Source organism: Oceanobacillus sp. CFH 90083 (genome assembly GCF_009389585.1).
In the GTDB taxonomy this organism is placed as follows: domain Bacteria; phylum Bacillota; class Bacilli; order Bacillales; family Amphibacillaceae; genus Oceanobacillus.
In genome coordinates this window covers 346,027-403,697 of record NZ_VIYG01000002.1, presented here as the reverse complement: position 1 = coordinate 403,697, position 57,671 = coordinate 346,027, and the positions used below count along the sequence as shown (strand labels likewise).

Annotated in this window: 48 protein-coding genes (2 of these 48 only partly in view); 40 read left to right on the top strand and 8 right to left on the bottom strand. The window is 40.3% G+C overall.

Annotated features, from left to right (window positions below; genetic code table 11):
• From FLK20_RS04395 to FLK20_RS04375, 5 genes are all read left to right on the top strand, one after another.
• Positions 1 to 962, top strand: partial view of a thiolase family protein gene (locus tag FLK20_RS04395; protein WP_152655346.1) — the 3' portion only. The gene continues 211 nt to the left of window position 1, outside the view; the window shows 962 of its 1,173 coding nt (coding positions 212-1,173); its start codon lies off the left edge, out of view; the stop codon is at positions 960 to 962.
• A 150-nt stretch (positions 963 to 1,112) separates the two neighbouring features.
• Entirely contained in the window at positions 1,113 to 2,069 is a 957-nt protein-coding gene (locus tag FLK20_RS04390; RefSeq protein ID WP_152655345.1) for an NAD(P)H-dependent flavin oxidoreductase, read from the top strand.
• A 27-nt stretch (positions 2,070 to 2,096) separates the two neighbouring features.
• Positions 2,097 to 2,873 carry an enoyl-CoA hydratase/isomerase family protein gene (locus tag FLK20_RS04385; RefSeq protein ID WP_152655344.1) on the top strand — a complete coding sequence of 259 codons (777 nt, stop codon included), beginning with the start codon at positions 2,097 to 2,099 and terminating at the stop codon, positions 2,871 to 2,873.
• A gap of 30 nt (positions 2,874 to 2,903) precedes the next feature.
• Positions 2,904 to 3,845, top strand: coding sequence for an MBL fold metallo-hydrolase (locus tag FLK20_RS04380; RefSeq protein WP_152655343.1), 942 nt, complete (start codon positions 2,904 to 2,906; stop codon positions 3,843 to 3,845).
• 124 nt (positions 3,846 to 3,969) lie between these two features.
• A complete protein-coding gene (locus FLK20_RS04375) occupies positions 3,970 to 4,794 on the top strand; it encodes an aldo/keto reductase (protein WP_152655342.1) in 825 nt (274 codons plus the stop codon).
• Positions 4,795 to 4,848: 54 nt separating this feature from the next.
• Here the strand turns inward: FLK20_RS04375 and FLK20_RS04370 are convergent, their stop codons facing one another.
• Complete coding sequence (locus FLK20_RS04370) at positions 4,849 to 6,900, bottom strand: catalase (RefSeq protein WP_152655341.1); 2,052 nt, start codon at positions 6,898 to 6,900, stop codon at positions 4,849 to 4,851.
• 161 nt (positions 6,901 to 7,061) lie between these two features.
• Between FLK20_RS04370 and FLK20_RS04365 the strand changes: the two genes are divergently transcribed.
• Positions 7,062 to 7,625 (top strand): GNAT family N-acetyltransferase, encoded by a 564-nt coding sequence (locus tag FLK20_RS04365; protein ID WP_152655340.1) that lies wholly within the window; start codon positions 7,062 to 7,064, stop codon positions 7,623 to 7,625.
• A gap of 77 nt (positions 7,626 to 7,702) precedes the next feature.
• Here FLK20_RS04365 and FLK20_RS04360 read toward each other — a convergent pair whose 3' ends face one another.
• On the bottom strand, positions 7,703 to 8,500 hold the full coding sequence (locus FLK20_RS04360) for a Cof-type HAD-IIB family hydrolase (RefSeq protein ID WP_152655339.1): 798 nt from the start codon (positions 8,498 to 8,500) through the stop codon (positions 7,703 to 7,705).
• Positions 8,501 to 8,666: 166 nt separating this feature from the next.
• On the opposite strand from FLK20_RS04360, the gene FLK20_RS04355 reads away from it, so the two are divergent.
• From FLK20_RS04355 to FLK20_RS04330, 5 genes are all read left to right on the top strand, one after another.
• Positions 8,667 to 9,107 (top strand): hypothetical protein, encoded by a 441-nt coding sequence (locus FLK20_RS04355; protein ID WP_152655338.1) that lies wholly within the window; start codon positions 8,667 to 8,669, stop codon positions 9,105 to 9,107.
• Between the two features lie 133 nt (positions 9,108 to 9,240).
• Positions 9,241 to 11,136 (top strand): PrkA family serine protein kinase, encoded by a 1,896-nt coding sequence (locus FLK20_RS04350; protein WP_152655337.1) that lies wholly within the window; start codon positions 9,241 to 9,243, stop codon positions 11,134 to 11,136.
• A gap of 240 nt (positions 11,137 to 11,376) precedes the next feature.
• Positions 11,377 to 12,543 (top strand): sporulation protein YhbH, encoded by a 1,167-nt coding sequence (yhbH, locus tag FLK20_RS04345; RefSeq protein ID WP_152655336.1) that lies wholly within the window; start codon positions 11,377 to 11,379, stop codon positions 12,541 to 12,543.
• A gap of 185 nt (positions 12,544 to 12,728) precedes the next feature.
• Positions 12,729 to 14,141, top strand: a complete 1,413-nt coding sequence (locus tag FLK20_RS04340; protein ID WP_152655335.1) for a SpoVR family protein — start codon at positions 12,729 to 12,731, stop codon at positions 14,139 to 14,141.
• Between the two features lie 374 nt (positions 14,142 to 14,515).
• Positions 14,516 to 15,073, top strand: coding sequence for a GNAT family N-acetyltransferase (locus tag FLK20_RS04330; RefSeq protein ID WP_152655334.1), 558 nt, complete (start codon positions 14,516 to 14,518; stop codon positions 15,071 to 15,073).
• Between the two features lie 42 nt (positions 15,074 to 15,115).
• Here FLK20_RS04330 and FLK20_RS04325 read toward each other — a convergent pair whose 3' ends face one another.
• Positions 15,116 to 16,132, bottom strand: coding sequence for a YcjF family protein (locus FLK20_RS04325; RefSeq protein WP_152655333.1), 1,017 nt, complete (start codon positions 16,130 to 16,132; stop codon positions 15,116 to 15,118).
• Positions 16,133 to 16,487: 355 nt separating this feature from the next.
• On the opposite strand from FLK20_RS04325, the gene mbcS reads away from it, so the two are divergent.
• Both mbcS and FLK20_RS04315 read left to right on the top strand, forming a co-directional pair.
• A complete protein-coding gene (gene mbcS / locus FLK20_RS04320; RefSeq protein WP_152655332.1) occupies positions 16,488 to 18,059 on the top strand; it encodes an acyl-CoA synthetase MbcS in 1,572 nt (523 codons plus the stop codon).
• Between the two features lie 159 nt (positions 18,060 to 18,218).
• The gene (locus FLK20_RS04315; protein ID WP_152655331.1) at positions 18,219 to 19,160 is read left to right on the top strand and encodes a dipeptidase; all 942 of its coding nucleotides are present in this window, start codon (positions 18,219 to 18,221) and stop codon (positions 19,158 to 19,160) included.
• Positions 19,161 to 19,256: 96 nt separating this feature from the next.
• On the opposite strand, the gene FLK20_RS04310 is transcribed toward FLK20_RS04315, so the two are convergent.
• Positions 19,257 to 20,123: a YitT family protein gene (locus FLK20_RS04310; RefSeq protein ID WP_152655330.1), complete on the bottom strand. Its 867-nt coding sequence runs from the start codon at positions 20,121 to 20,123 to the stop codon at positions 19,257 to 19,259.
• Positions 20,124 to 20,204: 81 nt separating this feature from the next.
• On the bottom strand, positions 20,205 to 20,666 hold the full coding sequence (locus tag FLK20_RS04305) for an SRPBCC family protein (RefSeq protein WP_152655329.1): 462 nt from the start codon (positions 20,664 to 20,666) through the stop codon (positions 20,205 to 20,207).
• Positions 20,667 to 20,847: 181 nt separating this feature from the next.
• Between FLK20_RS04305 and FLK20_RS04300 the strand changes: the two genes are divergently transcribed.
• Both FLK20_RS04300 and FLK20_RS04295 read left to right on the top strand, forming a co-directional pair.
• Positions 20,848 to 21,048 carry an alpha/beta-type small acid-soluble spore protein gene (locus tag FLK20_RS04300; RefSeq protein ID WP_152655328.1) on the top strand — a complete coding sequence of 67 codons (201 nt, stop codon included), beginning with the start codon at positions 20,848 to 20,850 and terminating at the stop codon, positions 21,046 to 21,048.
• 181 nt (positions 21,049 to 21,229) lie between these two features.
• Positions 21,230 to 22,147, top strand: a complete 918-nt coding sequence (locus FLK20_RS04295) for an aldo/keto reductase (RefSeq protein WP_152655327.1) — start codon at positions 21,230 to 21,232, stop codon at positions 22,145 to 22,147.
• A 59-nt stretch (positions 22,148 to 22,206) separates the two neighbouring features.
• Here FLK20_RS04295 and FLK20_RS04290 read toward each other — a convergent pair whose 3' ends face one another.
• Positions 22,207 to 23,301, bottom strand: a complete 1,095-nt coding sequence (locus FLK20_RS04290; RefSeq protein ID WP_152655326.1) for a branched-chain amino acid aminotransferase — start codon at positions 23,299 to 23,301, stop codon at positions 22,207 to 22,209.
• A 139-nt stretch (positions 23,302 to 23,440) separates the two neighbouring features.
• Between FLK20_RS04290 and FLK20_RS04285 the strand changes: the two genes are divergently transcribed.
• The gene (locus tag FLK20_RS04285; RefSeq protein ID WP_152655325.1) at positions 23,441 to 24,223 is read left to right on the top strand and encodes an HAD family hydrolase; all 783 of its coding nucleotides are present in this window, start codon (positions 23,441 to 23,443) and stop codon (positions 24,221 to 24,223) included.
• Between the two features lie 83 nt (positions 24,224 to 24,306).
• Here FLK20_RS04285 and serA read toward each other — a convergent pair whose 3' ends face one another.
• Complete coding sequence (serA, locus tag FLK20_RS04280) at positions 24,307 to 25,893, bottom strand: phosphoglycerate dehydrogenase (RefSeq protein WP_152655324.1); 1,587 nt, start codon at positions 25,891 to 25,893, stop codon at positions 24,307 to 24,309.
• Positions 25,894 to 25,896: 3 nt separating this feature from the next.
• Entirely contained in the window at positions 25,897 to 27,054 is a 1,158-nt protein-coding gene (locus FLK20_RS04275) for a pyridoxal-phosphate-dependent aminotransferase family protein (protein ID WP_152655323.1), read from the bottom strand.
• A 478-nt stretch (positions 27,055 to 27,532) separates the two neighbouring features.
• Between FLK20_RS04275 and ilvD the strand changes: the two genes are divergently transcribed.
• From ilvD to FLK20_RS04155, 24 genes are all read left to right on the top strand, one after another.
• A complete protein-coding gene (gene ilvD / locus FLK20_RS04270) occupies positions 27,533 to 29,218 on the top strand; it encodes a dihydroxy-acid dehydratase (RefSeq protein WP_152655322.1) in 1,686 nt (561 codons plus the stop codon).
• An 890-nt stretch (positions 29,219 to 30,108) separates the two neighbouring features.
• The gene (gene ilvB / locus FLK20_RS04265; protein ID WP_152655321.1) at positions 30,109 to 31,830 is read left to right on the top strand and encodes a biosynthetic-type acetolactate synthase large subunit; all 1,722 of its coding nucleotides are present in this window, start codon (positions 30,109 to 30,111) and stop codon (positions 31,828 to 31,830) included.
• Complete coding sequence (ilvN, locus tag FLK20_RS04260; protein ID WP_152655320.1) at positions 31,827 to 32,357, top strand: acetolactate synthase small subunit; 531 nt, start codon at positions 31,827 to 31,829, stop codon at positions 32,355 to 32,357. Before ilvB ends, ilvN begins: the two co-directional genes overlap by 4 nt.
• A gap of 46 nt (positions 32,358 to 32,403) precedes the next feature.
• A complete protein-coding gene (ilvC, locus tag FLK20_RS04255; protein WP_152655319.1) occupies positions 32,404 to 33,441 on the top strand; it encodes a ketol-acid reductoisomerase in 1,038 nt (345 codons plus the stop codon).
• Positions 33,428 to 34,972, top strand: a complete 1,545-nt coding sequence (locus tag FLK20_RS04250; RefSeq protein ID WP_152655318.1) for a 2-isopropylmalate synthase — start codon at positions 33,428 to 33,430, stop codon at positions 34,970 to 34,972. Before ilvC ends, FLK20_RS04250 begins: the two co-directional genes overlap by 14 nt.
• 19 nt (positions 34,973 to 34,991) lie before the next feature.
• Positions 34,992 to 36,098: a 3-isopropylmalate dehydrogenase gene (leuB, locus tag FLK20_RS04245; RefSeq protein ID WP_152655317.1), complete on the top strand. Its 1,107-nt coding sequence runs from the start codon at positions 34,992 to 34,994 to the stop codon at positions 36,096 to 36,098.
• Between the two features lie 67 nt (positions 36,099 to 36,165).
• Positions 36,166 to 37,572 (top strand): 3-isopropylmalate dehydratase large subunit, encoded by a 1,407-nt coding sequence (leuC, locus tag FLK20_RS04240; protein WP_152655316.1) that lies wholly within the window; start codon positions 36,166 to 36,168, stop codon positions 37,570 to 37,572.
• A gap of 12 nt (positions 37,573 to 37,584) precedes the next feature.
• Entirely contained in the window at positions 37,585 to 38,166 is a 582-nt protein-coding gene (gene leuD, locus FLK20_RS04235; RefSeq protein WP_152655315.1) for a 3-isopropylmalate dehydratase small subunit, read from the top strand.
• An 81-nt stretch (positions 38,167 to 38,247) separates the two neighbouring features.
• Entirely contained in the window at positions 38,248 to 39,264 is a 1,017-nt protein-coding gene (gene ilvA / locus FLK20_RS04230; protein ID WP_152655314.1) for a threonine ammonia-lyase, read from the top strand.
• An 862-nt stretch (positions 39,265 to 40,126) separates the two neighbouring features.
• Positions 40,127 to 41,134 (top strand): ABC transporter ATP-binding protein, encoded by a 1,008-nt coding sequence (locus FLK20_RS04225; RefSeq protein ID WP_152655313.1) that lies wholly within the window; start codon positions 40,127 to 40,129, stop codon positions 41,132 to 41,134.
• Positions 41,121 to 42,053 carry an ABC transporter ATP-binding protein gene (locus FLK20_RS04220; protein WP_152655312.1) on the top strand — a complete coding sequence of 311 codons (933 nt, stop codon included), beginning with the start codon at positions 41,121 to 41,123 and terminating at the stop codon, positions 42,051 to 42,053. Before FLK20_RS04225 ends, FLK20_RS04220 begins: the two co-directional genes overlap by 14 nt.
• Positions 42,054 to 42,059: 6 nt before the next feature.
• Positions 42,060 to 43,022: an oligopeptide ABC transporter permease gene (gene opp4B / locus FLK20_RS04215; RefSeq protein ID WP_152655311.1), complete on the top strand. Its 963-nt coding sequence runs from the start codon at positions 42,060 to 42,062 to the stop codon at positions 43,020 to 43,022.
• A 30-nt stretch (positions 43,023 to 43,052) separates the two neighbouring features.
• Entirely contained in the window at positions 43,053 to 43,946 is an 894-nt protein-coding gene (locus tag FLK20_RS04210; RefSeq protein WP_152655310.1) for an ABC transporter permease, read from the top strand.
• A 110-nt stretch (positions 43,947 to 44,056) separates the two neighbouring features.
• Complete coding sequence (gene opp4A, locus FLK20_RS04205; protein WP_152655309.1) at positions 44,057 to 45,904, top strand: oligopeptide ABC transporter substrate-binding protein; 1,848 nt, start codon at positions 44,057 to 44,059, stop codon at positions 45,902 to 45,904.
• 595 nt (positions 45,905 to 46,499) lie between these two features.
• A complete protein-coding gene (gene rpiA / locus FLK20_RS04200; protein ID WP_152655308.1) occupies positions 46,500 to 47,180 on the top strand; it encodes a ribose-5-phosphate isomerase RpiA in 681 nt (226 codons plus the stop codon).
• 134 nt (positions 47,181 to 47,314) lie between these two features.
• Positions 47,315 to 49,159, top strand: a complete 1,845-nt coding sequence (asnB, locus tag FLK20_RS04195; protein ID WP_152655307.1) for an asparagine synthase (glutamine-hydrolyzing) — start codon at positions 47,315 to 47,317, stop codon at positions 49,157 to 49,159.
• 198 nt (positions 49,160 to 49,357) lie between these two features.
• Positions 49,358 to 50,617, top strand: a complete 1,260-nt coding sequence (locus tag FLK20_RS04190) for a M20/M25/M40 family metallo-hydrolase (RefSeq protein WP_152655306.1) — start codon at positions 49,358 to 49,360, stop codon at positions 50,615 to 50,617.
• A gap of 35 nt (positions 50,618 to 50,652) precedes the next feature.
• Complete coding sequence (locus FLK20_RS04185; protein ID WP_152655305.1) at positions 50,653 to 51,444, top strand: DUF3100 domain-containing protein; 792 nt, start codon at positions 50,653 to 50,655, stop codon at positions 51,442 to 51,444.
• On the top strand, positions 51,441 to 51,926 hold the full coding sequence (locus FLK20_RS04180; protein WP_152655304.1) for a DUF751 domain-containing protein: 486 nt from the start codon (positions 51,441 to 51,443) through the stop codon (positions 51,924 to 51,926). Before FLK20_RS04185 ends, FLK20_RS04180 begins: the two co-directional genes overlap by 4 nt.
• Positions 51,927 to 52,175: 249 nt before the next feature.
• Positions 52,176 to 53,786: a gamma-glutamyltransferase gene (ggt, locus tag FLK20_RS04175; protein ID WP_152655303.1), complete on the top strand. Its 1,611-nt coding sequence runs from the start codon at positions 52,176 to 52,178 to the stop codon at positions 53,784 to 53,786.
• 41 nt (positions 53,787 to 53,827) lie between these two features.
• Complete coding sequence (locus FLK20_RS04170) at positions 53,828 to 54,391, top strand: chromate transporter (RefSeq protein ID WP_152655302.1); 564 nt, start codon at positions 53,828 to 53,830, stop codon at positions 54,389 to 54,391.
• Positions 54,388 to 54,915 (top strand): chromate transporter, encoded by a 528-nt coding sequence (locus FLK20_RS04165; protein ID WP_152655301.1) that lies wholly within the window; start codon positions 54,388 to 54,390, stop codon positions 54,913 to 54,915. Before FLK20_RS04170 ends, FLK20_RS04165 begins: the two co-directional genes overlap by 4 nt.
• Before the next feature lie 280 nt (positions 54,916 to 55,195).
• A complete protein-coding gene (locus FLK20_RS04160; protein ID WP_152655300.1) occupies positions 55,196 to 56,626 on the top strand; it encodes a PTS mannitol transporter subunit IIBC in 1,431 nt (476 codons plus the stop codon).
• A gap of 84 nt (positions 56,627 to 56,710) precedes the next feature.
• On the top strand, positions 56,711 to 57,671 hold the 5' end (the start) of the coding sequence (locus tag FLK20_RS04155; RefSeq protein WP_152655299.1) for a BglG family transcription antiterminator. It continues 1,136 nt past the right edge of the window; 961 of the gene's 2,097 nt are visible here — the first part of the coding sequence; it begins with the start codon at positions 56,711 to 56,713; its stop codon lies off the right edge, out of view.

The following is a 57,671-nucleotide window of genomic DNA, read 5'->3' as shown; positions in this document are numbered from 1 at the left end:
CACTTATTGCGGGGTATCCGGTCACTGTGCCGGGAACGACCATTGACCGTCAATGCGGATCGAGTCAGCAGGCCATTCATTTTGCTGCGCAGGCAATCATTAGCGGTGATATGGATATCGTTGTTGCAGCTGGTGTGGAGAGTATGTCCCGGGTACCGATGGGATCGAATCATCTGGGAGTAAAATGGAATAGGGCTTTGCGGGACAAATATGATATGGTGCATCAAGGTATAGCAGCAGCTCATATTGCAAAAAAATGGGATATTTCTCGCGATGAAATGAATGACTATTCATTCAAAAGTCATCAGCGTGCAAGAAGAGCGCAAGAAAAAGGCTATTTCCGTCAACAAATGATGCCAATTTCCGTTAAGCGTGCTGATGGAACAACGGCTCAATTTTGTCAAGATGAAGGACCAAGAAAAGATACATCAATGGAGAAGCTTGCTGCATTACCTGATTTATTTACCAGGGATAGTGGAATTACAGCAGGAAATGCCAGTCAGATGAGCGATGGGGCGGCAGCACTTCTGATTATGGCTGAGGATAAAGCCAAAGAGCTGGAACTTGTCCCGCGCTTTCGGATTTTAGCACGCAGTGTGATTGGTTCTGATCCTGTAGAGATGTTAACAGGTCCGATAGAAGCTACCAGGCAGGTTTTGAAAAAAGCTGGGTTAGCAATGAAGGATATGGATGTTTTTGAAGTCAATGAAGCCTTTGCATCGATTCCGTTGATGTGGATGAAGGAGATCGGGGCTGCTGAAGAAAAAGTCAATTTGGATGGAGGAGCTATTGCCCTGGGGCATCCTTTAGGTGCAAGTGGAGCCAGATTGATGGTAACGATGATGCATACCATGGAGCGTCTGGAAGCGCGCTTTGGACTGCAAACGATGTGTGAAGGGATGGGGATGGCCAATGGAACGATTATTGAACGGTTACCGGGGGTTAGGAGGAATTTTAATTAGGATGTAACAATTAGATTTAACAGCAGCGATCAATCATACAGAGGATGTTCAAAAAGTATTTTTTGATGGAAGGCGTCCATTCAGCTTCTACTAATTTAAAGGTAAGAAAGATATGGGCGCTGTCGTATTTTCTAAAAAGGAGAGGTTCTAATGCAGCTGACAGAAATAAGGAGAAGAATGAATCTGCCTGTGATAATGGCTCCCATGTTTTTAATTTCTACCCCTAACATGGTTGTAAGTGCATGTGAAGCAGGAATTATTGGCACATTTCCGGCTCTTAATGCTCGTACCAAAGAGGTTTTGGATAGCTGGATGACAGAAATTAATGAGAGATTACAAGAAAAGGAGCAAGCAAATCCAAATGCAAAAATCGCTCCATGGGGAGTGAATTTCATCAGTCATTCCTCGAATAAACGTTTTTATGAGGACTTAGAATTAATAGAGAAGCACCAGCCGCCGATTGTTATTACATCATTAGGGGACCCATCTCCGGTTATAAAGGTGGTTCATAGCTATGGTGGACTTGTTCTGTCCGATGTCGTGGATATAAAGTTTGCTAAAAAAGCATTGGAAAAGGGGAGTGACGGTCTTATTTTAGTAGCAAACGGAGCCGGGGGACATGCAGGAACGTTAAACCCATTTGCTTTTATTGATGAAGTACGCCGCTTTTTTGATGGACCGGTTGCGTTAGCAGGTGCGATGACAAAAGGAGAACAGATATTGGCAGCGGAATTGTTAGGGGCTGATTTTGCTTATATTGGCACGCATTTTATTGCCACAGAGGAAAGTGGAGCAAGTGAAGCATATCAGGAATCTATCATTCAATCTGCAGCTGCTGATATTATCTATACGCCTGCTTTTAGCGGAATACCTGCTAATTACTTGATTCCAAGCATTATCAAGGCTGGCCTCGATCCAGAAAACCTACCAAAAAAAGCCGGGCTTGATCTTAAAAAGCTCTCTGACGCATCTGCCAAAGCCTGGAAGGATATTTGGGGTGCTGGTCAAGGGGTTGGCGGAACAACGAAAAGACAGACTATACAGGAAGCAGTAAATGAATTGAGGAAGGCATATAATCAAGCTAAAAATGTACACCAGCTGACATGATATGGAGAACAGACGGGAGAGAAGAGGATGACAGGTGCAGTAAAATATGAAAAGAAAAATGCTATTGCTTTTATAACAATGAACCGGCCGGAAAAAAGAAATGCGCTGTCGGTTGAAATGGCGAATGGCTTTGTGGAAGCTTTGAAGGACGCTGAAAAAGACGCTGATGTGAGAACTGTTATTATCAGTGGAGAAGGAAAAATATTTTCAGCTGGAGGCGATTTAGAAGTGCTTCACACACTGGATAATAGCGCCAGGATAATGGAATATATGAAACAGGCATTAGATATTATTCAAACGATCCGGGAACTTGATAAATATGTTATCAGCGCAGTTCATGGTTTTGCAGCTGGAGCAGGCTTCAGTATTGCTGTTGCTGCAGACTTTGTAGTGGCAAAAAAGGATGCTGCCTTTGTATGCAGCTTTACCAATGTGGGCATTATTCCAGATTTGGGCTTATTAAAGAAACTGACAGATAACCTGCCAGGTGCAGTAGCAAAGGAATGGATCTCATCTGGAAGACCTGTCTCAGCAGAGGAAGCATATCAGCGCGGTATCGTTAATCTAGTAACGGAAGAAGATGTCGTGGAAGCAGCAATAAATTATGCCAGCTTCATTGTCAGTGGGCCGCCGCTTGCCAATAAATTTGTCAAACATATGGTCAATCATGCGGATGAATGGAGCAGCGGTACAAATGACTTGCAAGAAACAGCTGTCCAGACCTTATTGCTGCAATCAGAAGACAATAAAGAAGGTATTCAGGCATTTTTTGAAAAGAGAAGGCCAGATTTTAAAGGGAAATAATAGCCGATTTCTAAGAAAGAAGTGGTGCCTATGTTAGATAAATTAGGAATCAAACGGATCAGATTAGACTTGCCTTTCCGGCTAAATCATGTGAATTGCTTTATAGCAGAGGACACCAATGGTTATAAAATTCTAGATACAGGCCTGCATAATCAGGAGACGGAGAAACGCTGGGATAAAGAATTAACAGGAAAGCAGGTTACGGATATTATTGTGTCACACTATCATCCAGACCATTTTGGCTATGCAGGAAAGCTGCAGGAAAAAACAAATGCCCAGGTTTGGATGCCGGAAATGGATTTATATGCAGCCCTCCAGGCTTGGGAGCAGCCCTTTTTAGAAAATTTACGGTCAAACTATGCCCGAGCAGGCATTCCAAATGAAATAAGCACGGCTTTGACGGAGAATACCTCAGGATTTGCAGCACTGGTCACACCTTATCCCAAGGTACAAAGGCTATTAAAAGAAGGTGATACGATTCAATTTGGAAAGTATGCATATGAGATTATACAGACACCGGGTCATTCAGATGGTTTAGTGACTTTTTATAATGAGGAAAATAATGTGCTGCTGTCAACGGATCATATTCTTCCGAAAATCACACCGAATATTTCTTACTGGTTCCATGGTGATCCGAACCCGTTAGAAAATTATTTTCATTCTTTGAAGAAGATAAAGAAACTGGATGTCGAATGGGTTATCCCGTCTCATGGCGATCCATTTCAGAATGCATCAAAGCGAATTTCAGAAATAGAGGAGCATCATAAGGAGCGTTTAATCAGCCTGAAGGAAATGCTGCGAACCGGGCTTACTGTCTATGAAACGATGGAAAAGCTTTTTCCGAAAAAACTGGCTGTTCATGATACCAGGTTCGCAGTTGGGGAAACAATAGCCCATTTAGAATATTTACGCCTTGCTGGAGAGTGTACATGTGAACTCGTTGATGGTGTTTATATATATCATGTGAACTAATCCATCTTACATCTGCGTTTATGAAAAGTGGCATTCTATCAAGGTCTATCTACACATTCGTTTCACTTTCATTTCCTCCGTTCATTATTATATGATGGTAGAAAAGAAGGGAAGGCTGTCAGATATGAGTGAACATTTGCAGAGTACATTAACATTGAATAATGGGATAGAAATGCCGAAATTTGGGTTAGGTGTCTATAAGGTGGAAGAAGGTCAAATAGCAGTGGATGCCGTGAAGATTGCGCTGGAGCATGGTTATCGCAGTATTGATACAGCTTCCTTTTATCAAAATGAGATGAGTGTCGGGCAAGGAATCAAGAAGTCAAGCATACCGAGAAAGGATATCTTTCTGACCTCCAAGGTTTGGAATAGCGAGCAAGGCTATGGATCTACGTTAGAAGCATTTGAAAGAAGTCTTGAAAAATTAGATACAGATTACTTAGATTTATACCTGATTCATTGGCCTGTAAAAGAAACTTTTATGGATACATGGAAGGCACTAGAAAGGCTGTATCTCGATGGGCGTGTCCGTGCTGTTGGTGTGAGTAATTTTCACGTTCCGCATTTAGAGCGGCTATTATCAGAAGCTGAGGTTGTACCGGCAATTAATCAGGTTGAGTTCCATCCACATTTAACACAGGAAGCCTTGCGTGTATTTTGTGAAAAGCAGGGAATTCAGCTGGAAGCCTGGTCACCTTTAAAACGGGGTCAGCTATTGGATCATCCAACGCTTGTTTCTATTGGTGAGAAGTACGGGAAAAATGCAGCACAGATTATTCTGCGCTGGGATATACAGCATCATGTGGTTACCATTCCTAAATCAGTAACACCGGAGCGGATTATCGAGAATGCAGCTATTTTTGATTTTTCATTAACCGAAGAAGAGATGAAGCAGATTGATGCGCTAAATGAAAATAGCCGTTCCGGTTCTAATCCAGACGACTATTAATAAATAAGAATGCTCTGTACAGGAGGTTTTCCAGTGCAGAGCATTTCTAATTTCTTACCTATCCCAAAACCGCTGCTTTGCCATCGCATGAACAAAGGCTTTATAGAATGCTTCGTTTGGAGATTTACTTATCAAAACACCAGGGCGATCCTGCAGGTGGATTTCTTTAATCCATTCAGCTCCTTCATCTATGCCGCCAATTGGCTTATAATGATTAAACTGATCCACAATAAATTGATTTGTCATAAAATGAAAATCTCTTGTAGCGTAGGGGCCGCCAATAACAAATAAACCATCGTACAGAAGAGGCGACCCGGTTAAAAATGTTTCATCAACGGTAATTGTATCTCCACCGGTTCCTTCTAATGTCCCGAGCTTCCTGCTGACAAAAACAGGCTCCAGCCCAGCTTTTTCCCACGATGTCATTGCATTCTGTAAAGCATTGCTGTCATATTTTTCATCAATAATCACGCCTACCTTTAAGGTATTCGCAGTAAAAACTGTGTTTTGCATACTTAACGCTGGGGAAGAAGCAGTGACATCGGATTCCTGAATATCTCCGGGCGGTGCAGGTACGCCAACCTGCTCAGCAACAGAAACAGCCAATGGTCTGCTAATATGGGCAATCATGCGAATCACACGTTCACGTACTTCCGGTGTCTTTACTTTTCCAAGCTCAAAGCTGAAAGCCTGCAGGATATGGCTCTTTTCCACATCACTCATGCTGTTCCAAAAAAGCTTTGCTTGTGAAAAGTGATCTTTAAAACTGGGGGCGGTTTGACGAATTTTTTTCCCTTCCACAAGAGAAGGATAGGTGACAAAGCCACCTTTATCGCCGGGAACAGGATAAGGTGTATTGTCAGCCAGATAGTTTCGATGATAAGTAACCTGCCCTTTATCAATCACATAACGCGCTGCTCCGTCGCGGTGATTATTATGCGCTGTGTGAATAGGTCGATTAATCGGGATTTGCTTGAAATTTGTGCCGACACGGTAGAATTGTGTATCTGCATAGGAGAACAGCCTGCCTTGCAAAAGCGGATCATTGGTGAAATCGATCCCGCGGATAACATTCCCAGGATGAAGTGCAACCTGTTCAGTCTCTGCAAAAACATTCTCGACATTTTTATTTAAGGTCATTTTCCCTATTTTTTGAAGAGGAATAAGCTCCTCCGGCCAAAGCTTGGTAGCGTCCAGAATATCGAAGTCAAAATCAAATTCCTGATCTTCTCGAATGACTTGAATACCAAGCTCATATTCGGGATAATTTCCTTTTTCGATATTCTCCCATAAATCTCTGCGATGAAAATCCGGATCAGCACCGCCTATTTTCTGTGCTTCATCCCAAATAAGAGAGTGAACACCTAAAGTTGGCCGCCAGTGAAATTTACAAAAATGAGATACCCCTTTTTCGTTAACAAGGCGAAATGTATGCACACCAAAGCCTTGAATCATGCGAAAGCTCCGTGGAATGGTACGGTCAGACATAATCCACATCATCATTGCCGCAGATTCTTCATTACTTCCTATAAAATCCCAAAATGTGTCATGTGCTGTCTGCCCTTGAGGAATCTCGTTATTGGGCTCAGGTTTTAAAGCATGAATCAAATCAGGAAATTTAATCCCGTCCTGAATAAAAAAAATAGGAATATTATTGCCAACTAAGTCAAAGTTCCCTTCCTTTGTATAGAATTTTGTAGCGAAGCCGCGTACATCACGTAAGGTCTCATTTGCCCCTTTGGAGCCGGCAACCTGAGAAAAGCGAACGAATACGGGGGTTTTTCTGCCGGCTTCCTGCAGGAAATGGGCAGCAGTTAGATCAGATTGTGATTCGTAGCATTCAAATATCCCATGCGCTCCATATCCTCGGGCATGGACATTTCTTTCCGGAATGCGTTCCCGGTCAAAGTGAGAGAGTTTTTCCCGGTAGATAAAATCCTCTAATAACTGCGGTCCGCGATCTCCGGCACTTAATGTATTTTCATCATCTGAAATTTTAACTGATTCATCTGTAGTCATTGGTTTTCCTTGATTTTCTCTATAAAAGCTCTCCAGTTGTTTTATTTTTTTATTGCTGTCTGTTTCTCTATCGTTATGGTCTGTCATTTCATATCCTCCTTTTAGGAAAGTTTTCACAGTAATAAGAGGATATTCTATAACGGAAAAAAATATGTTAGGGTAGAGAGCTAATAAACGCTTTTTTATAGAAAAATAGAAACATATGTTAAGCTATAAGAAATTGATTAAATTAGAGGGGGGGAATCATCATGAGTTATAGCTATCGTGAAAAAGCAAAAACAATAGAAACGGATAGACTTCTTTTGCGTCTTTTCCAGGAATCAGATGCGGAAGAAGTTGCTAAACTATGTAATAATTATCGTCTTTATAAAAATACCCTTAACCTGCCTTACCCGTATTCTGTAGACGATGCTCTGGCATGGATAAAAAACCATCTTGTTCATTTTAATGAAAATAAGCATTTTGAATTTGCTATTATAGATAAGAGTACTGGAGAATTATACGGCTCTATAGCACTATCCAATCACCCACAATTTGATAATGGAGAATTAGCTTATTGGATTGGGGAAGAGCATTGGGGAAATGGTTATGCTACAGAAGCGGCAGAGGCGATCCTTCGATTTGCCTTCAGAGAAAAAGGGTATCATAAAGTTTTTGCAAGATATTTTCATGTAAACCCGGCTTCCGGCAGAATTATGGAGAAGATTGGCATGCACAAAGAAGGCGTTCTCAAACAACATATTAAAAAAGAGGATGAGTATATGGATCTTGTTTATTTTGGAATATTAAAAAAAGATGCCATCTTTTTATAGAATTAGTAAGAAATATATCAAGTGAAACTTCATTTGGCCGCAGAAGCTTCACTTGATATGTAGCAGTTAATGAATTATTACTCTTCCGGCAGCAGTCCAAGCAGCTGCAATCCGTGTGAAATACCATCATCACTTACATCCTTCGTAACATATGCCGCTGCTTCTTTTACTTCTGGCAGGGCATTTCCCATAGCAACGCTGTTAGGAACCAATTTCAGCATTTCGATATCATTTAAACCGTCGCCGAATGCGTATTGCCTTTCTGGCGGAAAATCAAGATATTCAAGCAATTTTTTAATACCAACTGCTTTAGAGACTCCTTTTGGAAGTACGTCTGAAGATTTAGGATGCCAGCGGACAAAATCTAAATCTGTAAATCTTTCCTGATAAATTTTCTCCTCTCCCTCCGTGTTAAAGAGAAGACTCTGATAGATATCGCTGTGCTCAGTAGAATTCTGCTCCTGTACCGGATAAGCGTCTACTTTCAGTGTTGAAATACTTTCTTCTATATATGGGTGATCCGTCGGGACATTTGTTGTCATCTTTTTATCATTCATATAAACAACCGGGTGATTGTTATTTAAAGCAAATGCTGTCAATTCATCCAGGACTTGCGGATTTATTTTGTTTGCATAAATAACTTCCCCGCGAAATACAACATATTGTCCGTTGTAGCATATGTAAGTATCAATCTCTAACTCTTTACGTACGTCTTCAAATAAAAATTTTGCCCGGCCTGTTGAAATGGCAACCTCATGACCAAGTTCTTTTAATTTGAAAACAGCCTTTTTTGTAGATTCCGGCAGTGTCCGTTCTTCTTCCGTCAGCAGTGTCCCATCAATATCGAAAAATATAATACTTTTATCTGATACCATGTAATCCCTCATTCCCTTTATTCTATGTTTCCTATTATGATGGAACTGTTATCCAGATTCAACTGTCGGCTATTATGGGGTACATTTAATTCTTTGCAATTATCCTTCACAAACATATGCGGATCGCTTACAATCAAGATAGATAAGAGGTAAGGAGTTAAGTGATATGAAACACCTGTTATTACTTATTGTCATATGTATTCCTTTGTTCCTGGCAGGCTGTTTAAGTCCAAACAGTGTCCGGGTGGTAAACGATATGTATCAGGCTGCACTGATGGAAGAAGAGGAAAAGGTAGCTTCTTATTTTTCAGAGGACTTTTTAGAAGCACACCCAATAAAGGAATTAACGCATGAACTAGCAGAGGATGTCCGGGCAATGTATGGCGTCAACATGATGAATATAACACTTATCCGTGACAGAGAGCTGCAGGATGACTACATAGAATCGCTTGGATTATCAGATGAACAGGAGGTATATGTTATTACGGCACAAACAGACGAGCGGGAGGTAATGGTCTGGATTGTAGAGAGAGGGCGTTCACAGTACACGATTCTGCAGGGAGAACGATATGACTTTGATACATATCATGACATTGTACTTGATTAAAAAGCATGGCATCCCGCTGTGTTTTTTTATTTCAAACGATAGATAATGTTTTTCTAAAATATTTCCATAGAGCATGTTTTAACCTTCCATTGCATAGGATATAGAAATCGTTGCAAGATGGAGGGAGCCTGCGATGGATATTTTAAATAAAGTAAAAAACGATAGAGAAGCAGAAAAACAGCTGGGATGGGAAGGGACATTTGCGGAATACTTAGAGCTGGTAAAAGAAAATCCGGCAATTACACAGACTGCACATTCCCGGGTCTATAATATGATTAAGAGTGCAGGAGTTACGGAGAAGGATAATCAGAAAATGTATCAATTTTTTGGGTCATCTATTTTTGGCTTGGAATCTGCGATTGAAAGCTTAGTAGAAGAATATTTTCATCCTGCAGCAAGAAGATTAGATGTCAGAAAACGAATTTTATTATTAATGGGACCAGTCAGCGGGGGGAAATCGACGATTGTCAGCCTGTTAAAGCGCGGTCTGGAGCAATATTCGCGTACGGATGAAGGGGCAGTGTATGCGATAAAAAACTGTCCGATGCATGAGGACCCTTTACATCTTATTCCGCAGCATTTGCGTGAGGACTTCTATGAAGAATATGGGATTCGCATTGAAGGCAGCTTATCGCCGCTGAATACGATGCGTTTAGAAAAAGAGTATGGCGGCAGGATTGAAGATGTTAAAGTGCAGCGGATTTTTTTCTCTGAGGATAAACGGGTGGGTATTGGAACCTTCAGTCCATCCGACCCAAAATCACAGGATATTGCTGACTTAACCGGCAGTATTGATTTTTCGACGATTGCCGAATTTGGCTCTGAATCTGATCCGCGCGCTTACCGGTTCGATGGGGAATTAAATAAAGCGAACCGCGGGATGATGGAATTCCAGGAGATTTTAAAAAGTGATGAAAAATTCTTATGGCATTTGCTCTCTCTTACACAGGAAGGGAATTTTAAAGCGGGAAGGTTTGCGCTTATAAGCGCTGATGAGCTGATTATTGCCCATACCAATGAATCAGAATATAAATCATTTATTGCCAATAAAAAGAATGAAGCGCTTCATTCCAGAATGATTGTCATGCCGATTCCATATAATTTGAAAGTCAGTGAGGAGGAACGAATCTATCAAAAAATGATTCAGGAAAGTGATATTGCTGATGTACATGTCGCTCCACATGCTTTACGGGCTGCTGCAATATTCTCCATTTTGACCCGATTAAAGGAATCGAAAAAGCAGGGTGTCGATGTTGTGAAGAAGATGCGCCTTTATGATGGGGAAAGTGTGGAAGGATATAATCAAATTGATGTAGAGGATCTTTTAAATGAGTATGGAGATGAGGGAATGTCCGGGATTGATCCGAGATATGTCATCAATCGTATTTCCTCAACGATTATCCGTAAAGAAATTCCTTCCATTAATGCCCTGGACGTATTACGTTCGTTGAAAGAAGGCTTAAATCAGCATCCATCCATTTCAAAGGATGATCTGGAGAAATATTTAAATTATATTTCGATTGCCCGGAAAGAGTATGATGAAATTGCGAAAAAAGAAGTGCAGAAAGCATTCGTTTATTCGTATGAGGAATCTGCGAAAACCTTAATGGATAATTATCTTGATAATGTAGAGGCCTATTGTAATCAGAATAAATTACGCGATCCGCTGACTGGAGAGGAAATGAATCCGGATGAAAAGCTGATGCGTTCGATTGAGGAACAGATTGGTATTTCCGAAAATGCGAAAAAAGGTTTCCGGGAAGAGATTTTAATCCGTTTATCTGCCTATGCACGTAAAGGAAAACGATTTGATTATCAATCTCATGAACGTCTGCGTGAAGCAATCCAAAAGAAATTATTTGCTGATTTAAAAGACGTTGTTAAAATTACGACATCCTCGAAAACACCAAATGAATCACAGCTGAAGAAAATCAATGAGGTTATCGCCCGTCTTATTGATGAGCATGGGTATAATTCTGTGTCTGCGAATGAATTATTGCGTTATGTTGGCAGTTTATTGAATCGTTAAAGCAGTACCTATATTTATCTAATTTAGAAAAAAATGAAAAGTGGTATCCAAATTGAATCTGGATACCACTTTTTAACTTATCTGATAGAGAAAATAGGCTTTACTAAAAACCGCAAATTCTTTCAATCCGTCTGCAATAACCTGTTCTCTCTTGCATAGAATAGATAAAGCATGTTTCTAAAACAGCTTGTTCTTAAAACGGATGATTGGAAACAATTCAAATATAAGGAGAGGATTCGAGTGTCCAATGAGCAAGAGCATAATTTCGTCGTCTCCCAAGAAAACTGGTCCCTCCACCGAAAGGGTTATCAGGATCAACAGCGTCATAATGAGAAAATAAAAGATGCCATTAAGAAAAATTTGCCTGACCTTGTCAGTGAAGAAAACATCATCATGTCCAATGGTAAGGATATGGTAAAAATTCCGATTCGTTCTCTCGATGAATATAAAATCAGGTACAACTATGAAAAGTCAAAGCATGTCGGGCAGGGAAACGGAGATTCAGAAGTTGGAGATGTTGTTGCCCGTGCACCGGGCGATGGGCAGCAGGCAGGCGCCGGAAATGGGAAGAAAGCTGGAGATAATCCGGGACAGGATTATTATGAGTCAGAGGTGTCGATTGCAGAGATAGAGGAGGCTTTATTCAAAGAGTTAGAACTGCCTAATCTGCAGGAAAAAGAAAAATCAGAAATTATTACGGAAAAAGTCGAATTTAATGATGTGCGCAAAAAAGGATTAATGGGAAATGTGGATAAGAAACGGACTATATTAACAGCGTTAAAGCGGAATGCAAGAGAAGGAAAAGCACAGATCACACCGATTTACAATGATGATTTGCGTTTTAAAACATGGAATGAAGTAATCCGGCATGATTCTAAAGCTGTTGTCCTAGCAATGATGGACACCAGTGCGTCAATGGGAGCTTTTGAAAAGTATATCGCCCGCAGTTTCTTCTTTTGGATGAACCGGTTTTTGAAAACGAAATATGAAAGTGTAGAATTTGAATTTATTGCTCATCATACAGAGGCGAAAGTAGTGACAGAAGAAGCATTTTTTTCAAAAGGCGAAAGTGGGGGAACAATTTGTTCATCTGCTTACTATAAGGCTTTAGAGGTGATTGAAGAAAAATATCATCCGTCCCGCTATAATATTTACCCTTTTCATTTTTCTGACGGAGAGAATATCAGCTCGGATAACAAGACATGCATTGAGTTAGTCCACCAGCTGATGGAGAAATCGAATATGTTTGGCTACGGAGAAGTAAATGGCTATAACCGTTATTCTACGTTACTGAATGCCTATAAAGCAATCAAGCATCCAAAGTTCAAGCATTATGTATTAAAAGAAAAAGCAGATGTGTATCATGCTATGAAAAGCTTTTTTCAAAAGACGGCAGAACGGGTATAGAAGTAACAGCTCAAAGATTAGTCCCGTTATTTCTTTGAGCTGTTTTATTGCGGATGAATAATATTAGAGGAGAGTGCTTGTCAAAAGCAAATTTCCTCATTTTATTTTGAGAAAGAAAAATAGGAAGAGCAAGATTTCGACCGGACGTCATAGACTAGTAGTAGCTGATTAAAGGGGGAATCCACTTGAACGGAACAAAGGAGTTAACGAAAGCTATCGAGGAAATTACCGAGGTAGCCAAAGGATTTGGTCTGGATTTTTATCCGATGCGCTATGAGGTTTGTCCAGCGGATATTATATATACATTTGGTGCTTATGGCATGCCGACCCGTTTTACCCACTGGAGCTTTGGGAAACAATTTCATAAGATGAAGCTGCAATATGACTTAGGCTTGAGCCAAATTTATGAGCTGGTGATTAATTCGGACCCTTGCTATGCCTTTTTATTAAATACCAACAGTCTGATCCAAAATAAATTAATTATTGCCCACGTCCTGGCACATTGCGATTTCTTTAAAAATAATATCCGTTTTTCGAATACACGTAAGGACATGGTGGAAAGTATGACAGCAACAGCTGAACGTATTGCCCATTATGAAATAGTACATGGGAAAGAAGAGGTGGAGAGTTTTTTGGATGCCATTTTATCGATCCAGGAGCATATTGATCCTTCTATTATCCGGTTTAAACTGCCTCCAAAAACAGAGGATGATACCGGAGCTGCAGATAGCCATAAAAAACGCGGAGAGTATGATGATCTGTGGAACTTAGATCAGCGTGAGAAACAAGCACAGTCGAAAAAAACAAAAAGACAAAAGAAAATCCCGCCCTCTCCTGAAAAGGATTTATTATTATTTATAGAAGAATACAGCAGAGAGCTGGAGGATTGGCAGCGTGATGTATTAACAATGATGCGTGAGGAAATGCTTTATTTTTGGCCGCAATTAGAGACGAAAGTCATGAATGAGGGGTGGGCTTCCTATTGGCATCAGCGGATTATGCGTAAATTGGATTTAACCTCCTCCGAAACGCTGGAATACGCGAAGCTGAATGCCGGTGTTGTACAGCCATCCAGAACATCGATTAATCCATATTACTTAGGAATAAAAATCTTTGAAGATATTGAGGAGCGCTATAACAATCCAACGGAAGAAATGATAAGAAACGGCTGTGAGCCAAATAAAGGAAGAGATAAAATCTTTGAAGTGAGGGAAATGGAATCAGACATTTCTTTTATCCGCAATTATTTAACGAAGGAGCTGGTTGCTAAAGAGGATATGTACCTTTTTGAGAAAAAGGGACGGGATTACCGGATTACAGAGAAGGATTATGTGCAAATCCGCGATCAGCTTGTTTCCCAGCGGGTCAATGGGGGCTTTCCATATATCACTGTAGAAAATGGCGATTATCTCCGTAATGGGGAGCTCTATTTACGCCATGGTTATGAGGACATTGAGCTAGATATTAAATATTTAGAGCATGTTTTACCGTATATTTATCAATTATGGGGAAGATCTGTCCATTTAGAAACGGTTATTGAAGGGAAAGAAACGCTGTACAGCTATGATGGGAAAGAAATGCATAAACAGCGGATTTGAATAATGACTTGATCAGCTGACCATACATCTGGTCAGCTGATTGCTTATAGTTTCACTGCCAGACTTGCATAAAATTTGCGGGAAGTATTTAGACAGAATATAATCTCCATTTGTCACTGTAAAATCTTCATAAAAATCCTTCAGCAGAAAGCCGGCTTTTAATTGGCCGCGTATTTGGCTTTCCATTGTGTGGCTGAACTGTAATCCGTCCTTTTTAATGAGATCTGTCCGTTTCGCTTCATTGATTTTAGTATAGGACAGTGGAAAGATCTCTTTTCATAATAGAATTTTATTTAAAAATGGAAAGTACTTTGAAAAGCAGAGGTTTTGTGTATAATTGTCTTAATTTTTTACATAAAAGAGGAGGAGAAGCAATGCGAGAGAGCCCATTTATTCCATTTCCTTTACTGGAAACCGAAAGACTGCTTTTAAGAGAAATGAAGCAAGAAGATCTGCAGGATGTCCATAGCTATGCTTCTGATCCGGAACTGACTACGTTTTTAACTTGGGAAGCACATCAAACACTGGCGGATACCGAAGCATTTATAAAGCTTTTAATTACTCAGTATAAAAAAGGTACGGGAGAAGCATGGGCAATTGTCTGGAAGGAGAATAAGCGTGTGATAGGCACGATGGATTTAGTCTGGAATCAAAAGCAGTATTCTGCAGAGCTTGCCTATGCCATTTCCCGGGAGTATTGGCGAAAAGGGATTGGAACAGAAGCAGCAAAAGCTGTTCTTCGTTTTGGATTTGAAGAATTGAAACTGGAACGGATCTATGCAAGGTGTTATCCAGATAATATCGCTTCTTACAGGTTAATGGAGAAGTCCGGGATGATCTACGAAGGAACGTTAAGAAAATCCATGCAAAGAAAAGGAAAACAAGAGGACGCAAGAATCTACTCAATCTTAAAAGATGAATTTAGGAGTTAAAAAGCAAAAGTACATGCAGTTTAAGTTGCATGTACTTTTGCTTTATTCCATATCTTCCTTCTGTTTTTCTTTTTTCCCTCTTTTATAAAAATAACTGTACAAAGACTTCAACGTTTCTGCATTCAGCTCAATATTATTTTCATAAGCATATTTCACAGCATATCCCATTGCCAGTGTCATGCCACCTGCAACGCTGCCGCCGATAACAGAGCCTGCCCCGGGGACAAATTTGGACACCTGACGAAAGATCGTTTTTCCGATATTGCCGGTAATGGTCGCAATCGTCAGCTCTTTTGCTTTTTTCTTGGATAAAGGCTTTTCATATAGGGCTGCCAGCTTAACCATCAGACCAACCTGAATTCCTGTTAACGGAATAAAATCAGAGCCGGGAAGAGGGGCCGCTCCAACGGCGGTAGCTGAGCCGGAAGCTGCTAAAATCCATTTGTTCGCCGTAGAAGACTTTTCCTTAATCAGCCGTGCGAATTGAATTTCCTTCTCTTTTTTTTTCAGGATTTCTAAAATCTCATTTCGTAATTTATCGATATTTTCTCCGGTCCGGGATGAAATCGGGATAACTGGATAACGCCTTGATGTATGCTCCTTCACATATTGAACAAGAGCTGGAATATCATCGGCAGCATCAATTTTATTTAAAACAAAAACAATCTGCTTATTCTCCTTTTTAATGGTTTCAAACGATTTTCTTTCTCCCTCTGAAAAAACAGTCCCAGCTGCATTTAAGAAAAATAAGACAACATCCGCCTCACGGTAAAAGCGGAATGTTTCTTCCGAATTGGCATGGTTAATGTCATCTAATCCTGGAGTATCTGCAAAAATAATTTTGTCACGGTACACATATTTATCAATACCGGTTGTTTCTCCAGGGCGCGCACCAACCTTTGCAACATCATCACCAATAAGCTGATTAATCGTAGATGATTTTCCTGTGTTGATGTCACCGATCATTGCAAAAATAATATCTTTATCTAATTGTTTATTAATTTTTGTCGTTTCTTTATGATAAGCTTTATCAAAATCTTTCTCATTAAATGCTGACATTATCAACACTCCTCCATGTTACTATTCCCGTTTGATTATAATCATACACTATTAGAGGATGTTCAAAAAGCCCAACAAAAATAACACGGCGAATTTCTACGTTGACATGGCTTTTCCGATACTCACGTATTTAAAAGTATACGCTCCGTTCGTAAAAGCCACGTCGCCTTGAACTTCTTGGTTCTTTTTATCAGACTTTTTGAATACGCACTATTATTTGAAGAAGGGTGCTATTTTAACTGTTGAATGAAATCAATCTATCCTATCTGAAAATTTTAACCCTTTTGAAGTTATTCTAATTTCTTGCTATAATGACTAACATATAGTATGAGGTACTAATCTGAGGAGGAATCATATGAAAAGATCAGATTTAATTGCACCAGAATGGTATAATATCACTTCTGAAATCGAAAAGTATGCAGCGGATGAAGAAAGAAAAGCGATTATTTTAGAAGAGCAAAATGGAAATACGAAGGAAGTAACCTATACAAACCTGATCAAGAATGCAAATAAGACTGGAAATATCCTGTTAAAGCATGGTTTAAAGCGCGGTGATAAAATCATGATTATGCTGCCGCGCTGTACAGAAGCGTATGAGTTATATATTGCCGCTTTAAAAGCAGGAATTATTATTATTCCAAGCTCCGAAATGCTGCGGACGAAGGATTTGCAATTCCGCATTTCACATGGAGAGATCGATGCGGTTGTAGCGACAGAAGCATGTGTGGATGAATTTAAAAAGGTTGTTGAATATGACCGGTTAACCAAATTCAGTGTTGGAGCAGAGTTAGAAGGCTGGGTATCGATTGATAAGGAGAAAAAACATGCTTCTGATCAGTTGGAAACAGCAGAAACTTTCAGAGATGATATTGCATTTTTATCTTATACATCCGGGACAACAGGCAACCCTAAAGCAGTTATTCATTCCCATGGCTGGGGATTTGCGCATATGTCTTCTGCACCGCGCTATTGGCTCAGTATTCAAGAAGGAGATACAGTTTGGGCAACTGCTGCACCAGGCTGGCAGAAATGGCTGTGGAGTCCATTTCTTTCCATTATGGGAACAGGAGCAACAGCATTTGTTTATGAAGGCCGATTTGATGCAGCTGCATATTTAGAGCTGCTGGAAAAGTATCAGATTAATGTGCTTTGCTGTACGCCGACAGAGTATAGATTAATGGCGAAGCTTCCTAATCTGGATGATTATAATCTAAGTGCACTGCATAGTGCTGTTTCAGCCGGCGAGCCGTTAAACCGTGAAGTGATTGATAAATTCAGAGCGTATTTTGATGTCACAGTGAGAGATGGTTATGGGCAGACAGAAAATACATTATTGCTTGGTTTCTTAAAAGGGACAGAAGTACGTCCAGGGGCAATGGGAAAACCAACTCCGGGAAATAATGTTGTCGTTATTGATGAAAATGGTGAGCTCGCGAAACCGGGCGTAGTAGGTGATATTGCGATTCCACTTGATACACCTTCCTTGTTTAAAGGTTATTATAAAGATAAAGAAAGAACGGAAAGAACAAAGCGCGGCAATTATTATGTTACCGGAGACCAGGCAAGTATTGATGAGGATGGCTATTTCTGGTTTGAAGGCAGAAGTGATGATATTATTATCAGCTCCGGCTATACGATTGGACCTTTTGAAGTCGAGGATACGCTCGTTAAGCATCCGGATGTAAAAGAGTGTGCCGTGGTCGCAAGCCCGGATCCAATCAGAGGAAATGTAGTGAAGGCTTTTGTTATTTTACAGGATAATATTATCGGAAACGATGAGATGGTTGAGAATTTACAGAGCTATGTAAAGCATGAGATTGCACCGTATAAGTATCCGCGCAAGATTGAATTTGTTTCTGAATTGCCAAAGACAGCATCAGGTAAAATTCGTCGTGTTGTGTTACGACAAAAAGAATACAATAATTAATTTATCGCAGTTCTCTGTAATTTTTAATAAGGCGAGTAATCTGAGTTAGGCTTCCTGAAGTGAGGTAGTCGGGTACTCTTGGCTGAATGAAGTTTTAACAAGAAAAGCTGCTTCTCTAGAGGCAGAAGCTGTCAATCCACCGGAAATGAGGTACTTGGAATGAAAGTAATCGATACACATTGTGATGCGCTATTAAAGCTGCAAACAGCACGCCTGGAGCAGAGAAAGCTTGATTTTCGGAATGCGCCGGAGATAGAAACGAACCTGAAGCGATTGGAAGCAGGCAATGTTGCTGTCCAGTTCTTTGCAATTTTTGTCGATCCGGCCAGCGTTCCTACCACAGAGCAATGGAAGTATGCAATAGAACAAGCAAGTCTGTTCCATGAAGAAATTGTGGAAAAGAATGAGCAGATGAAATGTATCCGGAGCTGGCAGGATATTCGCACGCTTGCTCCGGGTGAAATTGGTGCTGTATTGGCTTTAGAGGGAGCAGAGGCAATCGGCAATGATCTGGAAAAGCTTCAGAAGCTTTATCAAATGGGAGTAAAATCCTTTGGGCTGACCTGGAATCCTGCAAATCTATGTGCAGATGGTGCAGAGGAGCCCAGGGGAGCAGGGCTGACCAGATTAGGCAGAGAAGTTGTCCAGTTAAATAATGCGAATGAAGTGCTGACGGATGTATCCCATCTTTCTGTGAAAGCATTTTGGGATGTGATAGAACTGGCTGATTATCCAATTGCCTCTCATTCGAATGTCCGGGCAATTTGTGACCATCCGAGAAATTTATATGATGACCAGCTCCAAGCATTAATTGCCAAAAAAGCACCTATTCATTTTGCGCTCTACCCTGTCTTTCTAAAAGAAGGAGCAGAATCAGCAACCGTTGCTGATCTTTGTGAACATATTGATCATGTTTGTGCACTTGGCGGAGAAAAAAATATTGGCTTCGGTTCGGATTTTGACGGAATAAAGTGCTATATAGATCATATTCCCGATGCATCCGGCTATGCGTATTTATTGAATGAATTACAAAAGCATTATTCAGAGGAGCAGGTCAGAGGTTTTGCTTATCAAAACTTTATGAACATGCTCCCGGGCTGATGGAGCTGTCACTTTAAAATAAAAGAAAAGAGCCGGTATACTTCAGACAATGTGTTTCCGAAGTATACCGGCTCTTTTCCTGTCAATATTTCCAGCTTAAAATTTTTGTCCGTGGTATTTATCGAGTGAGAAGCCTCTCCCAAGAATTTCAGACGCACTGATAAAAATAGTGAATGCTTCAGGAGTCTCTTCTTGCAGTAATTTCTTAAGTTTCACAGCTTCTGCTTGTTCTGCCACAACTAAAATCATCGTTTTATCCAATTTTGTATACCCGCCGACAGAACGGATTTTTGTCAGTCCACGGTCGATACCATCCTGGATAAGCTGCTGTACTTTTTCTTCCTCATCCGTAATAATCATAACCAGCTTAGTGGCAGAAGTCCGTAATTGGACAATGTCTATTGCTTTCCCACTAATGTAGATTGCCATTAATGCAAATAGGGTCAGTTCAAAACTGAATACGAAAATGGAGGTGATAACTACGAGCCCATCCACGATAAATTGCGAGTAACCGCTGGAAATACCAGTGAATTTCTTCACAATTTGGGCAATCGCTGCTGTACCGCCAGTGGAGCCATTTCCTTTGTAAACAATCCCTAAACCAGCCCCAAGAATAAGTCCGCCATATAGGGCACTTAAAAATGGATTGGTCACTGTAATTGGAATATCAGTGGAAAGGAAAATAGCAAAGGGAACCCAAAATGTTCCAACCAATGTTTTGACGCTAAAATCTTTTCCTAAAGCAATCCATCCAATAATGAAAATAGGTATATTAATGATAAATTGACTGAGTGCCGGATTAATTGTATACAGTTCATATAAAAGGGTGCTGATTCCGGACAGCCCCCCGGCAGCTAACCGCGCCGGCAGGAAGAAAATATTATAGGATAATCCGACAATAGTAGCTCCGATAATAATATAGGCATATTCTTTAAAGGCATTCGATTGTTTTGTGCTAACCATGCGCAATGTTCCTTTCCCGACAATGATATGGAGACCTATATTAATGTATCACTGTTGAGAATAAGAGTAAACAGCATGCCTTTAAAGTGATAAAGCGACAGAATCAGTTTCTGTAAGAGGCTTTGTAATCCGTTGGATAAATTTTTCCAATAAGGCAGGAAGAAAAGAACTAATCAGCGGTGCGCTCATTTTTCCAGCCAATCCTTTTAATTCGAGTTCTAATAAACAGGTCAGGGTGGAGGAACGAGAAGAAAGCGGGGTGAGCTCGAAACAGCCGGCTCCTAAGCATTTGTTTTCCGAATCACGAACGCGGAATTGAACGGTGGCTGGAGCGGTCATATCTATGATTTTGACATATAGCTTTACATCCTTCGTTATATTGCCTGCTTTGCCGTGGAGCTCCCAAATCGAGTCCATTGTCGAAACATTCCTATGTGTTTGATAACCAGGCACCTGCTTTGCCCAGTTAGACCAATCCTCTAAATAGTTCCATACATTTGATTGCGGCAGGTTAATATTCATGCTGTAATCTGCTTTTAACATCACGTGTTCCTCCTTAAAATTCCTTTTTGGACATCTCTTTCAGCTTTTGAAGCTACTTGAAATACTTATGTAGCATTTACCGGACTTATGCTAAAAATTTTGTATAGTTTATCGGCGTTCTGCAAAAGCTAACAGCAAGCAAGTATGGCACTTGCTTTTGAATAGAAGAGGAGGGTTTCTGGTGGCTGACAAACGAAGAAATGCGTTGTTAGTACCGAAAGCAGAACATGCAGTAAATCAGATGAAAGAGGAAATTGCTGGTGAAATGCATGTGAATTTAGGAGCTGACACGACTGCTCGTGAAAACGGTGCAGTCGGCGGTGAGATGGTTAAACGTATGATTCAAATGGCTGAGGGCAGCATGGCGAATCAGAAAAAATAACCCGAATCAGCCCTATAAAATTACCCGCTCTATTGTTCTAATCGAAAACCCTGTAGAGAGAATTTACTTTTCTCTACAGGGTTTTCACTATTTACCAAGTAAAATCTTGAAGGAGAAACCCGGATTATTTTCAGAATTGTCGAAGCTTGTGATAAAATATGTAAGAGGGAGGGAGTTATATATGAAGCGTATCCAGTTAGGAAACAGCGAATTATCTGTGCCAATCATTTCTTTAGGCTGTATGGTCATGCAGCAAAGTACGAAAGAGCAAGCGAATAAAGTGATTCATAATGCGTTGGAGCATGATGTCAATTTTTTTGATCATGCCGATATTTATGGCAAAGGAAAATCAGAATCAATATTTGCAGAAGCAATTGATATGAATCCGTCTATTCGTGAAAGATTGATTATTCAGTCAAAAGCGGGTATCCGTAATGGATTTTATGATTCTTCCAAAGAACATTTGATTTCATCTGTTGAGGATAGCTTGAAGCGTTTGAAAACTGACTACTTAGATGTATTTCTGATTCACCGTCCCGATGCTTTAATGGAGCCGGAAGAGGTGGCAGAGGCATTTTCAGAGTTAGAAAAAAGCGGGAAAGTGCGGCATTTCGGGGTGAGTAACTTCCGTCCGCGTCAGGTTGAATTACTGAAAAAATATGTCGATCAGGATCTGGTAGCCAATCAATTGCAGTTAAGTGTCACCAATTCCGGGATGATTGACCAGGGTTTGTATGCAAATACTTCCTTCGATCAGGCAACGGATTTAGATGGCGGGGTTATTGATTATAGTCAGGTAAATAATATGACGATTCAAGCCTGGTCACCGCTTCGTTATGGTTTCTTTGGCGGATTTATTATGGACCGGGATGCTTATCCGGAATTGAATCAGGAGCTGGATAAGCTTGGAGAAAAATATGGCGTGGCTCGAGAAACTATTGCGATCGCATGGATTTTACGTCATCCGGCAAACATTCAAACCATTATTGGTACAATGACACCAAAACGGCTGACAGAAATGGTAAAAGCAGCGGATATTACGTTGACGAGAGAAGAATGGTATAAACTGTGGCAGTCCGCAGGGAATAAATTATTATAAAGTTTGTTCAGCATTAAAAGTAAAAACCAAGTCAGGTATCCCCGGCTTGGTTTTTACTTTTAATGATTGACTGTGCTTTCTGTTTCAATATTTTGCATCCAGTTAAACGGATCCTCTATATGCCCATATTGAATACCTGTAATTGTATCATAGACCTTTTTCGAGATGTCACCTGTTTTTCCTTCGTTGATAATCATTTGTTTATCTTCCCATTTTAACTCACCGATTGGAGAAATAACGGCAGCAGTACCTGAGCCGAATGCTTCTTCCAGTTCACCTTTTTGATAGGCTTCATAGAGTTCTTCAATCGAAATACGTCTTTCAACAACCGGAACTCCCCAGTGATTTAATAACTCGATCACACTGGAACGTGTGATTCCGGAAAGAATGCTGCCATTCAGCTTTGGTGTAACTACTTCCCCGTTAATTTTGAAGAAAACATTCATGCTGCCGACTTCTTCAATATATTTCTTTTCCACGCCGTCCAGCCATAGAACCTGTGTGTAGCCAGTTTTTTCAACAATCTCTTGAGATTTTAAGCTGGCTGCATAGTTTCCGCCGGTTTTTGCTTCTCCGGTACCACCTTTTACGGTACGTACATATTCGTTCTCTACAGCAATTTTTACAGGATTAATTCCTTCTTTGTAGTAAGTACCTACCGGAGATAAAATAACAATAAATTTGTAATTTGCAGATGCGGATACACCAATATATGGCTCTGTAGCAATAATAAATGGACGAATATAAAGTGATGTTCCTTCTGCATGAGGGACCCATTCACGATCAATGTAAATGAGCTGTTTAATGGCTTTTAAAGCAAATTCTTCATCAATCGGAGGAATACATAAACGATCATTGGATCGATTTAAACGTTCCATGTTTTTTTCCGGGCGAAACAATTCAATGCTTCCTTTATCCGTACGATAGGCCTTTAAACCTTCAAAAACAGTTTGAGCGTAATGGAATACCATCGCAGAAGGTTCAATTTGCAGTGGTTGATATGGTACAATGCTCGCATTATGCCACCCAAGAGGTTCCGAATAATCCATGATAAACATATGATCTGTATAAATTTTACCAAATACTAATTGATCATCCTGTGGCTTTTCTTTTTTTGTTTCACATCGTTGCACGCGAATAGTTTGTTCTTCCATATCAAAAGTCTCCTTGCCATTGATTAAATTTCTATATATCATAAGACATATCAAAGATTTTATCAAGACTAAATTTTAAATTAATTTATTGAATTATGATTATGCTCATAAATTAAATAATGAAGTGGGGATGTAAATGATGAAAAAAATGGTATTATTTGATTTAGACGATACATTGCTGTGGGATAAAAAAAGTGTACAGGATGCATTCACTTTAACTTGTCAGCTGGCTGAAAAAGAAAGCGGGGTTTCTCCAGAGGAATTAGAAAGGAATGTTCGTCACAGGGCAAGAGAATTATACGCTTCATATTCAACTTATACATATACGAAAAAAATTGGAATCAATCCATTTGAAGGACTATGGGCAACCTTTGATGACAATGGCGAGGAATTTCGCAAGCTCCGGGAAATTGCACCAAAATACCAGGAAACAGCCTGGCTGGAGGGGCTGAAAGATACGGGGATTAATCACCCTGAGCTTGCCAAAAAACTGGCTAAGGCTTTTCGGAATTATCGAATCGAGAGCCCCTGCTTATTTGAAGATACGCTTTCTGTTCTGACAGAGCTTGGAAAGGACTATCGCCTGGCTCTGGTTACCAATGGCTCGCCCAGTCTGCAAAACCTTAAATTAGAGATCTCATCCGAATTACCACCGTACTTTGAGAAAATATTTATCTCGGGAGATGTAGGGATTGGAAAACCGACCCCGGAAATATTTAATTATGTATTACAGGAGCTGGATATTCAGGCTGAAGAGGCAATTATGGTCGGTGATAATTTGAATACAGATATAATTGGGGCAAATCAGATCGGAATAGATTCTGTCTGGTTAAATCGATTTGATGCAGAAAATAAGAGTGATATTCAACCGGATTATGAAATACAATCACTTCGGGAATTAAAGCGTATCCTGCAATCTTAGGCTTGGGTTTTTATCAATATCCAGATAAAAAACCGTTTGAACACTACATACCCGGCGCGTTCAAACGGTTTTTTAAATTATTTTTACAAATCAATTGCAGTGACAGATTTAATTTCCTCTAATAATGCAATTTCTTCCAGTGCTTCGTCTTCTAAATGACGGTCAATTGTCAAAAGCATAATGGCATTTCCGCCTACATCGGAACGGTCTACCTGCATCGTTGCAATATTAATATTGTGCTCTGCGAAAGCACTTCCCATACGACCGATCACACCAGGCTGATCAATATGCTGAATGACAACCATATGTCCTTCAGGTGTCGCATCCACCTGATAATCATCTACACGGACAAGGCGTGGTCCGAGACCATTTAAGAGAGTTCCGGCAACCTTCCTGGTTCCAGACGGTCCACTGACTTCGATGGTAATCAGATTTGTAAATCCTTTGCGCGCTGATGTTCTGCTTTCACTGACAGTAATGCCTTTACGGTCTGCTAAGTATAATGCGTTGACATCATTTACACGGCTGCCAAGGAAGCGTTTAAGAATTCCTTTTACTGCATTACGTGTGACAGGCCCGGTCTCGATGTCGCTTAGTTCGCCAGAGTAGGTAATACGAATATCATGAATGACTTCATTTGCTAAGTCAACAATAAAAGTACCAAGCTTTTCTGCCAAATAGAAATATGGCTCAATTTGATGCATTGCTTCACTTGGAATAGAAGGCATGTTTACTGGATGACGAACTGCTTTTCCTTCTAAGAAACGAATAACATCATGACTGACATCGATAGCTACAATTTCCTGCGCTTCGATTGTACTTGCACCTAGATGCGGTGTCGCAACAACTTCAGGCAGGCTCAGCAATTTGTGCTCTGTAAAAGGCTCCTGTTCAAAAACATCTAGTGCAGCACCAGCAACCTTTCCAGAGACAATTGCGTCATATAAGGCATCTTCATCAATAATTCCGCCGCGGGCACAGTTAACAATCTGTACACCATCCTTCATTAATTTAAAGGCTTCTGCGTTAATCAAGTGCTTTGTTTCTTTCAACAGTGGTGTATGAACCGTGATGAAATCTCCTGCCTGCAGTACTTCTTCCAGGGTACCGCGCTTGATGCCCATTCGCTCTGCTTTTTCATCAGTCAGGAATGGATCATAAGCAACAACATTCATGCGCTGTCCTTTGGCGCGTGTTGCTACTTCTGCACCAATTCTTCCAAGGCCTACAACACCCAATGTTTTCTGTTTTAATTCAACACCAACAAAGCGTTTACGATCCCATTGCTTTTGTTTTAACGCATGGAAAGCTTGCGGGATATTCCGGGATAGAGACATAATCATGGCAATCGTATGCTCTGCAGCTGAATTGGTATTTCCATTTGGAGCATTGACGACAATAATGCCATTTTCCGTTGCTGCTTCCAAATCAATATTATCGACACCAACTCCGGCACGTCCGACAATTTTTAAACGGGATGCTTTTTCCAGTAAAGCTCGCGTTACCTGTGTCTGACTGCGGACTAATAAAGCATCAAACTGATCGATATTCTCCAGCAGCTCTGCTTCATTCCAGCCCGGATTTTTGACGATTTCAATTTGCTCGATCTCTCTTAATGGTTTAATTCCTTCGTCGCTTAATGGGTCACTAACTAGTACACGATACGTCATGAGTTACTTTTCCTCCTGTTGCAGATAAATTTCTTGAGCAGCCTGAACACCTTTGCCAAGCTGAATGTCTTTTCCAATTTTCACAAGTCCAATTTCAATTAAACTGATTGCTTGCAGGGTGTCAGCAGGGGAGCAATATCCCATATGCCCAATTCGGAAAATAGAGCCCTTCATATGCTGCTGCCCGCCTGCTAAAGTCAGATTGAATTGCTCTTTTACAGCGGCGCGCAATGCTTCTGCATCAAAGTCATTTGGACGGACAGCTGTTACGGTTGGTGAAGCATCTTCATCCGTTGTCAATAAAGGGATATCTAATGCTTTAAAAGCCGCTCTTGTCATGTCACGCAGTAAACGATGACGCTCATATACATTCTCAAGCCCCTCTTCTTCTAACAGGTTAAGAACCTGCTCTAAACCAAATAATAAAGAAAGTGCAGGTGTATATGGTGTTGCTGTATTTGCCAGATTTTTGCGATAAACACGCATATCTAAATAGAAACGAGGCTGCGGATTTTCTTCAATGACCTTCCAGGCCCGCTCACTCGCTGCGATAAACATTAAACCAGCCGGCAGCATGAATGCTTTTTGCGAACCTGTTACATAGATATCTACACCCCAGTCATCCATGTTAGCTTCCACTCCGCCAAGACAGGATACACCATCTACCACGAAAAGTGCGTCAGAGGATGCATGAATGGCTTTAGCAAGAGACGCTATCGGGTTTAATACACCGGTAGAAGTCTCACAATATGTAGCAAAAACGACCTTGATTTCCGGATGAGCCTGTAAATAATCTTGAACAACCTCAGGACGAACAGCTTCTCCCCATTCTACATCAATTCGGTGCAGTTTCAGTTGAAAGGCTTCGCATATTTTTGCGAAACGATCACCAAATGCCCCGCTGACGATAACAAGCACATCATCTCCCGGATGTGCTGCATTACTGACAGCCATTTCTAATCCTGCTGTCCCGCTCCCGGCAACAGGAAAAACATCCTGCTTCGTTCCAAATACGGATTTTAATTTTGGGAGAATACGTTCCAATAATTCTTTCGTTTCTTTCCCGCGATGACCTATCATTGTCTGGTTCATTGCACGCCCGACACTTGGAGGAATAGGACTCGGTCCGGGTATTCTTAAAATGTGCTGATCTTTTAGCATGGTTGATGAGCTCCTTTTAAATGAAATATGATAAAAAATACCAAAATGGCATTGTTTAAAATAGAATATGAACTTTTCACGATTGCAGCCTTTTTAATATCCATATAAGCAAACATTGAATAATTTTTTCTAAGCCCGTAATCATTGTATTTACTTAAAAGGCGTATGTTTAGATTGAGATTAGTTAATAACATATGGATATTTTAACATAAATGAATTGAAAAATGGAGATTCATATGAAAAGTATTTCTTACCAATATAGCAACATCCATTGTAATGTCAATATTAAAGTTACATCTTATAGCAGAACAATAAAGGAAAGCTAGATCTGTGTTTTACATTAAATACAGGCTTCCTTTCAATGAAGTAAGCGATTCCTACAAGGAATGTTTAAGGAATATTAAAAAAAGAAAAGATTAAATAAATTGAACTATAAGAATATTGCACCTATAATAGTTCGAAAAGGAAGGTGTAAACTATGGAAAAAGATCTAAGGACAAAAAGTAAAGCTTTTGACGGCACCATGCGTGCTCCCAACCGGGCAATGCTGCGTGCTGTCGGTATAACCGATGATGACTTTAAAAAGCCGATGGTCGGGGTTGCCAGTACATGGGCAGAGGTAACACCATGTAATATACATCTGAACGATTTAGCCTTAGTTGCTAAAAAAGGAGTGAGGAAAGTTGACGGTGTACCGTTGATTTTTAACACGATTACAGTATCAGATGGTATTTCCATGGGAACACAAGGGATGCGTTATTCTTTACCAAGCAGAGACTTGATCGCTGATTCGATTGAAACGGTTGTCGGTGCGGAAAATTTGGATGGTCTTGTTGCAATTGGCTCATGTGATAAGAACATTCCCGGGTGTATGATGGCTATCGCTAATTCGGAGGTCCCTGCTATCTTCGTATACGGAGGAACCATTGCACCAGGTAATCTTGATGGAAAAGACATAGATATTGTTTCGGTATTTGAAGGTGTCGGGCAGCATAATGCAGGAAAAATTGATGATAGGCAAATGAATCGGATTGAATGTCATGCCTGTCCAGGCGCAGGAGCATGCGGCGGAATGTATACCGCAAATACGATGGCATCCGCAGCTGAAGCAATGGGATTAAGCTTGCCGGGAAGTTCTTCTAATCCGGCAGAATCACAGGAAAAACTGAAAGATGTGGAAGCTGCCGGAGAAGCAATGAGAACATTGCTGGAGAAAGGCATCTATCCAAAAGATATTATGACAAAAGAAGCCTTTGAAAATGCGATTACAGTTGTGATGGCACTTGGCGGCTCTACCAATGCTATTCTTCATTTATTAGCAGTGGCACATGCTGCAGAAGTAGACTTAACCATTGACGATTTTAACCGTCTTCAAGCAAAAGTACCGCATCTGGCGGACTTGAAGCCGAGCGGTCAATTTGTATTCCAGGATCTTCACAATGTTGGCGGTGTACAGGCTGTGATGAAAATGCTTTATGAAAATGGCTATCTTCACGGAGATTGCATGACGGTAACGGGGAAAACAATCAAAGAGAATTTAGAAGATGCACCGTCATTAAAAGAAGGGCAGAAAGTAATCATGTCGTTAGATAAACCAAAAAGAGAGGATGGACCGCTCATCGTTCTGAAAGGGAATCTTTCTCCAACTGGTGCAGTAGCAAAGGTTTCTGGTGTGAAAGTAACAAGACATACCGGTCCGGCACGTGTATTTGATACAGAAGCAGAGGCAACGAAAGCCGTAATGAACAATGAAATTAAAGACGGTGATGTACTTGTTATTCGCTACGTAGGGCCAAAAGGTGCTCCAGGAATGCCGGAAATGCTTTCTATTTCCAGTATTCTGGTAGGGAAAGGAATGGGAGAGTCAGTAGCGCTGCTGACAGATGGACGCTTTTCTGGCGGTACACACGGCTTAGTAGTTGGACATATCTCGCCGGAAGCACAATCTGGTGGACCAATTGCACTTCTGGAGGAAAGGGATAGTGTCACCATTGATTCCTCTACAAAAGAAATATTTGTAGATCTTTCTGATGAAGAACTGGACAAGCGCCGTCAAGCATGGAAAGCACCGGCGTTATATAAAAAAGGTATCCTGGGCAAGTACGCACATAATGTAAGATGCTCTTCTCAAGGTGCCGTTACAGATTATTTGAACCGCGATTAAGAATCACTATATATAACGAAAAAGCCCAATCAGATGAAAAGCATATCATTTGATTGGGCTTTGTTATTGACCTAAAAATAAATAAATTATGATATGCAGTAACAAGCATAGCGTTTTTTAACTTCATTTTGGAAATGCTGAGATGAAGGTAAAAAGAGTAAATATTTTTAAGGATCTTAAACAAAAAATAAAATGTAATCAAATTTTAATAAAAATCCAATGATAATGCATATCAACGATGAAAACGCATACATGAAATCAGACTAAATAGAATTATTAAAAAAATTACAAAATACTATTGACTATCATACGGAAACAAGATATGATTGTTCGCAATATAAGATATTTCTTAACACAGTAATTTTTAAAAATATCAAGAAGTTATTACTTCAAAATATATGAAAATGCGTTGACGGGAAAAAAGGAAAAGAGAAATAGCTTTTACAGAGATCTGGGGTTGCTGGAAGCCCAGAATAGCTACTTATTCCGACATCGTCCCTGAGTGTCACATGGAAAGGAACATTCCAATTATATGTGACCAGGTGTATAGTATAGTAAACTATGTACCTGTTATCAAACATAGCTCTAGTGGCTATTGAGGCAAAGTTGAAAAAACTTTGTAAAACTGGGTGGTACCGTGAAAAGCAGATCCTTTTCGCCCCATACATGATGAATAAGCATGTGCATGGGGGGAGAGGGTCTTTTTTTATTCTACTAACCTAATAGTCGGAACCATAGTAGGGTGAATAATTAGTTTAGTTAAAATGTTCAGTTTTTTCGCAAATAGGAAAATATAAAAGTCTTCTATTTGTACACAAGCGTAACAAATATGTTTATCCAAAAGATTGGGACATATCAAGTTTTCTAAAAGAAAGAGGAGGGGCTTTGTTGTGAAAGTTAATGCAAATCAAGAGGTGGAAGTGAAGAGTGATTTGGTCACAGGATCTGATTTGTTAGTTCAGGCATTAGAAAAAGCAAATGTTGAAGTTGTATTTGGTTACCCGGGAGGTGCTGTTTTACCAATTTATGACGCTCTGCATCGAAACAATACAGCCTTCAAGCATGTGCTTTCGCGACATGAGCAGGGCTCCATACATGCGGCTGAAGGATATGCAAGAGTATCAGGAAAGCCTGGTGTTGTTATAGCTACCTCAGGACCAGGGGCAACGAACTTAATTACAGGAATTACAGATGCCATGATGGATTCCATTCCATTAGTAGTATTCACAGGGCAGGTTGCGGAGCAGGTTATTGGAACAGATGCTTTTCAGGAAGCAGATGTGATGGGGATTACGACGCCAATTACAAAGTATAATTATCAAGTAAATGATATTGCAGACCTGCCAAGAGTTGTTAATGAAGCCTTTCATGTTGCCACAACAGGAAGACCGGGGCCGGTACTCATTGATATTCCGAAAAGTATTTCCGAAAAGGTAACAATTAATGACTATGAGGATGACTTTTATTTACCGGGATATCAGCCAACCATTTATCCAAACCCGATACAAATTTCAAAAGTGACGAATGAGCTGAGTAAAGCGAAAAAACCGGTAATACTTGCCGGGGCAGGAGTTTTGTTTGCAGAAGCAACAGAAGAGTTAAAGCAATTTGTGAACAATTGGGAGATTCCGGTTGTAACAACGCTGCTGGGGCTTGGCAGCTATCCTGGTGATGATAATCTGTCGCTTGGTATGGGGGGGATGCATGGTACCTATGCAGCCAATAGAGCTATCTATGAAAGTGATTTTCTAATTAACATTGGTGCACGATTTGATGACAGGTTAACTGGTAACCTGAAGTATTTTGCTCCTCATGCAAAAGTAGCTCATATTGACATTGATCCTGCTGAAATAGGAAAAAATGTAGAAACAGAGATTCCGGTTGTAGCGGATGCAAAGCAGGCATTAAACGTACTGCTGCAGCAGGAAGTGAATCGGGGAGATTATACAGCCTGGTTAGACAAAGTTAAAAAGAATCAAAAAGATTATCCGCTATGGTATAACCGGGGCGAGAGCCCGATCAGTCCGCAATGGTTAATCGAACAGGTGCATGAAAAGTCGGGTGGCGAAGCAGTGGTGACAACAGATGTTGGACAGCATCAGATGTGGGCAGCGCAGTTCTACACCTTCAAAAACCCTAATAATTGGGTAACATCCGGCGGGCTTGGCACAATGGGTTTTGGTTTTCCAGCTGCCATTGGCGCACAAATTGCCAAACCGGATAAGTTAGTTATCTCCGTTGTAGGAGATGGCGGTTTTCAAATGACATTGCAGGAGCTGTCTATCTTGAAGTCGCAAAACCTGCCGGTAAAAGTGGTTATCTTGAATAATGATGCACTTGGAATGGTAAGGCAATGGCAGGAAACATTTTATGAGGAACGTTACTCGCACTCCTTGTTTTCAGAAAACCCTGATTTTGTGAAACTGGCGGAAAGCTATGGAATTAAAGGAATGCGCGTATCCGATGAAAAAAATGTTCCAGCGGCTTTGGAAGAAGCTTTCTCGCATGATGGTCCCGTAGTTATTGACTGTCGTATTGACAGAGATACATGTGTATATCCGATGATTGCACCGGGTAAAGGAATGCACGAAATGATTGGGGTGACAAAATGAAACGGATAATCATTGCCACAGTACAAGATCGTGGCGGAGTGTTAAATAGAATTACCGGTATGCTGAATCGGCGCCAGTTTAATATTGAAAGTATTTCCGTCGGCGCTTCAGATGTGAAAGGTATTTCCAAAATGACATTTGTTGTCGAAATTGCTGATAAGCAAAAGCTTGAGCAATTAACGAAGCAGCTCAATAAACAAATTGATGTGATTAAAGTATTAGATGTTACAGAAAAAGCAATTGTGGCAAGAGAGCTAGCTTTAATAAAAGTAGTTGCGACGAATCAGACAAGAGCAGAAATTATGACATTAATCTCTGCATTCCGTGCAGATGTCATTGATGTCAGTAAGGACAGCCTGATGATTCAGGTTACCGGCAAGCCGGAAAAGGTCGATGCATTGATTTCACTGCTCAGACCATATGGCATCAAAGATTTAACAAAAACAGGATTAACAGCATTTCCAAGAGGTTATCAACCTGAACAAGGTTTTAGCAGTGAGCTGAATAATATTTCTGCTCATGGATAATAAAAAAAATTACACTATTAATTGAAAATGAGAGGGAGATTACATTATGGCAAAAGTACTATACAACAAGGATATCAATCAAGAGGTATTAAGAGATAAAAAAATCGCAATCATTGGATATGGTTCACAAGGTCATGCGCATGCAAGAAACTTGAGAGATTCCGGTTTTGAAGTAGTCGTTGGTTTACGTGCGGGGAAATCACAGCAAAAAGCAGAAGCAGATGGCTTTGAAGTATATTCTGTAGCAGAAGCAACAGCGCAGGCTGACGTAGTAATGGTATTGCTTCCAGATGAATTACAACCAAAAGTGTACGAAGAAAGCATAAAAGATAATTTACAAGAAGGAAATGCACTGGCATTTGCACATGGCTTTAACATTCATTTTTCACAAATCGTGCCTCCATCCACAGTAGATGTGTTCTTGGTAGCACCAAAAGGACCAGGTCATTTAGTACGCCGTACATTTGAAGAAGGTGCTGGTGTTCCGGGACTGTATGGTATCGAACAAGATTATACTGGAAAAGCAAAAGAAATTGCGCTTGCTTATGCATATGGTGTTGGTGCAGCCAGAGCAGGAGTGTTGGAAACAAGCTTCCAGGAAGAAACAGAAACAGATCTATTTGGTGAGCAGGCAGTATTATGCGGTGGAGCGACAGCACTTGTAAAAGCAGGCTTTGAAACATTAACAGAAGCAGGCTATCAGCCGGAAGTTGCATATTTTGAGTGTTTACATGAGTTAAAATTGATTGTTGATCTTCTTTATGAAGGTGGATTGGAAAACATGCGTTATTCCATCTCTGATACAGCACAATGGGGAGATTTCGTATCTGGTCCACGTGTGATTGATCAAGGTACAAAAGAGCGTATGAAAGATATTCTTGCCGATATCCAAACTGGTAAATTTGCAAAAGACTGGATTTCTGAGAACCAAACAGGCCGTCCGCAGTTTAATGCTATCAACCGCCGCGAAAATCAACATCAAATTGAAGTTGTTGGAAGAGAGCTGCGTGCTTTAATGCCATTTGTTAAAAAACCTATTAATGATGGCGCGGAAACTGGTGAAAAAGCACATGCCAAAAATTAAGTTCTTTGATACAACACTTAGAGATGGCGAACAATCGCCCGGAGTTAACTTAAACAAAGAAGAAAAATTACAGATTGCAAGGCAGCTTGAAAGGTATGGAATGGATCGGATTGAGGCTGGATTTCCAGCCTCCTCCAAAGGAGATTTTGAAGCTGTGCAGGCGATTGCACAAAATATAAAGAAATCAACCGTGCTGGGCTTAGCCCGTACGGTTAAATCAGATATTGATGCAGTGTATGAAGCAGTAAAGGATGCTGCCAAACCGGCTATTCACGTTTTTATTGCTACATCTCCTATTCATATGGAATATAAATTAAAAAAGACGCCTGAGGAAGTTGTCGAAACGGCTGTCACAATGGTTCGTTACGCAAAGGAAAAATTTGATCATGTCGAATGGTCGGCAGAGGATGCGACACGTTCTGACAGAGCTTTTTTAGCAGAGATTATCGAAAAAGTTATTGATGCAGGTGCAACTGTCATTAACCTGCCGGATACTGTTGGTTATGCAACCCCGGAGGATTACGGAAGTATGTTCCGTTATATGAAGGAGCATGTACCGAACATTGATAAAGTAGAATTATCCTGCCACTGTCATAATGATTTGGGATTAGCCACAGCAAATACACTTGCTGCCATCCAAAATGGTGTGACACAGGTGGAAGGTGCTATAAATGGAATTGGAGAGCGGGCAGGGAATGTTGCTTTGGAGGAGGTTGCCTTAGCATTACATGTACGCTCGGATTATTTTCCATATACGTCCAGCTTAAAATTTGATGAAACGAAACGTACAAGTGATCTTGTTGCGAAATTGACTGGAATGTATGTACAGGCAAATAAGGCGATTGTTGGCAGAAATGCTTTCTCTCATGAATCCGGAATTCATCAGGATGGTGTTTTGAAGCACGCAGAGACGTATGAAATTATCACACCGGCATTGGTTGGTGTTACTCCAAATACACTATTCCTTGGCAAGCACTCTGGCAGACATGCTTTTAAAGATAAAGTGAACGCCTTTGGAATTGACCTGACAGAAGCAGAGTTAAAAGAAGCTTTTCAGCAGTTTAAACAGCTGACAGATCATAAAAAAGAAGTAACAGATGATGATATTTATGCCATTGTGATGGAAATTAAAACAGACTCTTCTAATATTGATAAATATGAATTAATCCAATTCAGTGTTTCCTATGATACAAAAGATACACCAGCTGCAACTGTTGCTTTAAAAACTCCAAATGGAGCGAAGGTAGAAGCAACTGAGCAAGGAAGCGGAAGTGTAGAAGCCTTATATAAAACAATTAATTCCTTAATAGATGAGGAAATCACATTAATAGATTATCAGTTAAACTCCGTTGGCGGAGGAAAAGATGCCTTGGCAGAAGCACATGTGCAAATCAATATAAATGAACAAATTAACAATGGCCGCGGAACGGCACAGGATGTTCTGCAGGCTTCAGCAAATGCGTTTGTCCAAGCGGTAAATCGTTACTATATTCATAAAAATGCAAATATCAAACAGCTCGTTCACGAGTAAGAAAAAAGGAGAAATAATAATGGAAAAGAAAATCGTCCTGTTACCTGGAGATGGAATTGGTAAAGAAATTATGGAGTCAGCAAAAAAAGTGCTCGCAGCAATTGAAAGTGAATATCATCATAATTTTATTCTCCAGGAGTGTGCTATTGGTGGAGATGCTCTGGACCGTTATGGTGTACCGTTACCGGATGATACACTTCATGCATGTGAAGAAGCGGATGCTGTTTTGCTTGGATCAGTCGGAGGTCCAAAGTGGGATAATCAGCCGCCGGAGTTTAGACCAGAGAAAGGGCTGCTGGGAATCCGCAAAGGCTTGGGGCTATTCGCTAATCTGCGTCCAGTCAAGACATTCCCATCTCTTTTACATGCGTCTCCTTTAAAAGAAGACATTGTTAAAGATTCAGATATGATGATTGTTCGTGAACTAACTGGAGGTTTGTATTTTGGAGAACCTAGTGAACGCAGAAATAATGGAGCAGATGTAGTAGACACATTAGCTTATTCCAGGCACGAAATTGAAAGAATCGTGGAGAAAGGCTTCGAATCTGCACAGCTTCGTAATAAGCATTTAACTTCTGTAGATAAAGCAAATGTATTAGAATCCAGCCGAGTCTGGAGAGAAGTTGTGAATGAAAAAGCTGCGGATTATCCAGATGTCAAAGTAGAGCATTTGTTAGTAGATGCTGCTGCAATGAAGCTGATTACGAATCCAAGTGGTTTTGATGTCATTGTGACAGAGAATTTATTTGGTGATATTTTGAGTGACGAAGCTTCTGTTCTGACAGGGTCACTGGGAATGCTGCCATCAGCAAGTGTCCGAACAGACGGTTTAGGAATGTATGAACCAGTTCATGGTTCGGCTCCTGATATTGCTGGAAAAGGAATCGCAAATCCAATTGGGATGATTTTATCTACAGCATTAATGCTGGAATATTCTCTTGGAATGCAGGAGGAAGCAAAAGCGATTGAAGCAGCTGTAATGGATTGCCTGGAGCAAGGCTGTCACACATCAGATTTAAATATCGTAAATGGGAAACAGATGAATACAGAAGAAATAACAGAGGCTATTATTGAGAATTTAACGACGAAGTGTATTTCCGATTCCATTTGCAACTCTTATGTGTAAAGAGATTTAAATACTAAACATTCATCTATTTTTAAGGACAATATATAAAGTTTCGGAGGTGTAAAAATTGGGAAAGGCTTTGACAGTATTTGAGAAAATTTGGAATAAGCATGTTGTGAAAGAAGAGGAAGGAAAGCCGGCTCTTTTATATATTGACCAGCATCTTGTTCATGAGGTAACGTCACCACAGGCGTTTGAAGGTTTAAGATTGAACGGAAGGAAGGTAAGGCGTCCTGATTTAACCTTTGCTACAATGGATCACAATGTTCCTACGATTAATAGAGAAAATATAAAAGATGAAATTTCCAAAAAACAAATGGAAGCTCTAAAAAAGAATTGTGCTGATTTTGGTATTAAGCTGGCAGACATGTATCATCCCGATCAGGGAATTGTCCATGTTATCGGACCGCAATTAGGCTTAACCCAGCCGGGAAAAACGATTGTTTGTGGAGACAGCCATACATCTACGCATGGGGCTTTTGGAGCATTTGCATTTGGGATTGGAACGAGTGAAGTAGAGCATGTTTTAGCAACACAAACTATCTGGCAGGATAAACCGAAAACTTTAAATGTAAAGGTTATTGGAGATTTAGGTACAGGTGTGACAGCAAAAGATTTAATCCTTGCGATTATTGCAAAATTTGGCGTCCGTTTTGGAACAGGATATGTCATGGAGTATACAGGAGATGCCATTCGTAAGTTAACCATGGAAGAAAGAATGACCATTTGTAATATGTCCATTGAAGCTGGAGCACGTGCCGGTTTAATCAGTCCGGATGAAACAACCGTAGAATTCCTGCGCGGTCGTGAAATGGTCCCTGAAGGAGATGCATTTGACGCTTTAGCAGAAGAGTGGCTGGCTCTGGCTACGGATGAAGGCGCAGAATACGACCATACCGTTACTATTCATGCAGATGAAATTGAACCGCAAGTAACGTGGGGAACAAATCCGGGAATGGGGGCACCAGTTAACGCTGCTACGCCAACTATTAAGGATGCTGACAATCCGGAGGAAATAGAACGTGCCTTAAAATATATGGATTTAAAAGAAAATCAGCCAATCACATCGATTGAAATTGACCATGTCTTTATTGGCTCTTGTACAAACTCCCGTCTGAGTGATTTGAAAAAAGCGTCTAAAATTGTAGAAGGCAAAAAAGTAAAAGAAGGAATTAAAGCGATTGTTGTTCCTGGATCATTTCTAGTAAAGCAAGAGGCAGAAGAAATTGGTCTTGATAAAATTTTCATAGATGCAGGATTTGAATGGAGAAATTCAGGCTGCAGTATGTGTCTCGGAATGAATGATGATATTGTTCCTGCCGGAGGGAGATGCGCATCAACGTCAAACCGTAACTTTGAAGGAAGACAAGGAAACGGAGCGCGCACGCACCTGGTAAGTCCAGAAATGGCAGCAGCAGCAGCAATTGAAGGACATTTTGTAGACGTGAGAAAATATGTGGGAGTACCAAGTTAGGAGGAGTAGATGATGGAAGCTTTTAAAGAGCATAAAGGAATTGCTGCTCCGTTAAATCGCAGTAATGTCGATACAGATCAGATTATTCCGAAGCAATTTTTAAAACGAATTGAGCGCACAGGTTTTGGCGAATTTGTATTTTTTCATTGGCGTTTTGACGATGATGGAAATTTGCGTGAGGATTTTGTTTTGAACCAGCTAAAATATGAAAATGCTACAGTCTTATTAGCAGGTGATAATTTTGGTTGTGGATCATCCCGTGAACATGCTCCGTGGGCATTAGAGGATTATGGATTTAAAGTTATCATTGCTCCTGACTTTGCAGATATTTTCTATAATAATTCATTGAAAAACGGCATATTAGTAATAAAAATGAATGAGGAACAGGTTCAGCAATGGATGAAAAAAGCAGACCAGGGCTTAACACTGGATATTAATCTGGAAAAACAAGAAATTACAGATGCAGATGGCACGGTGGTTTCATTTGATATTCCGGCTTATCATAAGGAAAAGCTTCTTAACGGCTGGGATGATATTGCATTGACGCTTTTAGAGGAAGATGCCATTCAAGCATTTGAAGAAAAACGTGCTTAAAAGTGTAAAAAACAGAAAAGATATGAGAAAATAGAGAGATAGAAGATTATAAATTGTAAAGAATCAGAGTATTGAAGGAGTGTGGATTCACTTGGGGATCGCTTAACTGGTGAAAAAGTATATCAAGCATGGAAGAAATTAAAGCCAATTGTTCATCAAACACCGTTGTTAACATCGCACACAACAGATGATTTAGTAGGAAAGCATGTGTATTGCAAAATGGAGAATCAGCAAAAAACCGGAGCATTTAAGTTTCGGGGCGCAAGCTATAAGCTGATGCAAATGACGGATGAAGAGCTGGCAAATGGGGTTATTACAGCATCTGCCGGTAATCATGCGCAGGGAGTTGCACATGCAGCATCTAAATTAGGTGTGAAAGCAACGATATTTATGTCTGAAGCAACACCGCTTGCGAAGGTAAATGCCACCAGAAATTACGGTGCAGAGGTTATCTTAACAGGTGAAAGCTTTCAGGAAGCTTATCAAGCATCCTTGGAGCATCAGCTGAAAACTGGTGCAACCTATATTCATCCATTTGATGACCATGATATCATGGCTGGACAGGGAACCATTGCAATGGAACTGCTGCGGCAGGAGGATCGTATAGATACAATTTTAGTGCCGATTGGCGGTGGCGGATTAATTAGCGGGATTGTAGTAGCAGCCAAGCATATCAATCGGAATATTAAAGTGATCGGTGTACAGGCTGAAGGCGCAGCAGCAATTTATGACAGCTATCATACCAAGCAGGTAAAAAAATGGTCGAATGTAAACACTATTGCAGAAGGAATTGCAGTAAAGGAACCTGGAAAGCATACACTGCCGATTATCCAAGAGTATGTTGATGATATTGTTACTGTAAATGATGAAGAAATTGCAGCAGCGATTATATATATGCTTGAACGGAATAAAACATTGATGGAAGGAGCTGGAGCAGCTGCTCTGGCAGCCTTATTCGCACATCATCATCAGCTTCGTTCCAGACATTGCGGAGTCATCGTGAGTGGTGGAAACCTCGATATCGGGAACATGCAGCGAATTCAAGAGTTATCCGAAAAGTATAAACCAAAAAAAGTAAAATCATATATCGCTTTATAACGTGAAATTTGATTTAGTCAGTGTTCATGCTATGATAAAAGGAAACTTCATCCAGTGAGGAAAACCTCATTGGGTGGAGTTTTATTTTTGTATTAATGGAAATAAGTATTGTCCGTTTTTAACCTGATACGAAGGTCTATATTTATTAATTACAATATATGTTAATTATGACGATAAATAGAGATTTTTTTGATAAAACGACACGAAGAAAAAGAAGGAAAATAAAAAATTTTTTTTAGTAAATTATTGAAATAATCCCTTGATTTTAAAGGAGTTACATGACATAAAATGAAAGATGTATACAACGCCCAATCTTATTTTTTGCCAAAAACTATTGATTTTAAGCCAATTATAAACTATAATTTCAAAGTATATTAAGATTTGTTTACGATAATATATCGAATTCAAATTTTTGAAAAGAGAATGTAATATTTTAGACGAGCTGGAGATTAGAGAAGATAGAATAGATTTTAGCGTGTTAAAGCGATAAATAACATCATTTATTTACAGACAATTTTCAGAAAAATTACAACAATTATATTTTTAATATACTACATATTGTTTTACGAGATAATAAAAATCGCTTAATCAACGTACTGGATTTATATCATAGATTATTGCTGCTTCAGGCATAGATATAATTTAGTAAATGAGCAGAGCTTAGACCGTGTCATGCTTGTACGAATATCTTTTAGTTAGGAAATAATTAAAATGAATGATTGTACATGCATTTTTTTATTCAGAAATTACTCAAATTTTTGTCATCTGATTATTCATAAACGGGAAAGGGGAGGGTTGTTGAGAACTTGAACTGGAACGTGGCAAAACGATAGAGAAATTATTTGAGTAAGGGGGATATAGGTTGAGCAATGAACTATTAAAAATTAAAAACCTTAAAACATCTTTTCGTATTGGGGATGAGTATTACGCAGCAGTGGATGATGTAACGCTTACATTGAATAAAAATGAAGTATTGGGAATTGTTGGAGAGTCCGGTTCGGGAAAAAGTGCTCTGGCCTTTTCAATTATGCGCTTGCACACAAGAGCAAAAATAGAGGGCGAAATCTCGTTAAATAATCAAAATATTGTTCAAATGTCAAAATCGAAATTGAATAAAATACGTGGCGACGAGATGGCAATGATTTTCCAAGATCCACTGACAGCGCTTAATCCACTCATGCCTATTGGCAGACAAATTGAAGAAACTTTATTTTTGCATAATAAGAAGCTGGGGCAGCAAGGAAGAAAAGAACGTGCGATTGAGCTGCTTAATTTGGTAGGCATTCTAAGAGCAGAACGGGTTTATGAGCAGTTTCCACATGAATTATCCGGCGGAATGAGACAGCGTGTTATTATTGCTATCGCAATTGCGAATGATCCGGAGCTGTTAATTGCGGATGAACCGACTACTGCCTTGGATGTAACTATTCAAGCGCAAATTTTAGATTTAATTCGTGAATTGAAAGAAAAGATACATGCGGGAATCATTTTGATTACCCATGATTTAGGTGTTGTTGCAGAGATGGCTGATCGTGTAGCTGTTATGTATGCAGGACAAGTTGTGGAAATCGCACCTGTAGACAGGTTATTTGAAAATCCACTTCATCCATATACCAAATCCTTATTAAATTCTGTACCGACAGAAGGACAGGACAGGCTCCATGTGATTCAGGGGGTTGTGCCTACTCTGAAGAATTTACCAAGAACAGGGTGCCGTTTTGCAGAACGTATTCCCTGGGTCGATGCTTCTCATCATGAAGATAACCCAACCTTACATGAAGTGGAATCCGGGCATTTTGTCAGATGTACATGCTATGAGCATTTTTACTTCCCGGATAATAAGGAGGAACTGGAAAATGGCATTTCTTGAGGTGAAGGATTTACAAGTATACTTCCCAGTAAAAGGCGGGATTTTTAATAGAACCGTTGATCATATAAAGGCTGTTGATGGGGTCTCCTTTGAAATGGAGCAGGGGAAAACATACGGATTGGTTGGTGAGTCCGGTTCTGGAAAATCAACAACAGGACGGGCAATTATTGGCCTGGAAGAGATAACCTCTGGTCAGGTTTTATTTGATGGAAAAGATATTACAGATAAAAAAACAAAAAATAAAGCTTTCCGAAAAGACGTACAAATGATTTTTCAGGATCCTTACTCTTCGTTAAATCCGAGAAAAAGGGTACTGGATATTGTTGCAGAACCGCTCCGAAACTTTGAAAAGCTATCGAAGTTCGAAGAAAGGAAACGTGTTCAAGAGTTGTTAGATATTGTTAATGTAAGTCCGGATAGTATCTTTAAATACCCACATGAATTCTCTGGTGGACAAAGGCAGCGTATTGGAGTAGCAAGGGCAATTGCGTTAAAACCCAAATTAATTATTGCAGATGAGCCTGTTTCTGCATTGGATGTTTCTGTACAGGCACAAGTTCTGAATTTCCTTCAGGAAATTCAGAAAGAACTGAATCTTACCTACCTGTTTATTAGTCATGATTTAGGTGTGGTAAAGCATATGTGTGATAATATTTCGATTATGTATAAAGGGAGATATGTGGAACAGGGAAGTACAAAAGATATTTTTGAAAATCCACAGCATATTTATACGAAACGTTTAATTGCAGCAATTCCAGATATTAATCCTAGAAATCGTGAAAAGCAATTTGAATTTCGCAAGGAAGTGGCTGATGAATATCGAAAGTCATTTAATCATTACTTTGATAGTAATGGATTAGCTTTCGCCCTCCAGTCTATTTCTGATACACATAAAGTTGCTTTACCAGAGAAAGGTTGATCGTCTATGTGGAAATTTATTGTTCGAAGACTGTTGATTACATTTCCTCAAATTGTGTTTTTAAGTGTGCTTGTATTCGTGATGGCTCAATTTATGCCGGGTGATGCCTTGACAGGTTTAATTGATCCGAATGTTAGCCCGGAAGCCTTAGAAATTCAACGTGAACGGTTAGGGCTTAATAATCCATGGTATGTACAATATGGAGATTGGGTAGGCGGCTTAGTACAAGGTGATCTTGGCCAGTCGTTTCGTTTTAAAATGGACGTTACTGCGCTAATTTCAGAACGGGTTATGAACACGATATTACTTTCAGCTGTCTCACTTTTTTTTACATACATTATTGCCATTCCGCTGGGGATAGTCAGCGGACGCTATAATGATTCTCCTTTAGACTCGTTCATTACAGGCTACAGCTATCTTGGTTTTGCAACACCTATATTTATTTTCGCACTAGTAATGCTGTGGGTATTTGGATTTATTCTGGGATGGTTTCCGACAAGCGGAAGTGTGGCTCCCGGGTTAGATGCAGGAACAGTGGAGTATTATATAAGCAAGTTATATCATTCATTATTGCCAGGTTTATCGATAGCATTAATATCTGTCGTTTCAACCATTCAGTATTTAAGAAGTGAAATTGTTGATACAAAACAAAGAGATTTTATTGTAACAGCGCGAGCAAAGGGTGCTTCCGAAAATCGTGTATATAATAAACATATTTTCCGTAATTCTTTATTGCCCATAGCAGCTTTCTTTGGGTGGGAAATCACAAGTTTAATTTCAGGAACAGTGTTTGTAGAAAGTGTTTTCTCCTATCCGGGTATGGGACTTCTCTTTTTAGAGTCCGTTACACAACGTGACTTCAGTGTCGTAACAGCACTTGTTTTATTGTTTGGAATCGCCAGTATTTTAGGGGCACTTTTATCAGACATTATCTTGAGTATTGTCGATCCAAGAATTCGTATTAAATAGAGATATGATAGAAATTGAGGTGACTATGGTATGGAAGCTGATACAGTCAAAATGGCTGAACAAAAAAGCCCTTCAGCATTAAATATTCTTTTAAGAGAATTATATCGGGACAAGCTGGCACTTGTTTCGCTTATATTCGTTCTATTAATTACCAGTTTTGTGTTTGGGGTTTCCATCTTTCTGAATCAGGATGAGATTGTAACCGTAGATTTGTTTTCAATTAATGCACCGCCATCAGATCAATTTATTTTAGGAACGGATTATGGAGGACGGGATGTGTTCGGCCAATTGATTATTGGAACACGTAATTCTCTGGCAATTGGAATTTTAGTTACATTAATTAGTGGAATTTTTGGGGTAGCCTATGGTGTCGTATCAGGTTATTTCGGAGGTCATATAGACAATGTGCTGATGCGTGTTATTGATTTCTTTATGGTTTTACCGTTTTTGATGATTATCATTGTTTTTGTATCGATGACTCCGAGCTATAGTGTTATCAGCTTCTCGCTGATTATGGCAACTTTTTCCTGGATGGGGATTGCCAGGTTAATTCGTTCAAAAGCACTGCAGGAGAAAGAGCTTGATTATGCGCAGGCATCAAAAACCTTAGGAACATCCAGGTTTAATATCATTTTCAAGCAGGTATTACCAAATATTACATCGCTAATTATTGTAACGATGACATTAAACTTGGCGGCGAATATTGGATTAGAGTCAGGGTTGTCCTTCCTGGGATTTGGCTTTCCGGAAGACACGCCAAGCTTAGGTACGCTGTTATCTTATGCCAGAAATCCACAAACATTGGAATTTCGCTGGTGGATCTGGGCGCCGGCAGCTATATTGATTTTATTATTGATGCTTTCTGTGAGAAATGTCGGGGAAGCATTAAGGAGAGCTGCTGATGCAAGGCAGCGCCGCGGGTAATTCTTATCTTATTTACTTTCATCGGCTGCTAATTCAGGGTTAGATGTTGAGTATATATTACCGGTAGTCTTGCCGGTTGGAAAGACATATTATAAGGGGAGGTTACAAGGATGAGGAAAGCAACGATTAGCAAGGTTTTATTCATCATGATGCTGATGCTGTTTCTTGTGTTGGCAGCGTGTAACAGCGGGTCTGATGATACTGGTGACAGTGGAAGTGATGAAGGAAATGGAGAAAGTGAAGACACTGGATCTGATTCCGAAGATGCAGGTGGAAAGATATATGATATAGCAGATTTCAGCCCGATAAAAGAGGGCGAACCGATGGATGGTGGAAATCTGAACTTTGGTCTCGTATCAGATACGGTTTTTGCTGGAACATTGAACTTGAACTTCTATTCAGATGTATATGATGCAGAAATACTTGATTGGTTTGATGAGGGACTTTTAGGTGTAGATGAAACTTTCACTTATACCCAGGATGGTCCAGCTACCTGGGAAGTGAATGATGAGGGAAATGAATTTACCTTTACCATCCGTGATGAAGTCAATTGGCATGATGGCGAGCCGGTTACTGCAGAGGACTGGGCGCTGGCTATTCAAGTATTAGCTGATCCGGACTATGATGGGCCGCGTTATGGAAATGTTACGAACATCGTTGGAGTCGAAGAATACCATGACGGAGAAGCAGATAGCATTGAAGGATTGGAGATCATTGATGAGAAAACATTGAAAATGACGTTTAAACAAGCAACACCTTCTTTATTATCCGGTGGTATTTGGACATATGCATTACCAGCACATATTTTCGAGGATATTCCGGTAGCGGAAATGTCTTCATCTGATGCAGTACGTGTTAATCCAATCGGAATAGGACCTTTCAAAGTAGAGTCTATTACTCCTGGGGAGTCTGTAACTTTCACAAAAAATGAAGACTACTGGAGAGGGGAACCTAATCTGGATTCAGTGACCTTGAAAGTCATTGCTCCTGAAACTGTAACACAGGCACTTGAAACAGGAGAAGTAGATATGGTTCATTCTTTCCCTACAGATCAGTATCCTGATGTGGAAGAGACTCTGACCAACGTGGAGTTCTTAGGAAGACTGGACAGATCTTATTCGTATATTGGATTTAAAATGGGAACATGGGATGCTGATAATGGAAGAGTGGCGATGGATTTAGAAAACTCAAAAGTCGGCGATGTGGAATTACGCCGGGCAATGTGGTATGCAGTAGATAATGATGCAGTTGGAGAACGTTTTTATAATGGATTACGTTGGAATGCAACAACATTAATCCCTTCTTTCTATGAAATTTATCATGATGACTCTATTGAAGCACCAACCTATGATCCAGATATGGCAAATCAAATTTTAGATGAGGCCGGTTATGAAGATGTAGATGGGGATGGTATTCGCGAAAATCCAGACGGCGAAGAGCTTGTATTAAATTTTGCGTCTATGTCTGGTGGCGATACAGCTGAACCTTTGGCAAACTACTATATTCAGTCTTGGGAGCAGGTTGGAATTAAGGTAGAAAAAATCGATGGACGTTTATTAGAATTTAATGATTTCTATGACCGAGTCGGGCAACAAGGTAATGATGATCCTGATATTGATATTTATGCAGGTGCCTGGAATGTAGGAACAGATGTCGATCCGACTGGCTTATGGGGGCCAAATGTAATATATAACTTTACACGCTGGGAAGATGAAGAAAATACCCGTCTTTTAGAAGAGGGGGTTTCCGAAGAGGCGATGGATCTGGAATATCGACAAGAAGTATATCGTGAATGGCAGGAATACATGGTAGAGCAGGTGCCTGTATTCCCGACTGTTTACCGTGCAGAATTAGCTCCGGTTAACGAACGTGTCGTAAACTGGGATATTCGTGATGAAGCCCAGGAATTATACCGCTATGAAGTTGGTGTTACGCAAGAAGATCCAGTATTGCCTTAATAGAATGGTTTGAAAAAGGCTCGCAATTTGCGGGTCTTTTTCTGTGTTTTAGGTATGGCGAAAGAAATCCTTCCTCCTGAACGTACAAAAAAACACGGAAAGCTCCCGTGTTTTATCTATTTCAAGTATTGTTTTACATCCTCTATTGTTTTCAATTCATCGATATGCTCCATCATTGTTTCTAAAGTATTTATTTCCTGTTCGTGTATCTTTTTCTTTATATCCTCTGAAAGTGGAGCTGCAAATTTTGCGATTAATCGAATAGCAGTATTGACTAGAACCGCTTTCGACTCAGCTTTTCCTTCAGCTTTCCCTTTTTTAGACCTTTCTCCATACCTTCATTCCGAAAAATCTCTGCTAAAGTCATCGCCAGTTCGTTTACCTCTTTATAAGTGTTCCCTGCATGGTTAATTATATCATAATAATATTTTTTTGATGCCGATTGACAGGTATGCCACACATTTGACCATTCCTAAACCTGTTCTTTTAAGATATAATGGATACGGATACATAATGAGAACTTAGCATGCTGAATTATATTGGGCTGTCAAAGTTGAGCAATCTATATAAAAAAATTTACATTGGGAGGAAAATAATGACTACACAAGATCAATTAAAAAAAGCAGTCGGCGAAAGAGCCGCATCATTAGTGAAAGATGGAATGAAAATAGGCTTAGGCTCCGGTTCCACAGTATATTGGCTCGTCCGTGCATTAGGTGAAAGAATTAAGCAGGAAGGTATACAAATAGAAGGCATTCCCTCTTCCATTCAAACAGGGGAGTGGGCCAAAGAATTTGGTGTTCCTCTTACAGATTTTGCGGCAACCAAGGAATTGGATGTGACGATTGATGGATCAGATGAGGTAGATCCTGATTTTCACTTAATTAAAGGTGGAGGTGCAGCTTTATTTAGAGAAAAAATTATTGCTCAGGCTGCGCAAAAATTAATTATTATTGTGGACGAGTCAAAAATGGTAGCACAGTTGGGTGCTTTTGCATTGCCGGTAGAGATTCTTCCATTTTCCTGGGAGCGTACGGCTCATGAGATAGAGAAGCTGGGCTGTGTTCCGGTGCTTCGATTAAAGGATGGAGCTCCCCTTGTCACAGACAACGGAAATTATATTGTGGATTGCCCGTTTGAAAAAATTAACGATCCTGCTGATTTAGACAACAAATTACAGCAAATCGTCGGCGTAGTTGAAACGGGATTATTTATTGATATGGCTGACGCTGTTATTATTGGCAGCTCAGAAGGTGTTACGATAAAGGAAAAATAAATTATAAATAAAAGATCATCCATTAAAGATGGTCTTTTATTTATGAAAAAAATTTTCGGTTTGTTCACGAACATGCTTAAGACTGCATAGGCTAATGAAGGAGCTGGAGACATTGCCAGAGAGGATGAAGACATTTGTGTGGAATTACCGGATTCATTAACTGGGGTAAGCGTGCGAGTGACGAACAGGAAATACTGAAAAAGATGACAAATACATTATCTTTGCGTGGTCCAGATGCAACAGGGTATTGGCTGGAAGGTCATGTTGGATTCGGGCATACCCGCCTGTCTGTTATTGATTTAGAAGGCGGCAAGCAGCCAATGCTGAAAGAATCAGAACATAAGAAATACGTTATCTGTTATAATGGAGAGCTTTATAATACGGCAGAATTGCGAAAAAGTCTGACACAGCGTGGATATACGTTTACGACTGCCTCTGATACGGAAGTGCTGTTAACCAGCTATATGGAGTGGAAGGAAGACTGTGTGGATCATTTAAATGGTATTTTTGCATTTGCCATTTGGGATGATGCGTCAGAGAAGCTGTTTATTGCACGGGACCGGTTGGGGGTAAAGCCGCTGTTTTATAGTGAAAAGGGAAAGACATTTATGTTTGGTTCAGAAATGAAGGCGCTCCTTGCCCACCCGCTTATTACAACAAAGATTGACCGGACCGGGCTTTCGGAAATATTTGGGCTGGGGCCGTCGAGAACCCCGGGACATGGACTATTTAAGGATGTTATTGAATTAAGAGCCGGGCATGCGATGACAGTGACAAGAGCAGGGACGAAGGTCTGGCGCTATTGGAATCTGAAAAGTAAAGAGCATACAGATTCCCTGGAGGAGACTGCGGAAAAAGTACGGAAACTATTTACGGATTCGGTAAAGAGGCAGCTTGTGTCGGATGTTCCTGTATCGACCTTTTTATCAGGCGGTTTAGATTCCAGTGCGATTACGGCGGTAGCGGCACAACACTATCAGGAAAATGGTTTAGGTGCACTGCCTACCTTTTCACTAGACTATCAAGGAAATAAAAATCATTTTCAAGCGAGCAAGTTTCAGCCTTCCAGTGATCAAGAATGGATTGAAAAAATGGTGGAGACTTTTTCAACAGATCATCATGAAGAAGTGATTACAGGAATAGAGCTGGCTTCCTTGCTAAAAGAAGCTGTAGAGGTAAGGGATCAGCCTGGGCAGGCAGATATTGATTCTTCATTATTATGGTGCTGCCGGCAGATGAAGAAGCATACAACCGTGGCATTATCCGGGGAATGTGCAGATGAAATATTTGGCGGATATCCATGGTTTCATGACCCGGCAGCAGCGGGAGACGGTTTTCCATGGATACGCTCTTTAACTGGAAGAAGCAGCTTATTGCATGATGATTGGCAAAGTAAACTGCAGATTGCAGATTATGTGCAGGACAGATATCAGGCGACGATAGATGAGACACCTCGTCTGGATGGTGAAAGTATGGTGGATGCAAGACGCAGAGAATTGTTTTATTTAAATATGCAATGGTTTATGTCCCAGCTGCTGGATAGAAAAGATCGGATGAGTATGGGGGCAGGGCTGGAAGTGCGTGTCCCTTATGCAGATCATCATCTTGTCGAGTATGTTTGGAATATTCCCTGGGAAATGAAGATGGCCGGCGGCAGGGAAAAAGGTATTTTACGAAAGGCAATGGAGGGAACTTTGCCGCAGGAGGTGCTTTACCGCAAGAAAAGCCCTTACCCAAGAACGTTTCAGCCGGAATACACGGAGCAGGTGTCTCAATGGATGCGAAAAATCTTAACCGATTCGGAAGCAAGAATTTTTGAATTTTTACAGAAAGACAAAGTCGAAAAAATTGTGGAAAGCACAGGAAAAGAGTTCAAAGATCCCTGGTACGGTCAGCTGATGCGGGGGCCGCAATTAATTGCTCATCTCTGTCAGATTGATTATTGGTTGAGGAAGTATGATGTAGAGGTAAGTGAATAAGGTGTTAAACTAATATAGATGAAAACAAAACGTATAAAACAGGACCAGTGATATCTTGTTTTTATACGTTTTGTTTTTATACATAGATACTATCAAAAAAGTTAGAAAAGACTGTATTGACTCGAAAATTGCCGAATGGTAAGATATTATCATACTTTAACACTTTAATATGTTGAAAAGGGGCGTTCGGAATCCATTATGTTTTTTAAGGAGCAATATCAGCAGATAAAAGACTTTGCGGAGGATATTTATTATCACCCGGAACTGGGCTATAAAGAGCATCGTACAAAAGAAAATGTTGTTCGCTTTTTAAAGGAAGTTAATCCAGATGTAGAAATAGAGTATTTTAGTACGACGGGATTGAAGACTACACTGGGGCCAGAGGTATGTGATACGCATATTGCTTTTATTGCTGAGCTGGATGCAGTATATACTCCCTCACATATGTATGCGGATAAAGAAACCGGAGCAGCTCATAACTGCGGGCATTATACGCAGGTTGCCATTGCATTGGCTATCTATCGTTATTATGTAAAAACAAATGTCAGCAGCAACTGGAAAAATAAAATAAGCTTTATATTTGTTCCGGCAGAAGAATATTTAGATTTGGCTTATCGTGATGCATTAATCGAGCAGGGAACTATCACCCATTATGGCGGGAAGCCGGAAGCAATGAAACTGGGCGTATTTGATGATATCGATGTAGGAGTTTGCGTGCATGCCATCGGCGGGGAATTTGATAATCGGACAGTGAATGTGAATTGTGATTTAGCAGGTTTTCTTTATAAAAAGTATACCTTTCAAGGAAAGGCGACACATGCCGGTTTTGATCCGTTTTCCAGCAAGAATGCATACAGTATGTCAACGGTCTTCAATACGGCAGTTGGTTTAATGAGACAGCAGCTGGATGAGAAGGAGCATGTCCGTATGAATCCGATTGTCATGAGCTCAGATATGTCTACCAATGTTATTCCCAATAAAATAACGGTTGGTACAGATTTGCGGACAAAAACAGTAGATTATTTAAAGGAAGCAGCAACAAAGCTCGATGATGCAGCAAAAGGTAGTGCGATTGCCTTGCAGGGTGACGTAGCTGTACATACGCAAATGGGGTACCTGCCTTTTATTCAGAACAGATATTTATCCACTTTTGTACAAGCTGTTTTTAATGATTTTTCAGAAATTGATGCCATCGATCATGATAGTTTTATTAGTGCTGCTGGAGATATTGGAGATTTATCTTATATGATTCCGTGTATCCAAATCGGCTACAGCGGCTTTACCGGGACAATTCATGGGGATGATTTTATTGATGTTGATCCGGAATTTATTTATAGCATTTTCCCGGAGTTTGTTGCTGATGTTTTAGAAAATATAAATGAAAATGTCGATAAGCAAAAATTGTATAGGCGTTCTTATTCGGAATATCTTTCTGTCATTAACCAGATTGTTGATTAAATGAACCAATTTAAATTAGGAATTGAGGAATAGATATGGTTAAAAACTTTATATATTTTTTATTTTTTGTATTAGCAGTAATTGCAACAGCTGAGCTGATTGGTATTCAAACCTTTACGATTGGTTCCATGATGATTTCGATGCTGCCGTTGGTATTTGCAATTGCAATTAGTATGTTTCTTGGTCTGTCGTTCTTGCGAAAAGGTATTCTGAAAAAGATTTATAGTAAGAAGAATGTTGATTTTGCCAGTAAGTATTTAATTTTTATTATGCTTCCTCTGATGGCCAGGTACGGGTCAGATGTAGCACCACAAATCAGAGAAATTTTGCAGGTTGGCTGGGTATTTATTTTTCAGGAAATTGGTAATCTGGGAACGGTTCTTATCGGCCTGCCAGTTGCTATATTGATAGGTTTGCGCCGCGAAGCAATTGGGGCAACTTTAGGGATAGGGAGAGAAGGAGAGCTCGCATATATTTCCGAAAAATATACCCTGGAATCTCCAGAAGGACGGGGAGTTATTTCTCTTTATGTGATAGGTACTTTATTCGGTACAATGTTCTTTAGTATTTTTGCACCTATTTTACTTGATTTTGGCTTCCGTGTCGAAGCACTTGCGATGGCATCTGGAATGGGGTCTGGCAGTATGATGAGTGCTGCATCAGCTACATTAGTAGCAAGAGTTCCGGAAATGGAGAACACCATTTTAGCCTATGCTTCAGCCAGTCAGCTGTTAACAAGTTTTATCGGTACGTTTACAATGGTTTTCCTTGCTGCTCCGTTACAGCAGGTTATGTATAAGTTATTAGTTAGAGGTGACAAAAAATGAGCCCGACAATGCGTCGTTATGTCCGTTATGCGTTAGTGCTTTTATTAAGCGTAGCTTTAATTTTATTTGCACAGGAAATCAAGCTGTTAAAAAATCCAGACTCAACACCAATTACATCCATGACCTTTGTCGGTTTGGGCATCCTCTGGTTATTTTCATTTATCGGTGTGATTATCGCCGATTTAATGAAATTGGTTCCTATTAAGGTTATCCGTGATTTCCCGATTTTAGGCTGGGTATCGATTACCTCTTTATCCATGTGTCTGATTTCAGACTTTTTTGTGGAGGCAATCCAGTCCGTAGACTTTCTTGCAATCACAACGCCAATTCTGACAGTTGCCGGAATTTCCGTTGCCAATCGCCTGGTTGATTTACGGAAAACCTCCTGGAAAATTGCGATTGTTGCTGTATTTGTGTTTGCCGGAACTTATGTATGTAGTGCGGTATTGGCACAGCTTGGACTATTATTTGCAGGTAATTAAGCTGCTTGAAAAGACTTTTCCTATGAAAAAGGGAAGGTCTTTTTTTCACTTTAAGAAAAAGTAGAAAGAATCTAAGGAAAAAAGTATAAGCGCAACTAAGGCGTGCGCCGAAAGGCTTGGCGAATGCCAAGTTTTCTTTAGCGTTAAGACCACATACAGATTTTAGAACAAGTATGATAGACTAAAAATATAATAGAATGAACCAGTTTTTCGTAAAATGATACAATACCTCCTTGAAAGGATGAGCAGATGAAGCACATACATAATCATTTTAATCCTTATCCAATTGCCAGAGAATCTGTATACGCAAAAAAAGGAATGGTTGCGACAACACAGCCTTTGGCGGCAGAAGCAGGCTTGGAAATGTTAAAAAAAGGAGGGAATGCCATTGATGCAGCCATTGCTGCAGCAGCTTGCTTAACAGTGGTAGAGCCAACTTCAAATGGAATTGGCGGGGATGCTTTTGCACTTGTATGGATAAACGGGAAGCTGCACGGTTTAAATGGCAGTGGCCGTTCCCCGGAGGATATTTCGATCGAAGCCGTAAAAGAAAAAGGATATGATGCGATTCCAAAGTTTGGCTGGATGCCTGTGACAGTGCCGGGTGTGCCAAGAACGTGGGCAGCATTATCCCAACGCTTTGGTAAGCTTCCTTTAAAAGAAACGCTGAAGCCTGCCATCAAGTACGCTCGGGAAGGATTTCCGGTTTCGCCGACATTAGCGCGTTTTTGGAAGCGGGCATACCAGATGTATAAAAAGCAGGAAGGCTATAATTTTTCCGAATGGTTTAGAATCTTTGCCCCAAATGGCAGAGCTCCAAAAATAGGGGAAATATGGAAATCTCCTGACCATGCTGTGACGTTAGAAAAAATTGCTGAAACAGATGCCGCATCTTTTTATGAGGGGGAGCTGGCTGGAAAAATAGTGACAGCATCTAAAAAAGCGGATGGATTTTTAACTAAGGAAGATTTAGAAAAGTATGAGGTCGAATGGGTCGATCCGATAAAAGTGAATTATCGCGGCTATGATATTTGGGAGATTCCTCCGAATGGACAAGGAATCATTGCATTGCAGGCATTGAATATTTTAAAAGCTTTTGAGTTTACTGTGAAGGAATCGGTGAATACTTATCATAAACAAATAGAAGCAATCAAGCTTGCTTTTGAAGATGGGAAGCAGCACATTACTGAGGAAAGCAGAATGCGATATACAACTGAACAGTTATTAAGCGATCAATATGCAGCGCAAAGAAGAGCATTGATTCAGGAAGAAGCGATTCTTCCTGAGGCCGGGGATCCTTCTGGCAGTGGTACGGTTTATTTAGCGACAGCAGATGAAGAAGGAAATATGGTTTCCTTTATCCAAAGTAATTATATGGGTTTTGGCTCAGGTGTTGTGATTCCTGGCACAGGAATTACCATGCAAAACCGCGGCTATGATTTTTCGATGGATGAAACGCACGTCAATGCGCTGGAAGGCGGGAAAAAGACATTTCATACCATTATTCCCGGCTTTGTTACAAAGGATAATGAAGCGGTCGGCCCGTTTAGTGTGATGGGCGGTTTTATGCAGCCGCAGGCCCATGTACAGATTGTGATGAACACCGTTGATTTTGGACTGCATCCACAGGCAGCTTTAGATGCCCCGAGATGGCAATGGATGAAAGAGAAGCGGATAGAGGTTGAGCATCGTTTTTCTTATCCGATTGCTCAAGGATTGCGGCAAAAGGGACATGATATACGTATGCAGCTGGAGCCGAACAGCTTTGGACGCGGGCAAATCATCTGGCGCGATCCGGAAACAGGTGTGCTTGCTGGCGGAACAGAATCCAGAGCAGATGGTCATATTGCTGTATGGTAGAACAGGTTTCAAAAATTGATGTAAAGAAGGTTTGTTTACTTATGAAAATGCAATGGGATATTTTTATTGCTTTCTTCCGGGTGGGAATGCTTGGTTTCGGAGGCGGACCAGCTTCTATCCCGTTAATGCGGAAGGAAGCTGTCGAGAAATATAAATGGATAGATGAGGAAGAATTTATCGATATGCTTTCCATCAGTAATACATTGCCAGGGCCAATAGCAACCAAGCTGGCAGGCTATATCGGCTATCGCGTATCCGGCTGGCTTGGTATGCTGAATGCACTGATCGCTTCTGTTATTCCAACCGTTATCCTGGTTATTATTTTATTACGAACGTTATCCGAGGTTCGTGAATTTGATTGGGTGAAGGGCATGACAGCAGCGGTGGTCGCTGTTGTTGGAATGATGATGGCTGTGCTGACCTGGCAGTTTGTTTATAAAGCAGGGAAAGGACTTGGATGGGTATGTGCTGTTATCATGCTTGCCTTAATATTTATTATTTTACATTACTTGCATATTCATCCAGGCATCATCATTGGCTTTCTTCTCATTATCGCCTTTGCATTGCCAGTAAAGAAGAAGGAGAAAGAAGGTGAACGCTCATGATTTTATGGGATATTTTTGTTGCTTTCTTTCTTCCTGGAATTCTTGGATACGGAGGTGGTCCTGCTTCCATATCGCTGGTGGAAAATGAAGTTGTGCGAAATTATGGATGGATGTCTGTGCAGGAATTTGGGGAAGTGCTGGCTTTTGCAAATGCATTGCCGGGACCCATTGCGACAAAAATGGCAGGGTATGTCGGCTATGAACTGGGCGGTGTTGCCGGCTCTTTTGTCGGGATATTTGCCACAATCGCCCCTTCACTCATTTTAATGATTTTATTAGGCGGTATTTTACTGAAATATAAAAAATCAGCGCGTGTGCACCGGCTGACTGTATTTGTCCAGCCTGTTATCGCTGTATTGCTTGGTGTAATTGCTTGGAATTTCTGGACAGAAGCGTATGTCAGTATCGGCTTATTACAGACTGTACTGATTGTGACGGTCAGCTTTTACCTGATAGAAATCAAGCAGGTGCATCCAGCCTTTATTATTGCTGGAGCTATGCTGTATGGCGGTTTTTTCTTGTGAAAATAATAAGGCAGAGAAATGGAAAGAGGCATTTTGTTAGAGAAGAAGCATTTTCTTTAGCAAAAGTCTCTTTTTATACATTATCCGCATCCTTATCTCACTAAAAACAATAGAAATTAAACAAGTATTAAAACGTTTTTCCTTCCATGCAAAAAGGATTCCTTAAAGCTAATACTATTTTGGCAACAAACACATGCCAAAGTTACATTTTGATTAGGTTGTTTTCCCTGCATTGTACAGAATAAAATAAAGGTAACAAAAAAGGAAAGGGGTTAAAACAATGGCAGAACAAAACAGCGGTATCCGCGCGAAGGTACAGAAGTTTGGCAGTAACCTCAGCGGAATGATTATGCCAAATATTGGTGCTTTTATTGCCTGGGGAATTATCACAGCACTATTTATTCCAGATGGCTGGATTCCAAATGAAAATATGGCAACACTGGTTGATCCAATGATTCAATATTTACTGCCACTGCTTATTGGTTTTACAGGTGGACGAATCGTTTATGATATTCGTGGAGGAGTTGTCGGAGCGACAGCAACTATGGGGGTCATTGTCGGTGCAGAACAGCCGATGTTCCTTGGAGCTATGATTATGGGACCGTTGGCCGGTTATCTGATGAAGAAGATTGATGATTTATTCCAGGCGAAAATTCGTCAAGGCTTTGAAATGCTATATAATAACTTCTCCGCAGGGATTTTGGCAGCAATTCTTGCAATGCTTGCAGTAGTAGGAATTGGACCGGTTGTATCAAGCTTTTCAAGTGCTTTAGCACGTGGCGTGGAAGCAATTATCAGTGCAGGTTTGTTACCGCTGGCCAGTATTATTCTTGAGCCTGCTAAAGCGCTGTTTTTAAATAATGCGATTAACCATGGTATTCTGACGCCTCTTGGGGTAGACCAGGCGGCAGAAGCAGGGAAATCAATATTATTCCTGGTTGAAGCAAACCCGGGACCAGGTCTGGGAATCCTGCTCGCCTTCGCAATCTTTGGCAAAGGTATTTCTAAAGCATCTGCACCTGGTGCAGCAATTATTCAATTTCTAGGCGGTATTCATGAAATTTATTTCCCTTATATCTTAATGAAACCAACATTAATTATTGCAGCCATTTTCGGTGGGATGTCTGGAATCTTCACGCTTCAATTATTTGATGCAGGGCTGAGAGCTGCTGCTTCACCAGGAAGTATTTTCGCTGTTTTAGCGATGACACCAGGAAACAGCTATGTAGGTGTTATCTTAAGTGTTCTGATAGCAGCCGCTGTTTCCTTTGCGATTGCAGCCTTTATTTTGAAAACATCCAAAGGTGGCGAAGAAGATCTTACAGCTTCTACAGAAAAAATGGAAGCGATGAAAGGAAAGAAAAGCAGTGTCAGCAGCTCACTTACAGAAGGAAGGGAAGAAACGGGTACAGAAGCTTCTGTGAAAGAAGCAGCTGAAGTGAATAAAATTATTTTCGCATGTGATGCCGGAATGGGCTCCAGTGCCATGGGAGCTTCCTTGTTGAAGAATAAATTTAAGAAAAGCGCTATTGGGATAGATGTAACGAATAAGGCAATTAACGAAATCCCGGAAGATGCGGATATTATCATTACGCAAAAAGCACTGACAGAGCGGGCGAAAGCAAAACGGCCGGATGCTGAGCATATTTCTGTAGATAATTTCTTAAATAGTCCGCGCTATGATGAACTGGTTGAACGGTTAAAAGATTAATGGGTCTTGCGCGGTTGAGCCGTTAATAAGATACTAGCTTTCTCTTTTTAGGGAAGGCTATCTGCGGAAGGGAGGTGAATGGCAATGTATCTTACTAGTCGTGAACGGCATATCTTAGCTTTTTTACTGGCCGCCCGGGGACAAAAAACAGTAAAACAAGTAGCCGATAAACTGAACGTCAGTACGAGAACCATTCACCGTGAATTAAAGAAATTAGAGGATGTATTAGCAGCTTATCAGCTGACCATTTCTAAAAAATCAGGCTCTGGTATAGCAATCCGTGGTGACGCACAGAAGAAACAGCAATTAAAGGATAAAATCGCTCAATTAGATGGTGTGGAATTATCGGAAGAGGAAAGGCAGGCCATCTTATTGAATACGCTGATACAAGTGCGGGAACCCGTTAAATTATTTACTTTAGCCAGTGAATTAAATGTCACCATTGCTGCAATTTCACAGGATTTAGATGCTATGGAGAATCGGATCCGCTCATTTGATTTAGAGCTTATCCGTAAAAAAGGGTATGGGGTGGAGATTAAAGGGGATGAAGTGAAAAAACGTGCAGTTTTAAGTAATTTAATTTCCCGTCATATCGATTTATTTGAATTTGTGGAAAAAATCAAAGCAAAAAATAAAGAAGAAAAGGCAAAGGGAGAAACTATTTCTGATCGATTATTGGGACTGGTCGACCCTCAAAAATTAGAAAAAGTAGAGGAGCAGGTTCAGGAAATCGGCAGGGAGCTTCCCTACCCTTTAGCTGACAGTGCATATGTCGGGCTCGTTGTTCATTTAGCGCTTGCGATTGAACGGCTGCAAAAGGGAGATACGATTCATTTTGATGAGGCCTATAAGCAGGAGATTCAGGAAAAGCAGGAATACCACATTGCTGCTAAATTAATTGAAAAGCTGGGGACTGCTTTTTCCATAGATATTCCAGAGGATGAGATTGGCTATATTACGATGCATTTAATGGGAGCAAAACGCAGAGAAAATCAATCCTACTTGCTGGAAGAGGCAAGTATGGACCTGGCACACCGGGCAAAAG

What these genes read in the sequence shown, in the direction of transcription:
- FLK20_RS04390 (WP_152655345.1), top strand. Translation starts at nt 1,113, where the DNA reads ATGCAGCTGACAGAAATAAGGAGAAGAATGAATCTGCCTGTGATAATG.
- FLK20_RS04385 (WP_152655344.1), top strand. Translation starts at nt 2,097, where the DNA reads ATGACAGGTGCAGTAAAATATGAAAAGAAAAATGCTATTGCTTTTATA.
- FLK20_RS04380 (WP_152655343.1), top strand. Translation starts at nt 2,904, where the DNA reads ATGTTAGATAAATTAGGAATCAAACGGATCAGATTAGACTTGCCTTTC.
- FLK20_RS04375 (WP_152655342.1), top strand. Translation starts at nt 3,970, where the DNA reads ATGAGTGAACATTTGCAGAGTACATTAACATTGAATAATGGGATAGAA.
- FLK20_RS04370 (WP_152655341.1), bottom strand. Translation starts at nt 6,900, where the DNA reads ATGACAGACCATAACGATAGAGAAACAGACAGCAATAAAAAAATAAAA.
- FLK20_RS04365 (WP_152655340.1), top strand. Translation starts at nt 7,062, where the DNA reads ATGAGTTATAGCTATCGTGAAAAAGCAAAAACAATAGAAACGGATAGA.
- FLK20_RS04360 (WP_152655339.1), bottom strand. Translation starts at nt 8,500, where the DNA reads ATGGTATCAGATAAAAGTATTATATTTTTCGATATTGATGGGACACTG.
- FLK20_RS04355 (WP_152655338.1), top strand. Translation starts at nt 8,667, where the DNA reads ATGAAACACCTGTTATTACTTATTGTCATATGTATTCCTTTGTTCCTG.
- FLK20_RS04350 (WP_152655337.1), top strand. Translation starts at nt 9,241, where the DNA reads ATGGATATTTTAAATAAAGTAAAAAACGATAGAGAAGCAGAAAAACAG.
- FLK20_RS04330 (WP_152655334.1), top strand. Translation starts at nt 14,516, where the DNA reads ATGCGAGAGAGCCCATTTATTCCATTTCCTTTACTGGAAACCGAAAGA.
- FLK20_RS04325 (WP_152655333.1), bottom strand. Translation starts at nt 16,132, where the DNA reads ATGTCAGCATTTAATGAGAAAGATTTTGATAAAGCTTATCATAAAGAA.
- mbcS (WP_152655332.1), top strand. Translation starts at nt 16,488, where the DNA reads ATGAAAAGATCAGATTTAATTGCACCAGAATGGTATAATATCACTTCT.
- FLK20_RS04315 (WP_152655331.1), top strand. Translation starts at nt 18,219, where the DNA reads ATGAAAGTAATCGATACACATTGTGATGCGCTATTAAAGCTGCAAACA.
- FLK20_RS04310 (WP_152655330.1), bottom strand. Translation starts at nt 20,123, where the DNA reads ATGGTTAGCACAAAACAATCGAATGCCTTTAAAGAATATGCCTATATT.
- FLK20_RS04305 (WP_152655329.1), bottom strand. Translation starts at nt 20,666, where the DNA reads ATGTTAAAAGCAGATTACAGCATGAATATTAACCTGCCGCAATCAAAT.
- FLK20_RS04295 (WP_152655327.1), top strand. Translation starts at nt 21,230, where the DNA reads ATGAAGCGTATCCAGTTAGGAAACAGCGAATTATCTGTGCCAATCATT.
- FLK20_RS04290 (WP_152655326.1), bottom strand. Translation starts at nt 23,301, where the DNA reads ATGGAAGAACAAACTATTCGCGTGCAACGATGTGAAACAAAAAAAGAA.
- FLK20_RS04285 (WP_152655325.1), top strand. Translation starts at nt 23,441, where the DNA reads ATGAAAAAAATGGTATTATTTGATTTAGACGATACATTGCTGTGGGAT.
- serA (WP_152655324.1), bottom strand. Translation starts at nt 25,893, where the DNA reads ATGACGTATCGTGTACTAGTTAGTGACCCATTAAGCGACGAAGGAATT.
- FLK20_RS04275 (WP_152655323.1), bottom strand. Translation starts at nt 27,054, where the DNA reads ATGCTAAAAGATCAGCACATTTTAAGAATACCCGGACCGAGTCCTATT.
- ilvD (WP_152655322.1), top strand. Translation starts at nt 27,533, where the DNA reads ATGGAAAAAGATCTAAGGACAAAAAGTAAAGCTTTTGACGGCACCATG.
- ilvN (WP_152655320.1), top strand. Translation starts at nt 31,827, where the DNA reads ATGAAACGGATAATCATTGCCACAGTACAAGATCGTGGCGGAGTGTTA.
- ilvC (WP_152655319.1), top strand. Translation starts at nt 32,404, where the DNA reads ATGGCAAAAGTACTATACAACAAGGATATCAATCAAGAGGTATTAAGA.
- FLK20_RS04250 (WP_152655318.1), top strand. Translation starts at nt 33,428, where the DNA reads ATGCCAAAAATTAAGTTCTTTGATACAACACTTAGAGATGGCGAACAA.
- leuB (WP_152655317.1), top strand. Translation starts at nt 34,992, where the DNA reads ATGGAAAAGAAAATCGTCCTGTTACCTGGAGATGGAATTGGTAAAGAA.
- leuD (WP_152655315.1), top strand. Translation starts at nt 37,585, where the DNA reads ATGGAAGCTTTTAAAGAGCATAAAGGAATTGCTGCTCCGTTAAATCGC.
- FLK20_RS04220 (WP_152655312.1), top strand. Translation starts at nt 41,121, where the DNA reads ATGGCATTTCTTGAGGTGAAGGATTTACAAGTATACTTCCCAGTAAAA.
- opp4B (WP_152655311.1), top strand. Translation starts at nt 42,060, where the DNA reads ATGTGGAAATTTATTGTTCGAAGACTGTTGATTACATTTCCTCAAATT.
- FLK20_RS04210 (WP_152655310.1), top strand. Translation starts at nt 43,053, where the DNA reads ATGGAAGCTGATACAGTCAAAATGGCTGAACAAAAAAGCCCTTCAGCA.
- opp4A (WP_152655309.1), top strand. Translation starts at nt 44,057, where the DNA reads ATGAGGAAAGCAACGATTAGCAAGGTTTTATTCATCATGATGCTGATG.
- rpiA (WP_152655308.1), top strand. Translation starts at nt 46,500, where the DNA reads ATGACTACACAAGATCAATTAAAAAAAGCAGTCGGCGAAAGAGCCGCA.
- FLK20_RS04190 (WP_152655306.1), top strand. Translation starts at nt 49,358, where the DNA reads ATGTTTTTTAAGGAGCAATATCAGCAGATAAAAGACTTTGCGGAGGAT.
- FLK20_RS04185 (WP_152655305.1), top strand. Translation starts at nt 50,653, where the DNA reads ATGGTTAAAAACTTTATATATTTTTTATTTTTTGTATTAGCAGTAATT.
- FLK20_RS04180 (WP_152655304.1), top strand. Translation starts at nt 51,441, where the DNA reads ATGAGCCCGACAATGCGTCGTTATGTCCGTTATGCGTTAGTGCTTTTA.
- ggt (WP_152655303.1), top strand. Translation starts at nt 52,176, where the DNA reads ATGAAGCACATACATAATCATTTTAATCCTTATCCAATTGCCAGAGAA.
- FLK20_RS04170 (WP_152655302.1), top strand. Translation starts at nt 53,828, where the DNA reads ATGAAAATGCAATGGGATATTTTTATTGCTTTCTTCCGGGTGGGAATG.
- FLK20_RS04165 (WP_152655301.1), top strand. Translation starts at nt 54,388, where the DNA reads ATGATTTTATGGGATATTTTTGTTGCTTTCTTTCTTCCTGGAATTCTT.
- FLK20_RS04160 (WP_152655300.1), top strand. Translation starts at nt 55,196, where the DNA reads ATGGCAGAACAAAACAGCGGTATCCGCGCGAAGGTACAGAAGTTTGGC.